Annotated in this window: 39 protein-coding genes and 2 tRNA genes (1 of these 41 only partly in view); 25 read left to right on the top strand and 16 right to left on the bottom strand. The window is 41.1% G+C overall.

Going from position 1 to position 41553, the window contains the following annotated elements; all coding sequences use genetic code 11:
• Positions 1-12 precede the first annotated feature (12 nt).
• A tRNA-His gene (locus QQK05_RS12785) sits at positions 13-88 on the bottom strand.
• Between the two features lie 217 nt (positions 89-305).
• On the opposite strand from QQK05_RS12785, the gene QQK05_RS12780 reads away from it, so the two are divergent.
• Positions 306-827, top strand: a complete 522-nt coding sequence (locus QQK05_RS12780; protein ID WP_284299176.1) for a DUF1285 domain-containing protein — start codon at positions 306-308, stop codon at positions 825-827.
• A 74-nt stretch (positions 828-901) separates the two neighbouring features.
• On the opposite strand, the gene hemN is transcribed toward QQK05_RS12780, so the two are convergent.
• The 6 genes from hemN to QQK05_RS12750 form a co-directional block, all read right to left on the bottom strand.
• Positions 902-2278: an oxygen-independent coproporphyrinogen III oxidase gene (gene hemN / locus QQK05_RS12775; RefSeq protein WP_284299175.1), complete on the bottom strand. Its 1377-nt coding sequence runs from the start codon at positions 2276-2278 to the stop codon at positions 902-904.
• 110 nt (positions 2279-2388) lie between these two features.
• Positions 2389-2709 (bottom strand): TraR/DksA family transcriptional regulator, encoded by a 321-nt coding sequence (locus QQK05_RS12770; RefSeq protein ID WP_284299173.1) that lies wholly within the window; start codon positions 2707-2709, stop codon positions 2389-2391.
• A 26-nt stretch (positions 2710-2735) separates the two neighbouring features.
• The gene (locus QQK05_RS12765) at positions 2736-3233 is read right to left on the bottom strand and encodes a DUF2489 domain-containing protein (protein ID WP_284299171.1); all 498 of its coding nucleotides are present in this window, start codon (positions 3231-3233) and stop codon (positions 2736-2738) included.
• A complete protein-coding gene (gene yihI, locus QQK05_RS12760; protein WP_284299170.1) occupies positions 3234-3800 on the bottom strand; it encodes a Der GTPase-activating protein YihI in 567 nt (188 codons plus the stop codon).
• Positions 3801-4418: 618 nt separating this feature from the next.
• Positions 4419-4949, bottom strand: coding sequence for a VOC family protein (locus tag QQK05_RS12755; RefSeq protein WP_284299191.1), 531 nt, complete (start codon positions 4947-4949; stop codon positions 4419-4421).
• A 138-nt stretch (positions 4950-5087) separates the two neighbouring features.
• Positions 5088-6887, bottom strand: coding sequence for a M61 family metallopeptidase (locus tag QQK05_RS12750; protein WP_284299167.1), 1800 nt, complete (start codon positions 6885-6887; stop codon positions 5088-5090).
• Positions 6888-7042: 155 nt separating this feature from the next.
• On the opposite strand from QQK05_RS12750, the gene QQK05_RS12745 reads away from it, so the two are divergent.
• The gene (locus QQK05_RS12745) at positions 7043-8929 is read left to right on the top strand and encodes a methyl-accepting chemotaxis protein (protein WP_284299163.1); all 1887 of its coding nucleotides are present in this window, start codon (positions 7043-7045) and stop codon (positions 8927-8929) included.
• Positions 8930-8933: 4 nt separating this feature from the next.
• Here QQK05_RS12745 and QQK05_RS12740 read toward each other — a convergent pair whose 3' ends face one another.
• Positions 8934-12185: an ATP-binding protein gene (locus QQK05_RS12740; RefSeq protein ID WP_284299161.1), complete on the bottom strand. Its 3252-nt coding sequence runs from the start codon at positions 12183-12185 to the stop codon at positions 8934-8936.
• A gap of 178 nt (positions 12186-12363) precedes the next feature.
• On the opposite strand from QQK05_RS12740, the gene QQK05_RS12735 reads away from it, so the two are divergent.
• The 5 genes from QQK05_RS12735 (at position 12364) to QQK05_RS12715 (ending at position 18454) form a co-directional block, all read left to right on the top strand.
• A complete protein-coding gene (locus QQK05_RS12735; RefSeq protein WP_284299159.1) occupies positions 12364-12987 on the top strand; it encodes a peroxiredoxin-like family protein in 624 nt (207 codons plus the stop codon).
• A 143-nt stretch (positions 12988-13130) separates the two neighbouring features.
• Positions 13131-13943, top strand: coding sequence for an N-formylglutamate deformylase (hutG, locus tag QQK05_RS12730; RefSeq protein ID WP_284299157.1), 813 nt, complete (start codon positions 13131-13133; stop codon positions 13941-13943).
• A 3-nt stretch (positions 13944-13946) separates the two neighbouring features.
• Positions 13947-15317: a formimidoylglutamate deiminase gene (locus tag QQK05_RS12725; protein ID WP_284299155.1), complete on the top strand. Its 1371-nt coding sequence runs from the start codon at positions 13947-13949 to the stop codon at positions 15315-15317.
• A gap of 4 nt (positions 15318-15321) precedes the next feature.
• On the top strand, positions 15322-16185 hold the full coding sequence (gene fdhD / locus QQK05_RS12720) for a formate dehydrogenase accessory sulfurtransferase FdhD (RefSeq protein ID WP_284299153.1): 864 nt from the start codon (positions 15322-15324) through the stop codon (positions 16183-16185).
• Positions 16172-18454 (top strand): FdhF/YdeP family oxidoreductase, encoded by a 2283-nt coding sequence (locus tag QQK05_RS12715; protein ID WP_284299151.1) that lies wholly within the window; start codon positions 16172-16174, stop codon positions 18452-18454. Before fdhD ends, QQK05_RS12715 begins: the two co-directional genes overlap by 14 nt.
• On the opposite strand, the gene QQK05_RS12710 is transcribed toward QQK05_RS12715, so the two are convergent.
• Positions 18447-18806 (bottom strand): hypothetical protein, encoded by a 360-nt coding sequence (locus QQK05_RS12710; protein ID WP_284299149.1) that lies wholly within the window; start codon positions 18804-18806, stop codon positions 18447-18449. The two genes, QQK05_RS12715 and QQK05_RS12710, sit on opposite strands and share 8 nt — an antisense overlap.
• Positions 18807-18926: 120 nt before the next feature.
• On the opposite strand from QQK05_RS12710, the gene ccoG reads away from it, so the two are divergent.
• The 3 genes from ccoG to QQK05_RS12695 are packed head-to-tail and all read left to right on the top strand — an operon-like array spanning position 18927 to position 21998.
• Positions 18927-20366 (top strand): cytochrome c oxidase accessory protein CcoG, encoded by a 1440-nt coding sequence (gene ccoG / locus QQK05_RS12705; RefSeq protein WP_284299147.1) that lies wholly within the window; start codon positions 18927-18929, stop codon positions 20364-20366.
• On the top strand, positions 20366-21340 hold the full coding sequence (locus QQK05_RS12700) for a serine/threonine protein kinase (RefSeq protein ID WP_284299145.1): 975 nt from the start codon (positions 20366-20368) through the stop codon (positions 21338-21340). The genes ccoG and QQK05_RS12700 overlap by 1 nt, the downstream gene beginning before the upstream one ends.
• A gap of 25 nt (positions 21341-21365) precedes the next feature.
• On the top strand, positions 21366-21998 hold the full coding sequence (locus QQK05_RS12695) for a thiol:disulfide interchange protein DsbA/DsbL (protein WP_284299143.1): 633 nt from the start codon (positions 21366-21368) through the stop codon (positions 21996-21998).
• 24 nt (positions 21999-22022) lie between these two features.
• Here QQK05_RS12695 and QQK05_RS12690 read toward each other — a convergent pair whose 3' ends face one another.
• From QQK05_RS12690 to QQK05_RS12675, 4 genes are all read right to left on the bottom strand, one after another.
• The gene (locus tag QQK05_RS12690) at positions 22023-22691 is read right to left on the bottom strand and encodes a TVP38/TMEM64 family protein (protein ID WP_284299141.1); all 669 of its coding nucleotides are present in this window, start codon (positions 22689-22691) and stop codon (positions 22023-22025) included.
• Positions 22684-23118, bottom strand: a complete 435-nt coding sequence (locus QQK05_RS12685) for a thermonuclease family protein (RefSeq protein ID WP_284299139.1) — start codon at positions 23116-23118, stop codon at positions 22684-22686. Before QQK05_RS12685 ends, QQK05_RS12690 begins: the two co-directional genes overlap by 8 nt.
• Before the next feature lie 50 nt (positions 23119-23168).
• On the bottom strand, positions 23169-25244 hold the full coding sequence (locus tag QQK05_RS12680; protein WP_284299137.1) for an SHOCT domain-containing protein: 2076 nt from the start codon (positions 25242-25244) through the stop codon (positions 23169-23171).
• Positions 25245-25323: 79 nt separating this feature from the next.
• Positions 25324-25974, bottom strand: a complete 651-nt coding sequence (locus QQK05_RS12675; protein ID WP_284299135.1) for a single-stranded DNA-binding protein — start codon at positions 25972-25974, stop codon at positions 25324-25326.
• 164 nt (positions 25975-26138) lie between these two features.
• Between QQK05_RS12675 and QQK05_RS12670 the strand changes: the two genes are divergently transcribed.
• The 8 genes from QQK05_RS12670 (at position 26139) to QQK05_RS12635 (ending at position 33949) form a co-directional block, all read left to right on the top strand.
• A complete protein-coding gene (locus tag QQK05_RS12670; protein WP_284299134.1) occupies positions 26139-27407 on the top strand; it encodes a Xaa-Pro dipeptidase in 1269 nt (422 codons plus the stop codon).
• Between the two features lie 81 nt (positions 27408-27488).
• Positions 27489-27563, top strand: a tRNA-Arg gene (locus QQK05_RS12665).
• Between the two features lie 99 nt (positions 27564-27662).
• Positions 27663-28064, top strand: a complete 402-nt coding sequence (locus tag QQK05_RS12660) for a hypothetical protein (RefSeq protein ID WP_284299130.1) — start codon at positions 27663-27665, stop codon at positions 28062-28064.
• A 123-nt stretch (positions 28065-28187) separates the two neighbouring features.
• Positions 28188-28802 (top strand): transcriptional repressor LexA, encoded by a 615-nt coding sequence (gene lexA, locus QQK05_RS12655; RefSeq protein WP_284299128.1) that lies wholly within the window; start codon positions 28188-28190, stop codon positions 28800-28802.
• 447 nt (positions 28803-29249) lie between these two features.
• A complete protein-coding gene (gene coxB, locus QQK05_RS12650) occupies positions 29250-30803 on the top strand; it encodes a cytochrome c oxidase subunit II (protein ID WP_284299126.1) in 1554 nt (517 codons plus the stop codon).
• Positions 30804-30815: 12 nt separating this feature from the next.
• A complete protein-coding gene (gene ctaD, locus QQK05_RS12645) occupies positions 30816-32414 on the top strand; it encodes a cytochrome c oxidase subunit I (protein WP_284299124.1) in 1599 nt (532 codons plus the stop codon).
• An 83-nt stretch (positions 32415-32497) separates the two neighbouring features.
• Positions 32498-33040, top strand: a complete 543-nt coding sequence (locus QQK05_RS12640) for a cytochrome c oxidase assembly protein (RefSeq protein ID WP_284299189.1) — start codon at positions 32498-32500, stop codon at positions 33038-33040.
• A gap of 24 nt (positions 33041-33064) precedes the next feature.
• Positions 33065-33949, top strand: coding sequence for a cytochrome c oxidase subunit 3 (locus tag QQK05_RS12635; RefSeq protein ID WP_284299122.1), 885 nt, complete (start codon positions 33065-33067; stop codon positions 33947-33949).
• Between the two features lie 54 nt (positions 33950-34003).
• On the opposite strand, the gene QQK05_RS12630 is transcribed toward QQK05_RS12635, so the two are convergent.
• Positions 34004-34219 (bottom strand): DUF2909 domain-containing protein, encoded by a 216-nt coding sequence (locus QQK05_RS12630; protein ID WP_322790573.1) that lies wholly within the window; start codon positions 34217-34219, stop codon positions 34004-34006.
• A gap of 53 nt (positions 34220-34272) precedes the next feature.
• Between QQK05_RS12630 and QQK05_RS12625 the strand changes: the two genes are divergently transcribed.
• The 5 genes from QQK05_RS12625 to QQK05_RS12605 are packed head-to-tail and all read left to right on the top strand — an operon-like array spanning position 34273 to position 38128.
• A complete protein-coding gene (locus QQK05_RS12625; protein WP_284299121.1) occupies positions 34273-34998 on the top strand; it encodes an SURF1 family protein in 726 nt (241 codons plus the stop codon).
• 4 nt (positions 34999-35002) lie between these two features.
• The gene (locus QQK05_RS12620) at positions 35003-35566 is read left to right on the top strand and encodes a hypothetical protein (protein ID WP_284299119.1); all 564 of its coding nucleotides are present in this window, start codon (positions 35003-35005) and stop codon (positions 35564-35566) included.
• 1 nt (position 35567) lies between these two features.
• Positions 35568-36560 carry a COX15/CtaA family protein gene (locus tag QQK05_RS12615; protein ID WP_284299117.1) on the top strand — a complete coding sequence of 331 codons (993 nt, stop codon included), beginning with the start codon at positions 35568-35570 and terminating at the stop codon, positions 36558-36560.
• Positions 36561-36569: 9 nt separating this feature from the next.
• Positions 36570-37484, top strand: coding sequence for a heme o synthase (gene cyoE, locus QQK05_RS12610; RefSeq protein ID WP_284299114.1), 915 nt, complete (start codon positions 36570-36572; stop codon positions 37482-37484).
• Between the two features lie 17 nt (positions 37485-37501).
• Complete coding sequence (locus QQK05_RS12605) at positions 37502-38128, top strand: SCO family protein (RefSeq protein ID WP_284299112.1); 627 nt, start codon at positions 37502-37504, stop codon at positions 38126-38128.
• Positions 38129-38176: 48 nt separating this feature from the next.
• Here QQK05_RS12605 and QQK05_RS12600 read toward each other — a convergent pair whose 3' ends face one another.
• Positions 38177-39259 carry a polysaccharide deacetylase family protein gene (locus QQK05_RS12600; protein WP_284299110.1) on the bottom strand — a complete coding sequence of 361 codons (1083 nt, stop codon included), beginning with the start codon at positions 39257-39259 and terminating at the stop codon, positions 38177-38179.
• A gap of 37 nt (positions 39260-39296) precedes the next feature.
• On the opposite strand from QQK05_RS12600, the gene QQK05_RS12595 reads away from it, so the two are divergent.
• A complete protein-coding gene (locus tag QQK05_RS12595; RefSeq protein WP_284299108.1) occupies positions 39297-40622 on the top strand; it encodes an MATE family efflux transporter in 1326 nt (441 codons plus the stop codon).
• A gap of 125 nt (positions 40623-40747) precedes the next feature.
• Here QQK05_RS12595 and nfuA read toward each other — a convergent pair whose 3' ends face one another.
• Positions 40748-41326 carry a Fe-S biogenesis protein NfuA gene (nfuA, locus tag QQK05_RS12590; RefSeq protein ID WP_284299106.1) on the bottom strand — a complete coding sequence of 193 codons (579 nt, stop codon included), beginning with the start codon at positions 41324-41326 and terminating at the stop codon, positions 40748-40750.
• 187 nt (positions 41327-41513) lie between these two features.
• Here nfuA and QQK05_RS12585 point away from each other — a divergent pair, with 187 nt between their 5' ends.
• Positions 41514-41553, top strand: the start of a protein-coding gene (locus QQK05_RS12585; protein ID WP_284299104.1) for a M14 family zinc carboxypeptidase. Its footprint extends 2522 nt past the window's final position; the window shows 40 of its 2562 coding nt (coding positions 1-40); its start codon is at positions 41514-41516; its stop codon lies off the right edge, out of view.

Raw genomic sequence — 41553 nt, 5'->3', positions numbered from 1 at the left:
TGAAGAAAAGAGTGGGGTGGCTAATGGGACTTGAACCCACGACAACCGGAATCACAATCCGGGGCTCTACCAACTGAGCTATAGCCACCACAAAGGTTTGACTAACTTGATTAAGTTAGGACGCGGATTTTAAAGAGTTAACTCGATAAGATCAAGACAAAAATTCAATTAGTTTTATTAAAACCCCTAAGTGATCAAGATTAGAACAAATTTAATAGAATGACCGAAAATTATTTAATCCGTCATATACAATTTCTCACTTATGAATAATACTCAGGACGAGTAGCTCAACAACTTTAACGCCTATGTCATTAGAAAGCCTCTTAAGTCAGTTAAAAGACCAAACCAAAGCACCGCCTGTGGAATCATGGAATCCAGATTATTGCGGTGAAATTGATTTAGTTATCAAACAAGATGGTACGTGGTTTTACAACGGAACACCGTTTAAGCGCATGAATATGGTAAAGTTATTTGCTTCGGTGATTAAAAGAGAAGGTAACGATTATTTTCTTGTTACACCTGTTGAGAAAATAAAAATTACCGTTGAGCACTACCCTTTTCTCATTACACAATGGCAATGGCAGGATGAATCAAAATCATCCATGGTGGTCTCCACTAATCTCGATGACACTTTTGTATTAGGCGCAACGCATCCATTAGAAATTGACCATGATGAAAACCTCATTGTGACAGTGCGCCGAAATTTACAGGCGATTGTGCACCGAAATGTCTATTATCAATGGGTTGAAGAAGCACAGGTGAATGATGATGAGTCTGCACTCGTGCTTTCAAGCGATAACATAACATTCACGCTCGGTCAGTTGTGATGTTCAATTGATAGATAGTGATTTTAGACATTCAGTAGACTAATACTGTTCTAAAACCACCTAGCATATTCGCTTTATATTACACGTGAAAAACGTTGTTGATTTAAATGGCGCTTCATATACGCGTCAAAGCTCATGCAAATATTTCGAATTAATAAGCGAGCACGTGGTGAGACCATGATGGTCGTTTCAGCATTATCAACTAACCCGTCGTCAATAAAGGTCTGCAGCGAAACAAGCTCTTGCGCAAAATATTCATCAAAAACAATGTTGTGCTTTGATTCGATTGACTGTTTATCTAAAAACAAATTACACATGAGCTCACGAATTACGTCACCGCGAATTAAATCGTCTTTTGATAAAGCGATCCCCTTCTCTAACGCATGATCTTGCTCATCAATCGCTTGGTAATATGGTGTTAAGTCTTTAATATTCTGACTAAAGCTATTTCCTATAGCACTAATTGACGATACACCTAAACCTAATAAATCACACTCGCCTTTCGTTGTATAACCTTGGAAATTGCGATGTAGTCTCCCGAGCTTTTGTGCCATCGCAAGCTCGTCTGAAGGCTTGGCAAAATGATCCATGCCAATAAACTCGTAACCATAGCCAGTTAATGTTTCAATAGCTTGTCGCATTAATGACAACTTGGCATCGGCATTAGGTAACCATTCGTCTCTAAGCTTACGTTGCGCCGCAAATCGACTCGGCAAATGTGCATAGCTAAATAACGATATTCTATCAACATCAAACGCTTTGACTTGCGCTAGAGTTTTTGCAAATGTTTCTTCCGTTTGATGTGGTAAACCATAAATTAAATCAACATTGACTGAATCAAACGCTAGTGCCTTTGCACGAGCAATAAGTTGCCCAATAAACTCAGTCGATTGGACACGATTAATCGCTTCTTGTACTTTGCTGTCAATATCTTGAACACCGATACTGATTCGGTTGAAACCAAGTGCTTTTAGCTCATCAATTTTTGAAACTTCAATTTCTCTTGGATCAATCTCAATACTTAATTCAGCGTGTTCAATAAACGCAAAGCGTTCTTTTAGTGTTGAGATCAATCTTGTCAATTGTGCATCAGTAAGAAAGCTTGGTGTGCCGCCACCCAAATGTAATTGTCTGATGTGATATTGAGTAAATAGTGGTGCGCGATGTTCAATTTCTTTAATCAAATAATCTAAATAAACATCCGCTTTATCTTGATGACGTGTCACAATTTTATTGCAGCCACAGTAATAACAAAGGCTATGACAAAAAGGTATGTGAACATATAACGACAATTCGTTCGTTGTTGACTGTTCAATCGCTTGGATCAGCTGGGTTTCGTCAAAGCTATCATTAAACTCTAGGGCTGTCGGATATGAGGTATATCGAGGTCCACTCGTGTTGTACTTAGCGAGTAACGCCTTATCGAAAAAGTGGCTGATATTTGCTGTCATGATAAAATTTAACCTCAAGTTGATGTGTTAACATTTTATCAAACATGTGTGAAACAAAGTGTTGATCAAACGCAACAAAAGGTTACTTTTGTTGCGTTCTCATATCGGCGTTACGCGACTTTTTCCGCGCAAGTAATACATTGAATAGCGGCTGGTTGCACTTCTAATCGCCTTGGCGCTATGTCTTCACCACACGTTTGGCAAATACCATAGTTACCGCTCTCAATACGATTAATTGCATTACTTAATTGTTGGATTTCTACCTTTGCTTCCGACTCCAACGCATTAAGTACTTCATCGTTTTCCCTCTCGCTCGCAAGTTCTGCCCAATCGCTCTCGTTTGCTTGGGCAAAGTCATTATGAATAGACTCAATACGTTGCTGTAATTCGACAATGCGTTTAGTAAATTGTGCTTTTAATTCTTGTGTCATAGCCACCTCGATTACAGGTATCTATTTCACACGTCGCTTGCTAAGTGGGCTAATCGCTCCGAAGTATATTGATGTAATAACGGCAAGGATTTACTGATTTCATCATAACATTCGGCTTCTATCTTCATGCGCTCAACATCTTGCTTCATACGATCGCGCTTAGCCATCTGCTTACGTTCATCCAAAATAGATAAATGTTTAATTTGATTATATAAATTAAATATAGCAGGAAATTCATTTTCCATCTGACTACTTAGCTTGAGCGAGTCTAATAACACGCTTAATCGCCAGCAACCTTCACTATAGTCACATTGTTCTTCCTGCATTGCTTTGACTATGATCAAAACACTTTGCAAAACTTTGGAATCATGCCCCGCGAGTGCTTTTTGCTTTGCAATTTGCTGCTGAGCTTGAGTTTCTCGTTGCTTTTTCAACAACCACAACAAGCGGCCAGCATAAATAGATAAACCCAAGACGACCGCAAATGCAGCGCCTATCAGCATTACTGTTATTGTACTATTCATTTACTGCTCGAAATCGTAATCTTCGTCATTAAACTTATTCCACAGGTCATCTTCAGACAACGGCGCATCATCATCGATTTCGTCCTGTTCTTCGTCATCAATACCAAGTTGGTCGCTCAATTCTGCGTGACGGGCCATCAAGTCGTTATATAAATCGACTTCATGCTCCTCTAATGCCTGCTCTAGGTCCATTTTTTCAACAATACGCAACAAATCAGGGTTTTGTTCAATTTGCTCCAGCTCTTGCCACAATTTGCTATCTGCAGATTCGGCAACAGTAACGGCAGCAACTTTTGGTAATGGCGACGATTTACTCGTTTTATGTGTAGCAGGTGCCTTTTCAGGCGTTTTAATCAAGGCAATTGGTTTTTTACTGCCTACACGAGAATCTTTTTTCGCCTGTGATGAGTTTGTTTGCTTGTTAACAACGACTTGTTGACGGCTACCCGGCTTATTACCCGTTTTTTTGCGAATGCGTTTCTCTACATCAAAGGTAGAGTTTTCGTCTGTCTTGATAATACCACTGCTTCCACGGCCTGGCTTTCTAGACTTTTTCTTTCGTGTCATGGTTTCACGCTCAATAGATAAAAATTTATTTAATAATGGCTATTTTACGTTATTCCGTGAGAAATGGGCAGTTGAATTAAATCCCAGAAAGGAAAAAAGCGATGACATAGTCATCGCTTTTGTGGAAAAAATTGCTCACTCGGCAATTGAAATACTCCAAAATCTTAGTGGTATCCTACCTTATAAATACTATCCCTGTTTACTTTCTGACATTTCCTGTTTTTATTATTACTTTCCGTACAAGCTTTTATTGTTTTCGGTCATCCTAACACTTTCTTATTAGTTCCCTTCAAGCCCTCCTGGACCGGAAAAATTCTATCCTGAATATCGAGTAAACCATCCATGTTTGGTATACATCTACTTCAGTTAATATCTTGCTTCCATTGCTAAAATATCTTCCGTGTTTTTAGTTAGCTAGCGTCTAGCTGGTTAATACTTTACTGATAATTTTTTATACAGCAAGCAATATATGACAAAAAATTTACATTTTTTAACATTTTATCAATATCTACTTGTTTTTGAATGAAAAATAATCTACTCATTTTTCATTCAACTCTGACAACGCTATCAGCCGTAATAACTAAACAAGCTTAAAACCTAAATTAATATTCAAAAATATTAGTCTTGCTCATGTAACCAAGCAGCGTGTGAAGGTGCAACTTTCGTTTCCGCCCACTCTTCAATCATTAATGGTGCGACTCTTTTAAGTTCCGCCATCTGCTCTGGTGTACCTGTATTTGCCGCCAATTCTAAACGATGACCATTAGGATCAAAGAAATAAATAGACTTAAATACGCCATGATTTACCGGACCAAGCACTTCAACACCTTTACTCTCTAGGTCTTCTTTGGCTGAAACAAGTGCGTCAACACTTTCCACTTCCAGTGCAATATGTTGCACCCAAATTGGCGTATTTTGATCACGACCCATGTCAGGTGAATTAGGAATTTCAAAAAACGCTAATACATTACCCATACCTGAATCCAAGAAGATGTGCATATATGGATCTGGTTCTTTAGTTGAAGGTACTTCATTCTCAGCAATCGCTACCGTTAACTCCATATTGAGCATTTCTTTGTACCAATCGACAGTTTCTTTTGCGTCTTTACAACGGTAAGCCACATGGTGGATGCGTTTAATATCAATCATCATTTCTTATCTTTCTTTACCTGTTTGTACGGCAATTTTTATCATAACTCGTTGGCGTTGAGCTATTAATTAATAAAAAAAGCATGACGAGATAACGTCATGCTTTTGCTACAGCTGTAAATCAAACCATACAGTCATTTACTCAGTTGCTAACCATGCTCCTATGCGCTCTGGCTCGACTACCGAAAGCTTGACGCCCGCAAGCGGCGAATCAGCAACTACTAGCTGACCTGTAAGCAGTTGGTCATCTCTAAAATAGTGGCACGTTAGCGCGCTCCCCAAAGGCATGTGTCCAAGTAACTTTGCGAAACTAGCTTCTGTAACTTTCATATTTTGTACTGCAATTAAAATATCATTAACCGCAATGCCAGCATTTGCCGCTGGGGAGTTCTCTATTACCGATGTTATCTTTAAGCCAGTAGGAAGTGCGGTGTACATCGCACCAAAATAAGGTTTTATATCTGACGTAACACAGGTATCTAAGCTATTTAACTTTGCAAATTTAGCCCGCTCAAACGACACGCCAACTTGCGCCAATTCCGAGGTAAGCTCATAAGGTGATTTCGCATTTAGGCGCGCATAAAAATCAGAGGACATATCTTCACCGCAAAGCTGATTGAAAACAGTCAGATAATCATTCGTTATCGTGCCTTTCTCGTTTTTACCAAACTGTTGCCACATAGCTCTCATTAAATCATCTAAGCTCGCCAATCCGTTTGATTTGTCTCTAATTGTTAAATCTAACCAAAGTGCAAACAACGACCCTTTGGTGTAATAACTGACAATATTGTTTGGCGCATCAGGTCCCTGTTGGTAAAACTTAGTCCAAGTAAAAAAACTCGACTCGACAATACTCTGTTTAAACTCCCCAGGGCCACGATATACGCGAGTGGCGGTTTTACTCAACATAGCTAGGTAATCGTCCGCACTGACAATACTAGTGCGTTGCAATGACAAATCATCATAGTAAGAGGTAATGCCTTCATAAGCCCATAGTTGCTCGGTATATACCTCTTGCGCCAAGTCATACGGAATAAACTCTCTTGGCTTCAAACGACATACATTCCATGCATGAAAATACTCATGTGAGCATAAACTTAAAAAGGTTTTATAGCTGTCACTCAACTCTTCTCCCATTTCTGGGTTTGGTAAGTCAAATCGACCAGCCTGCAGCACCGTAGAGTTTTTATGCTCCAATCCACCGAAGCCGTTGGCTTGTAAATGAGTTATGAACCAGTATTCGCTAAAAGGTGCTTCGCCAAACATGTCTATGTGGTGCTGGCAAAGCTTGCTAATGTCTTTCACCATGCGCGCTCGATCGCCATAATGCTCACTTGTAAACACTAAAAAATGAGGAATACCACAAACAGAGAACTCGGTTACATCAAAGTCACCAAGCGCCACAGGGCAATCAATAAGCTGTTGGTAGTCTTGTGCGATATAATCGCCAAATTGATATAGGTCTGTTTCGTGGCTACGAGGTAATCCTGTTGCCACTCGCCAGTTATTGTTAATACCTTGTTCAATCGTTAGTCGACACTCGTGGCCGGCTAATTCCTCTACGGCTAAAAAGGTCGAGCTACCATTAAAGAAACCTCGCTGGCTATCTAAATAAGCAGTGCGCACAGATAAATCAAATGCAAACACTTGGTAACGAATCTGAACGTGGTTAGATTGCGCCGTGAATTGCCACGTTTGCTTGTCTTTTCGTTCAAGATCAATAAGGCTTCCTGCAGTATCCGACGCAGATAAGTTAATTATGTTTTTAGCAAAATCTCTGATCATGTAACTACCCGGTAACCAAGCAGGCAATGATAAGGTATAAGTGTTATCCGGCTGAGTTACGATATCGATTTTTACGCCGAATAGATGACTATTTGGGTTTTCAGGTGTTATTTGGTAATGAATTACGGTCATAGACTTATTAATTTTCAACATTGATGCTTTACTTTAACAGATGTAGGACGGGCTTAACAAAGAGATTCATTAGCTCAATAAATACTTAAAATTGACGATTTGCGTAGCGCATCTGACATGTTAAGCTAAAGTCATAATAAGTAAAAAAAGCCTGCATAAAAAGGTAGTAAATATCCATGATTGATAAGCTGAAGTTTGCCCATAAAATCATTATTGTCGCGGCAAGTTTGCTCATTCTTGCGTTAACAATATCGACAACCAACCACTACCTCTCTGTCAAAGAAGATACAAAGACCAATTTAACCCGAGCTATCAGTGAAATTTCAGATTCTGTGTCTTTGAATATTGCCAACTGGCTTAATGGTAAGCTTGCTATCGTTGAGTCACTTGCTAGCAGTGCGAGCACGAGCCAAGAGCAACTGTTTTTAGAAAGAACGGCTGTCATGGCAGATGTGGCAGGTGATTTTAAGAATAGCTATGTTGCCATCGAGCAAACGGGGCAATTTATTCTGGATGACAAGTCCATTGTCTTACCTGCAGATTTCGACCCTAGAAAGCGCCCTTGGTACACTCAAGCTAAGCAACAAGCCAAACCTTCTTTTACTGAACCCTATATTGACGTAACCACCAATGAATTATTGATTTCTGCTATCGCACCCGTGCAGGATAGAGGGCAATTCTTAGGCGTTGCAGGTGGTGACATTTTGCTAGGTGAAATAGCTAGCATTATAAACTCACTTGATTTTCTAGAACTTGGCCATGCATTTTTGATGACGCAAGACGGCAAAGTGTTGAGTCATCCGAATCAAAAAATGGTCGACCAACATTTCTCAAAAATATTTGGCACTACACCAGCGTTAACGTCTGAACTAATTGAGCTAGAAGACGGTGAGCGTATTGTCTCCTTTATTCAAATAAAAGGGATTGAATCTGTTACTTGGTATTTAGGCGTCGTGCTTGATAAAGAAAAGGCTTTTCAACCCTTATCACAAGCAAAAACCAGCGCAATCGTATTTGGCTTAATCTCGGTCATCATTACGATTGTTTTACTTAAACTGTTGCTAGGTCAACTACTCAAACCGATTCATGGCTTAACTAAAGCCATTAAACGCATTTCTGAAGGAGATGGTGATTTAACGCAACGCCTTGAAGTTCGCAGCCACGATGAGATTGGCCAACTCTCCCATTACTTTAATCACTTCATTGATACGATTCATCAGTCAATGAAGCAAACACATGAAGCAGCTAGCGCCCTTGACGAACAAATAGACCAAGTTCGCCAAAGCTCTAAATACGGCATCGAATTAGCTCAACAACAACTACTTGGCGGTGAGCATATTGCAACAGCTGTAACTCAGTTAAATGGCTCAGTCACTGAGATCTCAAGCAATGCACAAAACGCGTCTACGCTCACCTCTCAGATGCACGATAGATCTCAGTCAGGTGTTGACGCACTGTCTAACAACATTACTGCTATCGAGCAGCTAACAAACAATATTAGCGATTCGAGTCAGAAAATTGAAAAGCTTAGTGTTGAAGCTGAAAATATTGGAAAAATATTAGATGTTATCAAAGGGATTAGCTCTCAAACCAACTTGCTTGCGCTAAATGCCGCGATTGAAGCTGCCCGCGCTGGTGAAATGGGACGAGGATTTGCCGTCGTTGCGGATGAGGTGCGACAACTTGCACAACTCACTCAAGAGTCAACACAAGAGATTGAAAGCTTGATAGAAAACCTTCAAGAAGGTACATCTTCGGTCGTTGGCACAATGCAAGAAAGTCAGCAAAACAGCGCATCTAGCGTTGAGCTAGCAAATCAAGCAGACGCCCAAATGCAAGAAATCATCAATGCACTTACTCAAGTTGATGATGAAAACCAAGCGGTTGCTTCAGCAACTAAGCAACAGGTTGATATGATTCAGACAATAGACCAAGATGTTCACAACATGATGGAACTCAATGGCCAAGGTGTCACATCACTTAAACAAACGGCTCAAGCATGTGATCTACTGCAGTCTGAATTTGTAAGTCTAAATAAACTGGTTAGTAAATTTAAAGTATAAATTTCTATTGCTGCTCCTGATTTAGCCAGTTTTGAATCTCATTCGCTAATTGTGCTAATGACAAGACTAAGCGGGCTACTGCGGGAGCTAATTCCTGCAGATTCTGAGCTCTAGTATATTTTTCGATATCACTAACTTGATCATCTAAAACATTAACAGCAAGGTAACGCAGACTACCCTTTAATTTATGAGTCACGGCATACACTTGGTCAAAATCTTCTTGAGACAAAGCTAACTCAAGCTGCTTTTTTTCTTCGTGCCATGTCGTAACAAAAAGCTGGCAAATATGATGTGTAAGCACTTTATCGTTATTGTTGCGTGCAATTAAGCAATTCGCATCGAATAACTCAGTATCACGACCTTCCTCTGCAACGCTTTCCACCTTCTGACGTTCAACACCAGTTTTTTGCTCAGTTAACGCCTGGTATGCGCGCTGCATCTTTTGTGTTATTTCATCTTGCGGGCATGGTTTTGTCATATAATCATCAAAACCTGCATCAAGACACTTTTGAGCAGTGTCAGCCAGTGCGTCGGCTGTCACTGCAATTAACCAAAAAGGTTTAGACGTTAATAATGAAGAAAGTGTGCGAGCCAACTCAAATCCATCCATCACGGGCATATGACAATCTGAAATAATCAGGTCATATTGATTGGCATGATGCATCGCTAATCCTTCTTCCCCGTTATAAGCAATATCGGGATAGATTCCCAAGCGCTCTAATTGCGCAGATAACACTTTTATATTGACGAGATTATCTTCCACCAAGAGAACATTTATTGCAGAGAAGTCAGGAAAAGTGGTGGGTGACTGACTCGGTTTTACCGATGCGGGTTGAGCAATATCGATACATTTCATCGCTATTGTGAAGAAGAACGTGCTACCTTTTCCTTCTTTAGATGCTGTCGATATTTTCCCCCCCATTGCATTGACAATTTCTTGGCAAATACTCAGTCCTAGACCTGTGCCACCAAAACGGCGTGTCACCGCACTGTCGGCTTGAATGAAAGGGCTAAAAAGTAAGTTCTGGTGCTCAGGCGCTATACCAATGCCAGAATCAACCACTGAGAAATAAATACTGTCATACTGTGAACCATCGACATGTTCTCGCTTCTCTAAAGAAATGTTCACGTCAACATAACCAAACTCTGTAAACTTCAACGCGTTAGAAACAAGATTATTTAATACTTGTGTTAAACGTGTTGGGTCGAGCATGTACATTGTAGATAGCTTATTGTCAGCGTTAAGCCTCAAACGTAACCCTTTTTGTTGAGCCAAAGGTGTAAAAGCATTGACAACATTATTCGCTAATTCGACTAAATTAACCGGCACACTTTCCAGTGTTAATTTCCCCGCATCCATTTTTGAGAAATCAAGTACGTCATTTAAAATTGAAAGTAGGTTATCTGCAGAGTTCGTTAAGGTATTTAACAGTTCACTTTGATGTTTATTGAGCTTGGTGTAACGCAATGCTTCTGCCATTCCAAAAACACCATTCATCGGTGTTCTTATTTCATGGCTCATCCGTGCCAAAAAGCTCGTTTTTGCAATGCCCGATTGTTCCGCAGCAGATCGCGCTTTTTCAGCTACCTCAAGCGCAGCTTCGGCTTCATTTTGTGCCGCTTTTCTCAGACGTAGCTGATGCAAGTAAAACACAGTCATCAACACGCTCATAAAGAAAATAGTCAATAGAATGTAGCCTGCTTTTTGGTAGATACTACTCACCTGTTGATAAATATCACCTTCACTAAACGCTATCGTATTCCACTTAGCATTGATCTCTTCATAACGCTCGGAATCAATTGCACTCAACCCTCGGTTAAACAACAAAATGAGGTCCGCATTATCTGGCACTGTTGCAAAGGACATTGGAATGTCGTCTAAAAAACCATGAAAAGGTTGAATAGTGAAATGGGCGTAACCTTTTTGCTTTATGAAGTAGGATGCCGATAATGAGGGCTCAACAAAGGCATTAATTTCGCCAGCCTCTAGGGCGTTAAATGTCTCAGTTAACGATAAATAATGTTTAAATTTCGCTTCTGGTAACCGCTTGATGAGTTCATCAGTACTGACAAAGCCGCTAACAACACCAATTGTTTCGTTTTTTAAGCTCGAAATATGATTATTTAAGATGTAATCATCACGCGTAATCAGGCTCAAGCTTGTATTAATAAGGGTATTTGAAAACTTAAGTTCCGGATATCGTACAGAATCGTTTAAGTGCATATGATAAAAATCAAGCTCACCAGATTTTATCGCCTGCCGACCTATTTCAAGTGAGCCGACGTAAACAGGCTCAAACGTTACGCCAAGTTTTTCCGTCAATATCCTCAATAAATCGATAGTAAAGCCAGTCGCACCTATATGATTAAAACTATCGGTGATCAGATAAGGTGGAAACCCTTCAGGAGCAGACGGGAACGCTAAGTGCGGGTGATAAAGGACAAAGCGTTTTTCTTGCTCAGATAACGTTAAGTCGTAATCTCCTAATGTAAGTAAAAAACGGTTTTCCCCTTTTACGATATATTTGTCAGTCCATAACTTTGCTTGAAGCTTATTCACCTTTCTTAAGTCGTCGTTGACAGAAAGTGCTAAAGCCTCATCACTTTGCCTAAACGCTGCTCGGAAATAAATGTCTGGTGTATCGTTCTCACTCATGTAAAACACATCATCAATACCATGGTCTTGAAGCGCTTTTTCGACTTCCCACGGTTGTACCGAGTAAATTGCATTATAGTTTTGATAATTATCAAGGAGTCGATCAATACTGGTGTAATAAGTACGCCTTACCGCGGGCGTCATTGACGCTAATATACGATTTTCAGGAGAGTGAATTGCCATTACAATCTGCGATGTGTCATCGGCATCCAACCGACGAAAAATGCGTTGATGATATTTCGCATAAGGAATGCTAAATAAAGTATCTGGAAATTCTCTAGCTACTGAGATTGCCACAACATCAACTTCGCCATTTTGTAATGCCTGGAACGACCTATCACTTGGCACGCGAATAAACTCGACAGCTCGTTGATTATCAATGCTCCATACCTGCCAATATTCCTGCATTAAATTGACGAGTTGCTCAAACTTACCTGCCGAATGAATCGCCAATGACGTCTCATCAGGCAAAGCGATACGAAGTGGCGGTTGTTCAGTATCTTTAGCATAACTTAACGGCAGATTAATAATGGCGACAAACAGCACTAAAACTAGCATTTTAGTGTGGTAGAACAACTTATCCAACATCGTGTTAGCCATAGGAAACCGCTACAAAAAAGATAACTTCAGATAACAAAATTTTAGCACAGCAGTCAGTAACTAAATGTTATCCAACTGAGGACTTTTGTAGCAAAACTGCTTCTTTGAAATTAATTTTTGATTCGGCGGGTCTACTGCAACTCATAAGATAATTTATCGTTATTTTTAAGGAAAATTAATGAGAGTATTAACCGCCGCATTGGCGTTATTTGTAAGTTTAAGTGCGTTTGCTAAGCCAATTGCGGAGCGTGCAGATGACGTTAGCCCACTATTGAATGGTCAAAATATTCCACAAGTAAACGTGGTTACTATCGACAATGAAAAGAAATCGTTAAACGAGTTTTTAGGTAATAAAAAAACGATTTTATTCTTTTATCGCGGTGGATGGTGTCCATTCTGTAACACACAAATGGGACAACTAAAGAAGATTGAAGGCAAGTTAGCCAAGATGGGTTACCAGCTTGTTGGTGTATCGACTGACGGACCTGCAGATCTAAAGAAAAGTGTCGAAAAGCTCGACTTACAATATCAACTACTTTCAGATTTCAATTCTGAGATTAGCCAAGCGTTCGGTTTAGCATTTTTCAGCTCAAAGAAAGTCACTGAGCGTTACTTAGCGGCAATGAAATTAGAGAACCCATTACAGAAAAACAAAGCGGGCGAAGAACGCCTTGTTTTACCTGTACCAGCAATTTACCTAATCGACGAAAAAGGACTGGTTCAATTTAACTACGTAAACCCTAACTTCAAAGTTCGTTTAGATGAAAATGTACTTCTAGCAGCAGCTAAAGCGGCAATGTAACACCCTCCGTTACAAGCTTTAGTTTTTGGGGCAGTGTTTTCACTGCCCTTTTTTATGTCTGAATTCCAAATTGTTAGATTTACTGAGAAGCGTCAGCATGATAAATTATGCTCATCTAGGTTGTATATACAATTGAGCTAATTATGCGTGAACAGTCCCCTATCTTTGAATTAATAAAAGGCAATCAGCCACTTATTATCTCTATGCCACACAATGGGCAAGAAATCCCAGATGATATAAAAAATACAATGACGGAAGCAGGGCTCGCGGTTCCTGATACCGATTGGTACTTGGATAAGTTATATGATTTTGCTGCTAGCATGGGCATTAGTCTTATCAACCCAAGATATAATCGTTACGTTATAGATTTAAACAGAAATACCAATGGTGAAAACTTATACCCAGGAGCAAATAGCACAGAGCTTTGCCCAACAACGGCATTTGACTTATCACCGCTTTACAAGACAGGACGCGTACCAAACGACGCTGAAATCAGCCGTAGAGTAAACACCTATTGGCAGCCCTATCACCAAGCCTTAACCAATGAAATAGCAAGATTAAAAGCCGAACATGGCTATGTTGTGTTACTTGAAGCCCATTCGATCTTATCAGTGGTTCCTCGATTTTTTGAAGGTCAACTGCCAGACTTTAATTTTGGTAGTAATCAAGGAGAAAGCTGCAAAGCACCTCTGGTAAACGCTGTTGAGGCCATTGACTTTTCACCTTATAGCCAAGTGACCAATGGTCGATTCAAAGGTGGATTTATCACGCGCCACTTTGGTCAACCAAAACAGCAAGTTGAAGCACTTCAGCTAGAATTATCGCAAGCAACTTATTTAGATGAAGATACGCTCGCTTACAACGAAGAAAAAGCAGCGCAAGTCAAACCGAAACTTAAAGCGTTGGTGACAACCTTACTTAACTACGCAAACGAACAAGCTCGAGGAGCAAATTAAGCGATGAAGTTATTTGCTAAAAACATTTTATTGAGCTCTGGGTGGGCAAAAAACCAAGTGTTAACGATCGACAAAGGCGTTATCTCTAAGATTGACTCAGGTTCAGCTGAGCAAGCAGAGTACGTTCTAGAAACGGTGATTCCAGGTATGGTTAACTGCCATTCACACGCTTTCCAACGAGCATTCGCAGGTTTCAGTGAACAAGGAAGTGAAGGAAAAGATAGTTTTTGGACATGGCGATCCATCATGTACCAATTTTTAGAGCAATTAACCGTTGAAGACGCAGAACTAATCGCGACTCAACTTTACATTGAAATGCTCAAATCTGGGTATACCCGTGTGGCGGAATTTCATTACTTGCATCACAACACCAAGGGGAACTGTTACGAGAAACTCGGCGAAATGGCTAAGGCTCTATTTAACGCGAGTCACCATTCGGGTTTAGGGTTGACCATGTTGCCAGTACTCTATCAATACAGCGGTTTTGGTGAGCAAACACCAAACCATGGCCAACGTCGCTTTATCAACTCAACAGAACAATTTAATCAGCTAGTCAGCGAATGTGCTGAGCTTTCAAAATCAACACCCAATACCAATGTCGGTATCGCACCACATTCATTGCGTGCAACTGGTAAAGACGCCATGGTAAGTGCGATCGCTCATGTTCGCTCAATCGACGATAAAGCACCAATTCACATTCATATTGCGGAGCAACAAAAAGAAGTCGATGACTGCTTAGCTCACTATGGAAAACGCCCTGTACAATGGTTATTAGATAACCTCGATGTTGATGAGCATTGGTGTTTAATTCACGCAACACACATCGATGACAACGAATTAGCTGGCATGGTTGAAACAGGAGCAATCGCCGGGATTTGCCCAACAACTGAGGCTAACCTTGGTGACGGGATCTTTCCAACAACAGAGTTTATGGCACAAAACGGCACGATTGCGATCGGCTCAGATTCACACATTTCTGTTAACCCAGTAGAAGAACTTAGATTGCTTGAGTACGCCCAACGACTAATCAAGCAACAACGCGCAATTTTAGCAACGAATGAAACGCCTTCCGTAGGCCTCAACCTATGGCAGAAAGCGTCAATGGGCGGCGCTCAGTCAACCAGCTCAAATACCGGTGAATTAGCCGTTGGCAAACAAGCTGACTTGCTCGTATTGGATCAAAGTAAACTCAATTGTTTTGCGACGGGCGAACAATATAATTTGGACAGCCTTATTTTCGCGAGCCAAACAAACTGCATTAAAGATGTTATGGTTAATGGTGAATGGGTTATTCAAGATCATACTCATGCGCTTGAAGCAGACATACAAAAGCGCTTTAGTCAGCTACTAACCAAACTTTCAAACAACCAATAGCAACATGAAACACCAAGGTCAACAGCAAGAAAATAGCACGCGTCGAGTTACCAAGCGCCATTATTCGTTGGATGCTCGAATGCCCGCTGACGATATTGTTGCTGTTGAAGCACCTTTGCTAATCGTCATTGCTACCAAAGAGCAACTATTGGAATTAGCAACGATTATGCGTACACCTGGTGATGACGTCCCGCTTAGCCTTGGCTTTTTGTTTAGTGAGCATATCATCACGTCTAAGGATGATGTCCTTGACGTTAAGCACAGTGATCCAAATGAAATTACTATTTCATTAGCTGAGCATGTTGTCGTTGATGACAAATACCAAAGTCGACAATTTACCAGCTATTCTGGATGCGGTATTTGCGGTAAATCGAGTATAAAGCAACTTGCATTGAAAGCGACAAGAGAGATTAGTCGAGACCAGCACTGGTTACCATTCGATAGGTTGATTGAAGCGGCACAAGAATTAAGAGCCCACCAACATTTGTTTCAACAAACAGGTAGCGTTCATGGTGCCGCACTACTGACTTTATCTAATTCCATGTTTTCATTCATTGATTGTAAAGAAGATGTGGGTCGACATAACGCTGTTGACAAGCTAATTGGTAAACACTTACTTACAGCACAAAATCGAAATTGCATACTATTACTGAGTGGCAGAATTAGTTTTGAGCTTGTTCAAAAGGCGGTAATGGCGGGGGTATGCACAATAGCAGCAATTGGTGCACCTTCTAGTTTGGCACTAGAGACTGCCAAGCAGTTTGATTTAACACTGATTGGTTTTATCACGGCAAAACAAGCAAATATTTACTGTGGTGACTGGCGCTTATCACCAATGACGGTGGAGAATTCTGATGGCAAAACATAACTATCAAGGTGCAGCAGGTGGTTGGGGTGCCTTAAAAAGTACGACCAAACATTTACTCAAAAGTGAAAATGTTGCGAAAAATATCAAAACATTATTGAAAACCAACCAAGATCACGGCTTCGATTGCCCAGGCTGTGCTTGGGGTGAAAAGGATGAACCTGGTAGATTTCGATTTTGCGAAAACGGCGCTAAAGCCGTTAACTGGGAAGCAACGAGCAAAACTGTAGATGCTCAATTTTTTGGACAACACTCCGTTAGCTACCTGCAACGTCAATCAGATTATTTTCTTGAATATCAAGGTCGCCTTGTTGAACCTGTTGTCTACAACAGCCAAACCGATCATTATGAGCCAATAAGTTGGCAAGATGCATTTTCGCTAATAGCAACACAACTTAATCAATTGACAAGTCCTGACCAAGCCGAGTTTTATACATCAGGTCGCGCAAGCAATGAAGCCGCTTTTCTATATCAATTATTTGTTAGAGCATATGGCACGAACAATTTACCTGATTGTTCAAATATGTGTCATGAAGCCAGTGGTGTTGCATTAAAACGCTCGATTGGTATTGGCAAAGGTACCGTCACAATAGACGATTTTGAGCATGCAGACGCTATTTTTGTGCTTGGCCAAAACCCAGGGACAAACCATCCACGTATGCTCGATGCACTCAGTCATGCATCGCGTCGAGGCGCTCGAATCGTCTCTATCAATCCATTGAAAGAACGTGGTTTAGAACGTTTTACCAACCCACAATCACCTAAAGAGATGCTCACGTTAAGCGCTACACACATTTCTTCTGATTATTTCAGACCGAAATTAGGTGGCGATATGGCCATTGTTCGAGGCATGGTTAAAGTCCTCCTCAACCGTCATCGAGAGGCTGTCTCAAACGGTCAATCATTATTCGATTTAGCATTTATTGAACAACAAACAAATGGCATAGACGACTATCTGGAAATTGTCGATGCAACCAGCTGGCAAGAAATAATTGAGCAATCAGGCTTAACACAAGCGGAAATAGAACAGTTAGCTTCAATTTATCAACAAGCAGACCGTGTCATCATTACTTGGGCGATGGGGATCACGCAACATCAACACTCTGTTGTGATGATTCAAGAAATTGCTAATTTACAGCTGTTATTTGGCCAAATTGGTAAAAAAGGGGCGGGTCTGTGCCCCGTAAGAGGTCACTCTAATGTCCAAGGTGACAGAACGATGGGCATTAATGAAAAGCCTGATGCTACGTTTTTATCAGCAATTGAAAAGCAATTCAATTTTTCGCCTCCTGAGCACCACGGCCACAATACCGTGCAAGCTATTGATGCCATGCTCGATAACAGCAGTAAGGTCTTTATTGGCTTGGGTGGAAATTTTGTTTCAGCGACACCAGAAACTCAGCAAACAATAAAGGCACTGTCTAATTGTAATTTAACCGTTTCCATCGCAACTAAGCTCAACCGCACGCATGTCACACCTGGCAAGCAAAGTTTGATTTTACCGTGCTTAGGCCGCACCGATATTGATATTCAAAAAGGCCAAGCTCAGTCAATTACTGTTGAAGATTCATTTTCGATGGTACACGCATCGGCCGGTGTAGTTGACAATGAACACAAAACGTTAAAGTCTGAGCCAGCTATTATTGCCGGGATCGCACAAGCCACGTTAGGAGATTTCCCTATACGTTGGCAAGACGTCATCAACGACTACAGCAATATTAGAACGTTAATTGCAAAAACTATTCCTGGATTTGCCGACTTCAATCGTCGACTTGAAACGCCAGGTGGCTTTTATCTTGGTAATAGTGCTGCCGACTATAACTGGCAAACGACCACAGGAAAAGCCACGTTTAGTTCAGCAACATTACCAAGCACGTTGATTCCAGCTTTCAACGATAAAAACCAAATCGTGTTTACAATGCAAACCCTTCGTTCGCACGACCAATACAATACAACCATTTATGGTTTTGAAGATAGATATCGCGGTATTTCTGGCGAGCGAAATATCATTTTAATCAACGAAAAAGATATCAAACGCTTAGGGAAAAGTGATGGTGACATTGTCGATATCGTGAGTATATGGACAGATAATGTGGAACGGAAAGTTAGTGGCTTTAAATTATGTGCTTACGACATTCCGCGAGGTCAAGTGGCATGCTACTTCCCAGAAGCCAACCCGTTAATTCCAAGGGCAAGCGTTGGTGTTGATAGCTTCACACCAACGTCTAAATCAATTGCAGTAAAAATTACCGATTCACAACGCCTTATCTAGGTGAGGATAAAAAGTGGCTAATTTGGCTACACACCTTTTGATGGTTTTGAGAATGGAATTCAGGATCCGATTGGCCGGCTTTACAGTGCTTGTTAAAGTAACTGCGCACGCTGCTACGCGTTAATGTAATTTCTTTAAGTTTCTGCATTTCAGCGGGTGAAAAGCTAGCGAGTTGATCGTCCATCTTCTCAATAATCGTACTAGACTTCATTCGAACCTTAGTTCCTGAGAACTCAGCCATAGTGTCTAAAAAGCTCGTTTTTTGCTCTTCAAGAAACTCATTCACTTCAGGCTGTGGATTAAAATGTAAAAATAACGCTATAACAACGATTAAGATCAATATTTTTTTCATGGCTTAGCTTATAATCAAAATGTATTTTCTCAATAAAACAAAATTACTAACATTACATTAACGCTTTCGTCATGATGTACTGATAGTGACTTAACAAAACATTATCGTTAAGGAAAGCTCGTGAGCTCTGACCGTAAAGATACCAAACCTGTAGTTCATATCCCAGTAAAAAACGTCAATATCCATCCTGCGAAGCATGGTTCGGCGGAGAAGTACCAACCACGTGATCAAATTTACGTGCGCAAAGTGGAAGGTTTTTTCCAACGACTCAGGCAGCGTATGAACTTTTTTTTCATGGCAGCCTTTGCTCTTTTGCCTTGGATTCAATTTAACGGCCATCAAGCCGTGTTATTCGACATTGGTGAACAACGTTTCAATATTTTCGGCCTAACCCTATGGCCTCAAGATTTAACCTTATTCGCTTGGTTGTTGATGTTCAGTGCTTTTTTATTGTTCTTCGTTACCACCTTTTTAGGGCGTGTTTGGTGCGGTTACCTGTGCCCTCAAACGGTATGGACCTTCATCTTCATCTGGTTTGAAGAAAAGATAGAAGGCACGGCAAATCAACGTAAAAAGCTCGATCAACAGAAGATGAATAAAGATAAATTCATCAAAAAATCACTCAAACATATATGTTGGCTATTCGTTGCACTACTAACATCGTTGACTTTCGCCGGCTACTTTACGCCAGTTGATGAGCTATTTATCGACTTTTTCACCTTCAATGCCTCTATTACCGTAGTGGCCGTTGTATTATTTTTCACTTTCTGTACCTACGGTAACGCAGGATGGATGCGTGAAATCATGTGTCTACACATGTGTCCATACGCACGGTTTCAGTCAGCGATGTTCGATAAAGATACGTTAACAGTAACGTATGACTTTAATCGAGGCGAAAACCGTGGTGCTCGCGGCCGTAAACAAGATCCTAAAGAACTCGGATTAGGCGATTGTATTGACTGTAACTTATGTGTCCAAGTATGCCCGACGGGTATCGATATCCGAAATGGTTTGCAGTATGAGTGTATCAACTGTGGCTCTTGTATCGATGCGTGTGATGGCGTGATGGATAGAATGAAATACCCTCGTGGTCTAATTCGTTACACCACAGAGCATGACTTAGAAGGCAAAAAAGTCCATTTAATTCGTCCTAAGTTGATTGGCTACGCAATAATTCTGACCGTGTTTGCTGCGATGATGAGTTACGGTATCGCAACACGTGTTCCCGTCGCATTAGATATCATTCGTGATCGCACGGAATTAGCACGAGAAAATTTTGATGGTGAAATAGAAAACGTCTACACCTTAAAAATCCTAAACAAGTCGCAAACCGACAATACATACAAGCTCTCAGTTAAAGGAATAGACAATGCTCGTTGGATTGGTGAGCAAGAAGTTGTCATAAAAGCGGCGAGTGTTTATACCTTGCCAATCAGTATTGCTGCAGATCCGTATGATTTAGATGGTTATATGACGGATATAACATTTGTCATTGAGCTCGTTAACAGCGAAGATAGCGTTTATGTAGAACACGACAGTCGATTCTTTAATAAACGTTAATGGCAGTATTTAATTTCAGTTCGCTCTCTCCTGATGTCATGCTCGATGCCATCGAGCAGTTAGGCATTTATGTTGAGAGCGGCCTATTACCTCTAAACAGTTATGAAAACCGTGTCTATCAGTTTCATGACGACAACAAAGTAAAGTATGTAACCAAGTTTTATCGTCCTCAACGATGGTCACTTGAACAGATCCAAGAAGAGCACGATTTTGCGTTAGAGCTTGCTCAAGAAGAGTTACCTATTGTTGCTCCGCTGGTGTTTGACGGAAAAAGTCTATTCGAACATCAAGGTTACCACTTCGCACTTTATCCTTGCCGTGGCGGGCGAATCTTTGAGGTAGATAACCTTGATCAGCTCGAATGGATGGGACGTTTTATTGGACGCATACACGCCATATCTCAGAAGTCCACTTTTCAGCACAGGCCTGATTTCAATACTCAAGAATTCTTGAACGATGCTAAACAAACGATTTTGACTTCAGAATTTGTTCCTCCTAGCCTAGAAACAGCTTTTGAGACCATATTATCGCAAGTCATTTCGGAAGCATCAGGTCAATTTACAAATCATGATATGATTCGTTTACATGGTGATTGTCATGCCGGAAACATCCTTTGGACAGACGATGGACCCCATTTTGTAGATCTCGACGATTGTCGTATGGGGCCTGCTATTCAAGACCTCTGGATGATGCTTTCAGGCGATAGACAACAACAATTGTTACAATTAGACACCTTACTTTGTGGCTATGAAGAGTTTAATTCGTTTGATAACGCACAACTTGCCTTGATAGAATCATTGCGTACAATGCGAGTTGTAAATTATATGGCTTGGTTGTGTAAACGATGGCAAGACCCAGCATTCCCTCGTAACTTTCCGTGGTTTAATACGGAAAAATATTGGGAACAACAAATATTAATGCTCAAGGAGCAAATGTCTGCCTTACAACAACCGCCGCTCAGTTTATTGCCGTAAGGGCAACTAGAAGGAAAGCAGTATTATGAAAAAAATTATTGGTTTATTTTTATTGATTGCGATGCCATTTCTGGCAAACGCAGCGCAGTATGAAGAAGGTAAACACTACACAGTAGTCAGCGACAAAGCGTCTAAAAAACCAGAATTACGTGAGTTCTTCTCTTTCTACTGTCCTCATTGTTTTAGCTTCGAACCATTTATGGCTGACATTAAGAAACAATTACCTGAAGATGTGTCGTTTGAACGTAATCACGTAGACTTTTTACGCATGGCATCAACTGATACACAGTTTATGTTAACGAAAGGTTTAGTTATTGCTAAGCAATTAAAAATGGAAGAAAAGCTAGTTGGCGCAATGTTTAACTACGTTCAGGTGCAACGAGCAACGTTCTCATCTGAAAAAGACTTACGTAACCTATTCGTTTTAAATGGCGTAGACGGTGCCAAGTTTGACAAGTTAATGAAAAGCTTCAGTGTTAATTCACAAGCCAAAGCGATGAAGAAAACACAAGAATACTTCGGTCGTCGTGGCGCTATTAAAGGTGTTCCTGCCGTTATTGTTAATGGTAAGTACCTAATCAACATGCAAGAGTTAGATCGTAACAACTTGAAAGGCGATTACAGCAATTTAGTTAAGCACTTATTATCGCTTGGCTAAATGAAACAGATAATAAAGGGGGTCTTAGTCGAATGACTTAGACCCCTTTTTTTTTGCTTGCGATTCTTGTTTGTATAGCCAAAAGCCAAGTATAAGTGCTACAACGAACAACGCTCCAGCTGATAAAATATGGGTCGAGCTGCTCAGTTTTACGCCTGCTCCAACTAAGCTAAATATCAGCATTTGAGGTATAAAGCCTAATGCACTCCCTGCAATAAAAGGAGCAAGCTTTATGTTGCATGAGCCGGCAACAACATTTGTCAAAAAGTTACTGCCTACCGGCAACAAACGGATAATTAGTGCTTTGGTAAATTCGTTAATCGACAAGAATTGATAGATTGCGTTCTGCTGTTTGTGAAATCTACGACCGACAAAATCAGCGAACATAAATCGCGCCATTATTGACGTTAAGAAACAAGCACTGACCGCTGCAAACAAGCCGACGAGCATACCTGCCCATTGACCTAGAATATAACCACATGCAATAGCAGCAAATTGTCTTGGCACCCCAAGCGTTAATGCTAGGGCAAACACGCCATACAAACTAATGACCTGAAGTAATAAACCCTCTGGAAGCCAGGTATCTATCCAAGCAGATATATTATCTTGAGTTAACCAAAGTTGACTGGGAATTATCGCCAACGCAAAAAGTGCGATTGCAACAATCGTTGTCAGGATTATTGACTTATTCACACCAACCACTTCGCTTTCCGCCTTGATACGGCCTTGCAAGATTATTCGCGATCAATAAACTTGCTAGGCTCTGATTATCGATATAAACATCAGCCAAAATTCTAAAATACTTGCCACGCTCTATGTTGCGTAACTCAACTTGAGCACTATTTCTCAGTAAAGCTTGAGTGAAAATTTTTGCTTGTTTCGCTAATGCCTTTTCACTTGGACACTTTCCTCTTAGCTCAGGTGTATCAACCTGCTTCACGCGAATCGGGGCATTCTGACCAACTAATGCTGGCCAATGGTCAATGTCGACTCGAAATGTATCGCCATCATACACAGAGACAACACGAGATACGACAACATCACCAAACGTTGTTTTGGCGAAGCTCATGACAGGGAAAAAACAAAAAATTAATAATAAGTACTGGACTGCACGCACCATAAAACACTCATCAACGACTAACTTGCGCGCCTATTGTCGAGATTTGTCGCTTATTGATCAACTAAGCTTTGTAACGGTTTAGCTTTTGCGTTAGCAAATTCATCATCATCTAAGAAACCTTCCTGGTGCAATTTTACCAGCTTCTCTATGGCATCGACGATCTTAGTGTCTTGCACTTCTTTACTCACTGGTTTGCTTTTTTCACTGTCGCTAACACCGTCAAGTGGTTTACTTTGTTCTTGAGATTGCGCCTTCGCAACAGGAGTTTCAGCCTTACTCTCACGTGGCACTTTTGATACAGGTGCTGGCCTTTGGATTTGTACCTTAGCTGGTTTAAGCGCTGCTTCATCAGGAATAATTTCTTTTTTTCTTTCAGGCGTACTATTGGGGTTAATGATCCCTGAAATTTGCCATTGGAAATCAATTAGTAGGGCAAGGCTTGGTTTAAAATGTAATTTAGTATAGCGCTGGTCACCTATTCTAAAATAGGGACAAATTAAATACTTCTTACCTTTGCTGTCGAGTAACTGAAGTTGTACCTGACGTACACGCTTACCATACATTTTGGAATGGTATTCTCGATTAAATACCCCTTTAATATCGGCCTCTACATCATTAGTAAATGGCAGCTCCTCAGCATTGACCTGGTTTACTATTTGTTGATTAAGTAGTAATTCACTGACCACAATATTACGTGGATTTAATCTTTTCGCGATAGTCTCTTCATGTCGATTATACAGGCACACTTCACCGTCAATGATCTCAACACGAGCATATTGTTGACGAATCTTACGCTTTGCATTTTCTTCAGCAATTTTTTCTCGATTCAGCCACAGAATGAGTGTCACCAAAATGATGAATGTTAAATACAGGAAAGGACCATTTTTACTCTCAGACACTTTGTTCTGCTCAACAGTTGCCTTTTCAGCTGAAACCGTTGGCAGATAGCTCATCAACATCAAGACCTGATCTGACACCGAATACAAAGCGATAAACGATTCTGCCACCTTGACCAACACAGTGTTAGCCGGCAAGCCACCGTCACCCAACAAATCGCTCGGTTCGATATGTTGCTTATTATCAACAAACGACACTCTATCTAAAGCAGCGCGGTCATGATCTAAAGTAAGATAGGTCGGCGACGAGTCGAGCTTATTAGGTGCTAAATAATGTAACTTTGAAAACGTAGCTTTGTCATTGAGCGAGAATTGATATTCAGGCTTAACGGCTTTGAGGTTGTCACCAAATGACAGAGATGAAACAACAGGACTTGCATTTTTATAATGATGAACAAGCAAATCATGATGACTGTTCTTTTGCCAAACAAGTACAGTGGGTTGTTCAATGTTGTATAACGCAATTTCATTGGCGATATCACTGTGCTGGTTATACGGATTATTGATTGGCACCGTATACTGTTTTAAGCCAAATGGCGTCGGATTAATACGTAAAACACTACCACTAAATATCGCGCTATTATTGTTTCCTGATGAACCGAGCAACACATGTAAGATGCCATAGTTTTCTTGCCATGGTTTTAGGTGTGGATTAAAGCTCAATTGTTTAACATCAAATTCACTATCATTTGACGCTATACGGAACAGTTCACGTTTACTGTTTTCAGCAACTTGCTTGCTATGCGATAAATAAATCCATTCGCTGACAACAATATCATAGGCATTGCGTGGTGCCTGATGTGCAAGACGCACCGTCGAGCTTTTTTCATCAAACGGCACTCGATGTGCAGTATAGAAGGTGCCACTACCCGCTTTTCCAGCTATCGAAAAGCTCGGGTGTAAAGCGACAGCAAACAACGTCGCATTATCGACAGAAAGTGATTGTTTTAGCGATATTATTGGCGTCGGATAAACAATAAGCTCACGTTCCTGTTCAACATCTAACAAATATATATCGCCAGAAGCATTAAAGGCGAAGAAGCTTGATTGGTTGGGTATTTGAACAAAGCGTTTGCTTGAAAGCGACGATAATTGCTTGGGAAGCTTTGCCTGAATTGACTGAGCAAATGACTGACTTGAGAAACACAACAGCAACAACATGCATATCATAAAGTGATATGCACCTCGACAGTATCTACTGCTTTTACCAGAGTAAAGCATGTTAGCCACTCATTCCTTCTTACGGCATCATTTATCCAAGTATGCAGAAATTCTATTTGTAGCTCAACAAATTGTAAGCAAATTTTGCTTAACTTTTTAAAACAACCGTCTGTTTTGCTTCAATAAACTGAGATTTTTGCTGATCATTTTGATAACTCAACTTACCTTCAACAACCAACTGACTGCCTTCTTGCGCGTTATTAGCAATAAATTGTGCTTGTTTTCCCCAAACATGCACCAAACGCGAGAGTTTAAATTCTTGCTTTTTACCTGATACGGGAGAAACGATTTGATGTTTGACGGTTAATGACAACTCAGCCATTTGTTTATCGTTTGCGGTTGTTACCAGCTTGATCGGTGCATTTACTTCACCGCTCAATTGCACGAGATTAATTGATTGAGCATAACCTTTTGCAAAATGTTGAGCGAAATTTGCATGAACAATTTGCCTGCTAGACTTTGCGCTATCCAGCAAGTAGCCATGAATTAGCATTACATCGCCTTTTTCGGCATATAGCAGGGCTTCTTCGACGATATCGCCAATGACCTTAATCGTGTGAAAGTCTGTCCATTCTTTAAACTGATTGCTCGCTTTATCAAACCAACGACTATGCGTTGCCAACGTGATTTCAGCAACGGCCAATACAGGTTTAGTAAAGTATCTCACTTCTGGCTTAGCCACTAAATTCCCGAGTAGGGTTACTTTACATAAATGGTGATTGCCAAGTGATGCTGTCATTTTAAAATATCTTTATTGGATCATTAACTTGGCTACTTTACGAAATCAGTTAAATAGATGCAATCGACCTACTCACTTATCGAGAAATACCAGCACTTAAACAACAAGCGATTGATTGGTTGAGTACATTATTCTATAAATTGGGTAGCAACCAAGGATCACCCATGAAAAAAATAACCACTTTACTTGGCCTTTCAGGCTTACTTTTATGTCAGTTAGCATCTGCCTCAACCGTACTTACCGCTAAACATTTATTGGACGTCGAAACAGGTAATATTCTCAAAAATCAGTATCTGGTAATTGATAATGGCAAAATCATCGACATTACCGCTAATAAAAGCGACTTGCCAAGTGACGCTAAAATCATTGACCTTGGTGACAAGTACCTTTTACCTGGCCTCATGGACATGCATACGCATGTTGTTCAAAACCTTACCAAGAGCTTCTATGCTCGATTTTTCCAATCACCACATCGTGCGCTCATTGGTGGTGTGGTCAATGCAGAAAAAACGTTAATGGCGGGTTTCACAACGATTCGAAATGTTGGCGCTGCTGACTATCAAGACGTTGCATTGCGTAATGCCATCAATGCAGGTGAAATCAAAGGACCTCGTATGGCGGTATCTGGGCCATCTATCGGCATAACGGGTGGTCATTGTGATAACAATGCCTTAAATCATAGTTTTAAACAAAAATCAGATGGTGTTGCTGATGGTCCTTGGTCGGTGCGTGAAAAAGTCCGTCTAAATGTAAAATACGGTGTTGATTTGATTAAGTTTTGTGCCACAGGCGGGGTGTTTTCGAAAGGAACCAAAGTTGGTCAGCGTCAATATACATTCGAAGAAATGAAAGCCATTGTGGATGAAGCCCATACGCACGGACGGACCGTCGCTGCGCATGCTCACGGTACAGAAGGGATCAAGTACGCCATCAAAGCTGGTGTCGACTCTATCGAGCACGCTAGCTTTTTAGATAAAGAGACTATTGCACTTGCTAAAAAGCACGGCACTTATTTATCAATGGATATTTACAATACGGAATATACCTTGGCAGAAGGTGAAAAAAACGGTGTACCACAAGAAAACATCGACAAAGAACGCCAGGTGGGCACCGTTCAACGCGAGAGCTTTTCAAACGCAGTGAAAGCGAAAACCAAAATGGTGTTAGGCTCTGACGCAGGTATATATCCTCACGGAGATAATGCAAAACAATTCTCGCGCATGGTTAGGTTTGGTATGACACCGCTACAAGCTATTCAAGCGGCAACCATCAATTCTGCAAGACTGCTAAAATGGCAAGATAATCTCGGCAGCCTCGAAGAAGGAAAGTTTGCTGATGTCATTGCTGTTGATAGCAACCCATTAAAGAACATCGCGACGTTAGAAAATGTTAGCTTCGTCATGAAAAATGGTGAAATTTACAAACAGTTGTAAAGATTGTGCGGTAATTGAACAGTTAAACAATTACCGCTAGTAAAGCGTTAAGCTTTTGACTAGAATCTCGCCTGTAGCTGTGCTCCCGTGGTGAAATGGATATCACGTGGACCTCCGGAGTCTAAATTACAGGTTCGATTCCTGTCGGGAGCGCCAGCCTTGATCATCAAATTGCTAATCCATATTTGAACACCTCACGTATTTCTCGTTATAGTTCCCTCACAATGAAATACCAAGCGTTTCTGTTAATACATTATGTTCAACCGACAAAAACGAAACAACCGTCGACCTTATCAAATTAAAAAAACCACGATACGTGATGACTTTATTGATAAACAAATTTTAGCGATTCATAAAGCTATGGCTAAAAAAGTACTTGCGAAGCCAGAGCTAATTGAGCAGGTAAAAGAAACACTGGAGCAAAAACGTGAAGAGGGTCGAATGGGATATGGCGCCTATTTAACCTGGTTTAGTTTGTTGGATATTGCACCAAGTGACCCAAAAGCCTTTTACGACGGTGTGATCGAATATGACAAGCGGATGCGAAAGCTCCGCAGAAACACTCCCTTCACCAATGTGTTAACAGAAGAAGAACGACAACAAGCGATTGAGTTAGACGCAATCGGCTCCCTCGACGACTTCAACTTTATGCTGTAACGGGCCAATCTTATATGAGTAAATCGTTAATTCACAAAGCATAATCAACATTTAAGCTTGCGTTTGCCAATTAGCGCTATATACTGACAATAAATACACCACTGTACGAAACAACAGGTTAATATGCGCGAGTTAACAAAACGACAAAGTGAAATCTTTGATTTGATCAAAGACACAATAAACGCCACAGGTATGCCACCAACGCGCGCCGAAATTGCGGAGCATTTTGGTTTTCGTTCAGCTAATGCAGCAGAAGAACACTTGAAAGCATTAGCGAAGAAAGGCTACATCGAAATGTTACCAGGTACGTCTCGCGGTATCCGACTTGCGGATGAGTTCATTGAAGAAGAAGGATTACCATTAATTGGCCAAGTAGCTGCTGGCGAGCCAATTTTGGCACAAGAGCATGTTGAAGATACCTATAAGATTGATGGTAGCTTATTTCACCCCAATGCAGACTACTTACTTCGTGTAAATGGCGAAAGTATGAAGGACATTGGCATTCTCGATGGTGATTTACTTGCTGTACACACTACGCAAGACGTAAAAAATGGCCAGGTTGTTGTTGCTCGTGTAGAAGACGATGTCACCGTTAAGCGCTTTAAGCGCGAAGGCAATATTGTATACCTTCACGCAGAAAATGAAGAGTTTGCACCAATCAAAGTCGACTTAGCTCAGCAAGCGTTTAACATTGAAGGTCTTGCAGTAGGCGTTGTCCGAAATGCTGATTGGATGTAAATAAGCACTCAGCTGATTTATCTACAAAGCCAACCACTGAGTTGGCTTTTTTGTACGTTTAATTTAATGCCAACCACAATCAAGTTCTTGCTCACTCAACGAAAATTAAAGAGCTTGATATTCTCTAGCCCCCGTCAAATAGCGGTTAATTTTCATACAGCACCAAAACATGCTATTAGAGTAGTTACTCAGCTGATATTGTTAGATTTTTTTTAAAGATTTCGAAAGAAAACGCTAGACCTTGGTTAAAATTTGAGTAATTCTAGACTAGAAAACACCCAAAAAATAATCATTATTACAACAATAAAACCGACGCAATTGCGCTAACAATTCTCTTGCGTCACCCATAAAAAATAATAAATAAGCAGAACTTAGCAACAGTGATCTGTGTTTTACGCTACTAACTGAGGGCTGTTTTTTGCTTTAAAAAAGAGGGAGGGATGTCGAGTGGAAAGACGTAACCTGGGTTGGCTGTTGTTGGGAAGTCTACTTTCCAGTTCAGCTTGGGCGGACAGTGATTACAACCTACCAAAAGGTGTAACAGCTGTCAGTCAAGAAGTGTATGACCTACATATGTATGCTTTATACATATGTACGGTGATAGGTATCATAGTATTTGGTGCTATGTTTTGGTCGATGTTTTTTCATCGCAAATCAAAAGGCGTAAAGCCAGCAACATTTCACGAAAGTACCAAAATTGAAATTCTTTGGACGGCAATTCCAATCGTCATCCTTGTTGCCATGGCTATTCCTGCCACCTCAACCTTGATAAAAATGGAAGATAATTCCAATTCAGATATCACCATTCAAGTGACAGGTTCACAGTGGAAATGGCACTATAAATACTTCGATCAAGACATCGAATTTTTCTCCGTGTTAACCACTCCACGAGAACAATTTGACAATCGTGTGGGTAGTGCACCAAAAAGTGAAAACTACTTACTTGAAGTTGATAATCATCTCGTTATACCCGTAAACAAAAAAGTCAGATTTCTAATAACGTCTGACGATGTAATTCATTCTTGGTGGGTTCCTGCTTTTGCCGTCAAACAAGATGCAAACCCGGGCTTTATCAATGAGGCTTGGACCAAAGTTGATGAACCTGGCATCTACAGAGGCCAATGTGCTGAATTATGTGGTAAAGATCATGGCTACATGCCAGTCGTTGTTGAAGTAAAAACTGAAGCAGACTACGCACAATGGCTTGAAGATCAAAAAGCCCTCATTGCAGAGCGTAAAGCTGCAGAGCAGGCCTCATTAAGTGCTTCGCTTTCAATGGATGAATTAATGAGTCTAGGTGAAACAACCTATACAGCCCATTGTGCAGCATGTCACCAACCAAATGGTGAAGGTTTACCACCGGCATTCCCAGCGCTAAAAGGCAGCGCAGTAGCAACCACCGGCGCGGCTGATATCCACATTGATATTGTCGTTAATGGTATTGCTGGCACAGGTATGCAAGGCTACGGCAAACAGTTAAGTGCTAAAGAAATTGCAGCAGTTGTAACTTATGAACGTAATGCTTGGGGCAACAACACAGGTGATGCCGTTCAAGCAGCCGATGTTGCAGCGCTTAAAGGACTTGGAGGCGCCAGCGCAGCAGGCGATGCATCAGAAGCCGTTAGCGATGCAGTAGCAAAAGTTGAAGAGCAAGCTGCACCAGCTGAAGATTTATCCAAGCAATATACCATGGATGAAATGATGGCTATGGGCGAAGAAGTGTACAACAAGTCTTGTATCGCTTGTCACCAAGCCGGTGGAGCAGGTATGCCGCCAGCATTCCCATCATTAATTAAAAGTCCATATATCACCGGTGACGTTAACGCACATATTGAGATGGTTGTAAAAGGCAGTGCGAAAAACCCTGCGATGCAAGGTTTCTTAGGCGTGTTAACGAAAACACAAATTGCAGCAGTTGTTACCTATGAGCGCAATGCATGGGGCAATGACAGTGGCGATCTTGTACAACCAGCAGATGTTGATGCTGTTAGTGGCAAATAAGGAGTACGAATAATGACAACAGAAGCAATTCATGATTCGCACGACAATCACGACGGCGAACATCACGATCACAAAATGACGGGACTTAAGCGTTGGTTATTTACCACCAACCACAAAGACATTGGTTCAATGTATCTTTGGTTCTCATTCATTATGTTTTTAACCGGTGGCGCAATGGCGATGGTTATTCGCGCCGAGTTATTCCAACCAGGTCTACAAATTGTTGACCCTGACTTTTTCAACCAAATGACCACAGTTCATGGTTTGATCATGGTATTTGGTGCCATTATGCCGGCCTTCACTGGCCTTGCAAACTGGATGATACCAATGATGGTCGGTGCGCCAGATATGGCATTACCGCGACTAAATAACTGGAGTTTTTGGATTCTACCATTTGCCTTTAGCATCTTATTGGCATCTTTCTTTATGGAAGGTGGAGCCCCCAACTTTGGTTGGACGTTCTATGCACCTCTATCGACAACGTACAGTAACGGTAGTACTGCATTCTTTGTATTTGCCGTTCATATTATGGGTATTTCATCAATCATGGGTGCGATCAACATCGTCGTCACCATTATGAATATGCGTGCGCCTGGTATGACATACATGAAAATGCCATTATTTGTTTGGACATTCTTCATCACGGCTTACCTACTCATTGCAGTAATGCCAGTACTTGCCGGTACGGTGACGATGGTATTAACGGATACCTATTTTGGTACGAGCTTTTTTGATGCCGCTGGTGGTGGTGACCCTGTATTGTTCCAGCATATTTTCTGGTTCTTCGGTCACCCTGAAGTTTACATCATGATTTTACCGGCATTTGGTATTGTCTCAACAACCATCCCAGCATTCTCTCGTAAGCCGTTGTTTGGTTACAGCTCTATGGTATATGCAACCGCGTCTATCGCGTTCTTGTCTTTTATCGTATGGGCTCACCACATGTTTACTACCGGTATGCCATTATTCGGTGAGTTGTTCTTTATGTACTGTACCATGTTAATTGCGGTACCTACCGGGGTGAAAGTCTTCAACTGGGTAGCAACAATGTGGCGTGGTGCAATTACATTTGAAGTCCCTATGCTATTTTCAATCGCCTTTGTTATTTTGTTTACCATTGGTGGTTTCTCTGGCTTGATGTTGGCCTTAACACCGGTTGATTTCCAATACCATGACACCTACTTCGTTGTAGCTCACTTCCATTACGTACTTGTAACAGGTGCCCTATTCTCAATCTATGCGGGCGCATATTACTGGCTACCTAAATGGACCGGCTTCATGTTTGATGAAACGCTGGCCAAAGCACACTTTTGGTGTTCGTTAATCTCAGTGAACGTGTTGTTCTTCCCAATGCACTTCTTAGGACTAGCAGGTATGCCTCGTCGTATTCCTGATTACGCCCTACAGTTCGCCGACTTTAATAAGTGGGTGAGTATTGGTGGCTTTGCCTTTGGTTTATCACAATTGATATTCCTGTGGGTGGTCATCAAGTGTATTAAAGGCGGTGAAAAAGCACCGGCTAAGCCTTGGGATGGCGCTGAAGGGTTGGAGTGGACTGTACCAAGTCCTGCGCCATATCACACCTTCGAAAAGCCGCCAAAGATTGACTAGTTGAGGTTGCGATATTGGCTCACGTTATAGCCAATATCGCACCAATTAAACGTCAAACGTTAAAAGGTATTGAGGAGCATGTTATGACAACAACTAAAGAGCAAAACATTCAGAAAACCGTGAAGAAACTCGTGCTAGTGGTCTTTGCGATGTTTGGATTTGGTTTTGCGTTAGTGCCCTTGTATGACGTGTTTTGTGAAATCACCGGATTGAACGGGAAAACTAGCAACGAAGCTGCTTCAGTACTTGTAGATGGTGTCGATACATCCCGCACCGTCAAAGTACAATTCATTAGTCGAACCGCAAAAGGTATTCCATGGCAGTTCGAGCCAATGACCAATGAAATTTCCGTTCATCCAGGCGAAATGAAATTAGTAAAGTTTTACGCAAAAAATGAATCTGTTCGTGACATTATTGGCCAAGCCGTGCCATCGGTGTCACCTGGTGTAGCAGCAGTCTATTTCCAAAAAATAGAATGCTTTTGCTTCAATCATCAGCCATTAAAAGCACAAGAAGAAGTCGAAATGGCCTTGCAGTTCTATGTTGATCCTGAACTGCCTGATGATGTGAGCGAGCTCACGTTGTCTTACACCTTGTACGACATAACCGCCAGCGTAGATTCATAACGGATGCGTTAAAGGAGAATAGCAATGAGTTCAAAAGAATATGAAAGCTATTACGTGCCGGCCCAAAGCCACTGGCCAATTATTGGCGCCGTTGCACTATTTTTAATTGCCATCGGTGCAGGAAAATATGTATCGGTGCTCAAAACGGGCGAAGCTAGCTGGGGTGGCTATGTGCTACTGGCTGGTATTGCCATGGTTATCTACATGGTTTGGGGTTGGTTTAGTAACGTAATTAACGAATCAATGTCAGGCAAATACTCACATCAAATGGACAACTCGTTTCAACAAGGTATGAGTTGGTTTATTTTTTCAGAAGTCATGTTCTTTGCCGCGTTTTTCGGCGCCTTATTCTACGCACGTATGTTCTCTGTGCCTTGGTTAGGTGGCGAATCAAACAATGCAATGACGTGGGAAGTGCTCTGGCCTGAATTCCAAGCAACGTGGCCGCTATTGAAAACACCAGATGGCACCACGACCACGCAAATGGGCTGGTATGGCCTTCCGTTAATTAACACCATTTTACTATTAACGTCATCTGTTACGGCTCACTTTGCGCATGTAGCGCTTGAGCAAAATAAACGTAGTCAGTTAAAAATGTGGATGTGGGCAACCGTGATTTTAGGTGTGGTATTCCTATACCTTCAAGTGATGGAATATCAACATGCTTATTCTGATGATATGAAGTTGTATTTAGATAGCGGTATCTACGGTAATACTTTCTTCATGCTGACCGGCTTTCACGGCATGCACGTAACGCTCGGTACCATCATGCTTATTGTTATGATGGTGAGAATATACAAAGGACACTTTACGCCAGAAAACCACTTTGCGTTTAAAGCCGCAAGTTGGTACTGGCATTTTGTTGACGTAGTTTGGGTATTTTTATTCGTATTCGTTTACGTTATTTAGTAACACTATCTTAAGGTGGCGATTTCTATCGCCACCTTTTTTATTGGTAAATCATTAGAAAGGACGTTGATTTGGCGTAATTACGCCGGTTGCAATTAAGACGAGTAAAACAATCACAATAACGGCGGAAGTGGCCACCCGTCGGCCAATAAACTTGGACATAGGAGGCTGATTTGGATCGTTTCGATTCATAATCAACAGCGCTTTAAACAGGTTGTACACCATAAAAAATAGAGCGCCTACAAGTAGTATTTTAAAGAGTATCAGCATGCGTTTTTTTCCACCTTTTTTGTTTTTTCACGCGCAAGTTGCGGTTAATTAATATGGGAAAAATTTCCTATCAATTTATCTTGTTGTCGCTATTTACCTTGCTCGTTTTTTCAGCATTAATCAAGTTAGGTATGTGGCAACTCAATCGTGCCCAAGAAAAAGAAGTACGAATCGAGCAAATGGCGATTTGGCAACAGCAAGGTGGCGTATCATTGAGCGAAGCCAATAAGATATTTGAGCAAACACCGCAGATAGCAAATGACTTATTAGTTTTCGACAAGGGAAGGTTTACCAAACACCCTGTGTTCTTGTTAGACAATCAAGTCAGTGATGGTCAATTTGGCTTTAGAGCATTGCAAGTATTTAACGTCAATAACCAACATGTACTGGTAAATCTGGGCTGGATTCCCGGTGACCGAAGTCGGCAAACCATGCCAAACGTATTAGCTATTGCTGGCGAATATTCAATCAAAGGAACGTTACGAATTGTAGAACCTGGTATAACACTTAAGTCGATGGAACTTAAGGAAAATAATGGTCACGTTCTAATCCAACAAATCGAATTAGAAAAAATTTCTCGTTTAATTAATGAACAGCTATTGCCCTTTGTCTTTTACTTAGATAAAAATGAAGACATAGGATATAAAAAAAATTGGCAACCTATCGTCATGCCACCCGAAAAGCATCGCGGTTACGCGTTTCAATGGTTTTCGTTAGCAGTTGCTTGGTTAACCCTTATGGGTTTTGCCGCCAGAAAATATAAAAACAACAAGGCGTAGCAGTATGAAAAGTCCTGAAACTAAAAAGAATCGACGCAGTTTTCTGCTTTTGTTAGTAGCATTCATCTTACCAGTTGTGCTCGCCAAACTCGCGTTAGAGCAACAATGGTTTAACTATGGTGTCACTAACCAAGGAGAGCTTGTCGCGGGTGAATTAACGCTCGAGAATACCGGTATCACACTTCCCGAAAAGCAAGGTAAGCAGTGGCTCATGTTATTTGTCATGCCGCAAAACTGTTATAGCAACTGTGACGAGCTACTAAGTGGTGTAAATAACACATACATAGCACTGGGCAAAGAAATGCCTCGTGTCACGCCAGTTGGCTTATTTCAACAAGCTATCGCCCCGAAATCGCTAGAGCTAGTCCGCCAACAAGACTGGCAATTTACCGAGTTAAAAGAACGAACGAAGCAACAATTAGAACAAAACCGAATTTATATCGTGGACCCTCTAGGCAATATCGTCGTTAGCCACGTTATTCCTGAAAAAACAGAAGCAATTCCGGCGTTTGGTAAAGCTGTCGTTGCCGACTTTAAGAAATTATTGAAGTATTCAAGGATTGGTTAAGATGAAAAATTTACGTAATTTAGTACTCGTTTCTATTATCTTAGCTATCGTTGTCGTAACTCTTGGTGCCTACACGCGATTAACACATGCAGGTTTGGGCTGTCCTGATTGGCCTGGCTGTTATGGTTTGATTGATGTGCCACAAACAGCTGAGCAAATTGCCAAAGCAGAGCAAGCATTTCCTGAGCGTCCAGTTGAAGTACAAAAAGCATGGAATGAAATGATTCATCGCTATTTTGCTGGTGCCTTAGGCTTATTTATTTTAGCTATCGCCGTGATTTCATATCGTAACCGACATATAGGGACACCGCTGTTTCTCCCCATGTTTTTACTCGCCTTGGTGATATTTCAAGCCGCCCTCGGTATGTGGACGGTCACCATGAAGCTGATGCCTATTGTTGTCATGGGGCATTTACTCGGTGGTTTTACTACCTTGTGTTTATTGTTTTTACTCTATCTACGGCTCTCTGATTATCGAGTACCAGAAGGTGATTTTGCCGTCAAAAAATATGCGAAGTTTGCTGGTATTGGCGTCATAATCTTAACGTTGCAAATAGCACTTGGCGGTTGGACATCATCAAACTATGCCGCCTTAGTTTGTACTGAGTTACCTATATGTCAGCAACCTTGGGTTGAGAATCTCACCTTTGAAAACTCATTTGATCCTATTCCTCCTGAGCGTGATACCTACGAATATGGGCATTTAGATCATTATGAGCGCGTCACTATTCATGCAATGCACCGCATTGGCGCGATTGTTACAGCGGTTTACTTACTGTGGCTTGCATTAAAAATATTTACGCGTTCACAAAGTCAGCTCGTTAAGCAAACCACTGTCATCTTAACCTTAGTGCTGGTACTTCAAGTCGCCCTTGGGGTGAGTAATATTGTCATGTCTTTACCGTTAGCCATTGCCGTTAGCCATAACATCATCGCTGCCTGTTTGATGATGGTGTTGATCAAACTTACCTACACTCTCAAACGGAAAATTTAAGGAGTCATTATGTCTAAATCATCTAGTTTAAGCATGCCAATCAGTACTCCAAGCAAAGCCACTTGGCGAGATTATTACGAGCTAACAAAACCACGCGTGGTTGCGTTACTTGTGCTGACGGCGTTAGTCGGTATGTGCTTATCAACACCCGGCGTTATTCCATGGCAGGTGTTGGTTCCTTCCATGCTAGGTATTGGCTTGTTGTCATCAGCCGCAGCAGCCATTAACCATATTGTTGACGAACGCATCGATACGATCATGGCGCGAACACACAAACGTCCGTTACCGGAAGGAAAAATTACGCAAACTAATGCAATTGCTTTTGCAACAAGTATTGCAGTTTTAGGCTTTGTAATGCTCTACGCGCTTGTTAACCCATTAACCGCTTGGTTAACACTTTCTGGGTTAGTGGGATACAGCTTTATTTATACCATGTATTTAAAACGCGCAACGCCACAAAATATTACGATTGGTGGATTGGCAGGCGCTATTCCACCACTGTTAGGTTGGACCGCGATGACGAATGAAATTCATCCAAATGCCTTGTTACTCGTGCTATTGATATTTACGTGGACACCGCCGCACTTTTGGGCTTTAGCTATTCATCGTAAAGACGACTACGCCAAGGTCAATATTCCAATGCTACCAGTAACCCATGGCGTAACGTTTACCAAAACTCAAATTTTGCTCTACACCGTCTTATTATTCGTTGTAAGCTTAATTCCCTATTTAGTTGGCATGAGTAATTGGTTGTATTTAGTTGGCTCAGTTATTTTAAATTTAATTTTCTTTGCCTACGCTTGGAAGTTAAAATTTAATGCCGATGAAAATACAGCAATGGATACCTTTAAGTTCTCGATTATCCACTTGATGCTGTTATTTATCGTGTTACTTGTCGATCATTATTTATTACCTGTTACCTAACTCTGGAATGAAGTTGTATGAATAAAGTTGTTTTGCCGCTCATTATTGCTGTTGTTGCGGCATGTGCTGGCGTATTGCTCTATCAAAAGCTAATGTTAGCTAAACCTGAGCATAGTCTGTATTACGAAGCACCGCGGGATGTTAAACCATTTGTATTTTCCGACCATCAAGGAAAAAACTTTGCTAACGACCAACTTAAAAACCAATGGTCCTGGGTGTTCTTTGGCTACACCTCATGCCCAGATATCTGTCCAACTACGTTGCAAGAATTAAACTTTGTTTACGATGAATTGAAAGCCGTCGCAAATAACACGCAAGTATTAATGGTTAGTGTCGATCCTAACCGAGATACCCAAGAGCGCTTGTCTCAATATATTCCTTATTTTAATGACGAGTTCTTTGGCTTAACGGCTGGACACGATGTCTTATTCCCGTTTTCGAGAAACTTAGGTTTAATGTATTCGGTACACGACGACACCACGGTAGAAAATTACCTCGTAGACCACAGTGCGTCAGTTGTATTAATAAATCCTGATGGTCAAATTGCGGCGATATTTAAGCCGGACCATGAACTAGGTAAGTTACCAATCGTTAAAGGCGATGACTTACTAGCTGATTTTGAAAAAATTGTCCGACTCTATTAACGGTATTACCCAATAAAAAAGGCTACATGATGTAGCCTTTTTTTGAACTTATAATGGGAACCATTGCCCATCTTTCTTCATCACAAACCAAGGTTTTGAATACCAGTAGTAGCGACTCGGCATACTGATACTTGGCGCCGTACAATTACAACGTTGGCGGCCAGGGTTAAGGTCTTTAGATAGTGTTACTTTAAACGTAGATTCATCTAACCAAGTGACCTCTTGTTTACCTAATCCCGAAACATAACAAGCTAAAAGTTTGGGGTGAAAGTCGAGGTTATTAACTTTCATAACTAACTCTTTCGCCGAGCCATAATTAACAACCGTTGTCCCACTTTGCTCTACAGGCGTTAAATCAAATGCTAGCGTATTTAACTTATCAGATAAGCTCGAAATCTTATCGTAAGGCTGTGATACCGGGAATCTTGGGACAATCGATAGGTCGGTGAAATTACCCACGGCACCTGATTGTTGTGAAAAGGCAACAAAGTCATTGTCTCGCATCCACTTTTGCCACTGTGGTGTATATTCGCCATACGGGTATGCATACAGGCGATAATCTTGACCGGTTTCAGCCACGATACGAGCTTGAGCAGCTAAGATTGCGGCACCTTTACTTTCTATCCACTCATTAAGCGAAATACCAGTTGGAATACGAGCGAGTGAATCATGAGTCATGCCATGATTGGCAATCGTCGCGCCCTTTTTCGTTAGCGCCTTTAGCTGAGCCCATGTTAGTGAGCTTGCATTTTTCTCATCAATCGTTTGTGGATTAACAAAAATGGTATAAGCAAAGCCGTATCTTTCTAATTCTGGAATCGCGTGCTCCAGAAGGTTTTTGTAACCATCGTCAAAGGTTATCGCAACATGGTTAACAACATTTTGGCCCGATGCAACCTTATCCATTAACGCGGGTAGTGAAACCACTTGATATTGTTTTTCTTTGAGTAAGGCCAGGTGTTTAGAAAACTGCTCTGGTTCAATACTGGTAATCTTTGGTGTTTCACTACTCACATGATGATACTGTAAAATCACCGCAGCATTCGCGACAGATAAACTCGAGAGAAAAATCCCAAAAAACATTACTAAAAAAGCACAAAACGATTTATGTAGTGCCCTTAACCGTTGCATAATAATTACCTTAACTTCTTAAAAAACGAGTACCTAATTGACCCCTATCTCACAAATGCTGCATAAGCCATTGTTTGCGCTTGCCTTCCCAATGATCATTTCCAATATCACCGTGCCTTTACTTGGACTGGTAGATACGGCCGTCGTTGGCCACTTAGATCATGCCTATTATTTGGGTGCAAGTGCTGTGGGTGCCATGATTATAACCTTTATAACATGGTTGTGTGGATTTTTACGTATGTCATCGACAGGCTTATCAGCACAAACTTTAGGTAAACAAGATCTAGAACAAAGTTTTCAAGTACTTGTCCGTGGTTTAGTCGTTGCTTTTGCCATTGCTATCGTCATGCTTGTTCTCCAGCAACCGTATTTTGATATTGCTTTTTACCTTGCCGGTGGCTCAGCTGAAATTCAACAATATGGCCGTGAGTATGCAGATATTCGGATCTGGGGTCTACCTGCTTCGCTGGGCAGTTTAGTGATCCTTGGCTGGTTGCTTGGTCAACAACAAGCTAAAGCCGTTATGTGGCTTCTCATCATCACCAATCTCACTAACTTGTTTCTCGACTTGCTGTTTGTGCTCGGTTTCAATTGGGGCTTGATGGGCGTTGCATGGGCAACGTTAATCGCAGAATACCTAGGCTTTCTTTGTGGGCTAGTATTTATTTATCAGTATTTTACCAAGCGCGTTGCAACAACAATAAACTACTCTGCGGCGCTAGCGGCAATTTTTGAATCAACCAAACTCAAACAATATTTTGCGCTTAACCGAGATATATTAATTAGAACACTCTGCCTTGAAGTGTGCTTTGTTTTTATTACCTTCCAAGGGGCCAGATTAGGAGATGATGTTGTTGCCAGCAATGCCATCTTGATGAATTTTGTCTTGTTAATCTCGTTCGGATTAGACGGTATTGCCAATGGCGCTGAAGCTATGGTTGGTAAAGCAAAAGGTGCTAACGATACCTCGCAACTTCATCGTGTTGTGGATACGTCATTACTTTGGACTCTACTCTTTGCCCTAACCTATTGTTTATTTTTTGCGATATTGGGTGAGCAATTTATTGGTTTAATTAGCGATATTGAAAGTGTCAACAAGTTAGCAAGCACATACTTACCATGGATAATCGTATTGCCGATTCTCGCGTGTTGGTGTTATCTTTATGACGGTATTTATGTCGGTCTGATGCAAGCGAGCGTGATGCGCAATAGCATGATTTTTGCCACTTTCGGCTGCTTTTTCCCGGCGTGGTTTATCATGCAATCATTTGGCAACCATGCGATTTGGGCAGCGTTTTCACTCTTCATGGTGGCCCGTGGTATTTCACTGGCTTGGCACTTCCACCGTAAAGTACTATGTTAAAGAATTCTATGTTGTTACTACTCTGTGATGCAGCGATGGGCAGTATAAAACTTAGTGGAATTGGTATTAATCAAACAGACAAAAAAATAGGGGCTAAGTAGCCCCTATTTAATATCTATTGTCATTTAGTAATATGAATGTTCACCACGTTGGTGCTCAGTCATATCGCGAACGCCTTTGATTTCGTCGCCCATTAACTCTAACAGTTGTGTTTCAATGCCGTCTTTTACCGTCACGTCAATTTGGCTACAACCATTACATCCACCACCAAATTGTAATACAGCGTAACCGTCTTCAGTAATTTCCATTAACTTACATTCACCACCGTGACCAGCTAATTGCGGGTTAACTTCAGATTGTAAGAAGTAATTAACACGATCAAATAGTGGCGCATCATCAGCAACTTTGCGTAATTTAGCATTTGGCGCTTTTAGCGTAAGCTGAGATCCCATCTGATCTGTTGTGAAGTCAATTTCTGCTTCTTCTAAAAATGGTTTGCTATCGGCATCAATGAAGGCAGAAAAAGCATCGAATTTAATTTCTAAATCCTCTGGCTCCACCGCATCAACTGGGCAGTAAGAGACACCACACTCAGCGCTTGCAGTACCAGGATTGACAACAAATACGCGAATATTAGTGCCTTCAGCTTGTGAAGATAACAGCTTGGTAAAGTGTGCTTGTGCTGTTTCAGAAATAGTGATCATAAAAAACTCATCTCTCGTTTAACTACCCGAAAATATTACCCGAGTAAACTACTCAGGTATGTTATTTTACTCTGCATTTCAAACAATAACTAGTGGCTGAAAATAACAATTGTAAATAAATTAGCCCGTACTGGTTTAAGGCCTGATTGTTTGCTATGTTGTGCAAGGCTAATTTAGGAGAAATATCATGTTGTTATCACGTATGCTAATGCTGTTTTCAATCATCA

This window comes from Thalassotalea loyana (assembly GCF_030161435.1).
In the GTDB taxonomy this organism is placed as follows: Bacteria; Pseudomonadota; Gammaproteobacteria; order Enterobacterales; family Alteromonadaceae; genus Thalassotalea_G; species Thalassotalea_G loyana.
Note: the sequence above shows the minus strand (reverse complement) of the source record. Positions and strands in the feature narration are given on the sequence as shown.

What these genes read in the sequence shown, in the direction of transcription:
- QQK05_RS12780 (WP_284299176.1), top strand. Translation starts at nt 306, where the DNA reads ATGTCATTAGAAAGCCTCTTAAGTCAGTTAAAAGACCAAACCAAAGCA.
- hemN (WP_284299175.1), bottom strand. Translation starts at nt 2,278, where the DNA reads ATGACAGCAAATATCAGCCACTTTTTCGATAAGGCGTTACTCGCTAAG.
- QQK05_RS12770 (WP_284299173.1), bottom strand. Translation starts at nt 2,709, where the DNA reads ATGACACAAGAATTAAAAGCACAATTTACTAAACGCATTGTCGAATTA.
- QQK05_RS12765 (WP_284299171.1), bottom strand. Translation starts at nt 3,233, where the DNA reads ATGAATAGTACAATAACAGTAATGCTGATAGGCGCTGCATTTGCGGTC.
- yihI (WP_284299170.1), bottom strand. Translation starts at nt 3,800, where the DNA reads ATGACACGAAAGAAAAAGTCTAGAAAGCCAGGCCGTGGAAGCAGTGGT.
- QQK05_RS12755 (WP_284299191.1), bottom strand. Translation starts at nt 4,949, where the DNA reads ATGATTGATATTAAACGCATCCACCATGTGGCTTACCGTTGTAAAGAC.
- QQK05_RS12750 (WP_284299167.1), bottom strand. Translation starts at nt 6,887, where the DNA reads ATGTTGAAAATTAATAAGTCTATGACCGTAATTCATTACCAAATAACA.
- QQK05_RS12745 (WP_284299163.1), top strand. Translation starts at nt 7,043, where the DNA reads ATGATTGATAAGCTGAAGTTTGCCCATAAAATCATTATTGTCGCGGCA.
- QQK05_RS12740 (WP_284299161.1), bottom strand. Translation starts at nt 12,185, where the DNA reads ATGGCTAACACGATGTTGGATAAGTTGTTCTACCACACTAAAATGCTA.
- QQK05_RS12735 (WP_284299159.1), top strand. Translation starts at nt 12,364, where the DNA reads ATGAGAGTATTAACCGCCGCATTGGCGTTATTTGTAAGTTTAAGTGCG.
- hutG (WP_284299157.1), top strand. Translation starts at nt 13,131, where the DNA reads ATGCGTGAACAGTCCCCTATCTTTGAATTAATAAAAGGCAATCAGCCA.
- QQK05_RS12725 (WP_284299155.1), top strand. Translation starts at nt 13,947, where the DNA reads ATGAAGTTATTTGCTAAAAACATTTTATTGAGCTCTGGGTGGGCAAAA.
- fdhD (WP_284299153.1), top strand. Translation starts at nt 15,322, where the DNA reads ATGAAACACCAAGGTCAACAGCAAGAAAATAGCACGCGTCGAGTTACC.
- QQK05_RS12715 (WP_284299151.1), top strand. Translation starts at nt 16,172, where the DNA reads ATGGCAAAACATAACTATCAAGGTGCAGCAGGTGGTTGGGGTGCCTTA.
- QQK05_RS12710 (WP_284299149.1), bottom strand. Translation starts at nt 18,806, where the DNA reads ATGAAAAAAATATTGATCTTAATCGTTGTTATAGCGTTATTTTTACAT.
- QQK05_RS12700 (WP_284299145.1), top strand. Translation starts at nt 20,366, where the DNA reads ATGGCAGTATTTAATTTCAGTTCGCTCTCTCCTGATGTCATGCTCGAT.
- QQK05_RS12695 (WP_284299143.1), top strand. Translation starts at nt 21,366, where the DNA reads ATGAAAAAAATTATTGGTTTATTTTTATTGATTGCGATGCCATTTCTG.
- QQK05_RS12685 (WP_284299139.1), bottom strand. Translation starts at nt 23,118, where the DNA reads ATGGTGCGTGCAGTCCAGTACTTATTATTAATTTTTTGTTTTTTCCCT.
- QQK05_RS12675 (WP_284299135.1), bottom strand. Translation starts at nt 25,974, where the DNA reads ATGACAGCATCACTTGGCAATCACCATTTATGTAAAGTAACCCTACTC.
- QQK05_RS12670 (WP_284299134.1), top strand. Translation starts at nt 26,139, where the DNA reads ATGAAAAAAATAACCACTTTACTTGGCCTTTCAGGCTTACTTTTATGT.
- QQK05_RS12660 (WP_284299130.1), top strand. Translation starts at nt 27,663, where the DNA reads ATGTTCAACCGACAAAAACGAAACAACCGTCGACCTTATCAAATTAAA.
- lexA (WP_284299128.1), top strand. Translation starts at nt 28,188, where the DNA reads ATGCGCGAGTTAACAAAACGACAAAGTGAAATCTTTGATTTGATCAAA.
- ctaD (WP_284299124.1), top strand. Translation starts at nt 30,816, where the DNA reads ATGACAACAGAAGCAATTCATGATTCGCACGACAATCACGACGGCGAA.
- QQK05_RS12640 (WP_284299189.1), top strand. Translation starts at nt 32,498, where the DNA reads ATGACAACAACTAAAGAGCAAAACATTCAGAAAACCGTGAAGAAACTC.
- QQK05_RS12635 (WP_284299122.1), top strand. Translation starts at nt 33,065, where the DNA reads ATGAGTTCAAAAGAATATGAAAGCTATTACGTGCCGGCCCAAAGCCAC.
- QQK05_RS12630 (WP_322790573.1), bottom strand. Translation starts at nt 34,219, where the DNA reads ATGCTGATACTCTTTAAAATACTACTTGTAGGCGCTCTATTTTTTATG.
- QQK05_RS12625 (WP_284299121.1), top strand. Translation starts at nt 34,273, where the DNA reads ATGGGAAAAATTTCCTATCAATTTATCTTGTTGTCGCTATTTACCTTG.
- QQK05_RS12620 (WP_284299119.1), top strand. Translation starts at nt 35,003, where the DNA reads ATGAAAAGTCCTGAAACTAAAAAGAATCGACGCAGTTTTCTGCTTTTG.
- QQK05_RS12615 (WP_284299117.1), top strand. Translation starts at nt 35,568, where the DNA reads ATGAAAAATTTACGTAATTTAGTACTCGTTTCTATTATCTTAGCTATC.
- cyoE (WP_284299114.1), top strand. Translation starts at nt 36,570, where the DNA reads ATGTCTAAATCATCTAGTTTAAGCATGCCAATCAGTACTCCAAGCAAA.
- QQK05_RS12605 (WP_284299112.1), top strand. Translation starts at nt 37,502, where the DNA reads ATGAATAAAGTTGTTTTGCCGCTCATTATTGCTGTTGTTGCGGCATGT.
- QQK05_RS12600 (WP_284299110.1), bottom strand. Translation starts at nt 39,259, where the DNA reads ATGCAACGGTTAAGGGCACTACATAAATCGTTTTGTGCTTTTTTAGTA.
- nfuA (WP_284299106.1), bottom strand. Translation starts at nt 41,326, where the DNA reads ATGATCACTATTTCTGAAACAGCACAAGCACACTTTACCAAGCTGTTA.